The organism is Candidatus Nitrospira allomarina (genome assembly GCF_032050975.1).
Classification (GTDB): Bacteria; Nitrospirota; Nitrospiria; order Nitrospirales; family UBA8639; genus Nitrospira_E; species Nitrospira_E allomarina.
Genome location: NZ_CP116967.1, coordinates 1 through 57,671, shown reverse-complemented (window position 1 = coordinate 57,671; position 57,671 = coordinate 1). Strand labels below are relative to the sequence as shown.

At 48.1% G+C, this 57,671-nt stretch carries 43 protein-coding genes (1 of these 43 running past the window's edge); 40 read left to right on the top strand and 3 right to left on the bottom strand.

What is annotated here, in order from left to right; all coding sequences use genetic code 11:
- From gltB to PP769_RS00205, 3 genes are all read left to right on the top strand, one after another.
- On the top strand, positions 1–4,215 hold the 3' portion of the coding sequence (gene gltB / locus PP769_RS00215; RefSeq protein ID WP_312643726.1) for a glutamate synthase large subunit. 357 nt of this gene lie to the left of the window's left edge; only the last 4,215 of its 4,572 coding nucleotides appear in the window; its start codon lies beyond the left edge, outside the window; its stop codon occupies positions 4,213–4,215.
- Positions 4,208–5,647 (top strand): glutamate synthase subunit beta, encoded by a 1,440-nt coding sequence (locus PP769_RS00210; RefSeq protein ID WP_312643724.1) that lies wholly within the window; start codon positions 4,208–4,210, stop codon positions 5,645–5,647. Before gltB ends, PP769_RS00210 begins: the two co-directional genes overlap by 8 nt.
- 277 nt (positions 5,648–5,924) lie before the next feature.
- Positions 5,925–7,424 (top strand): multinuclear nonheme iron-dependent oxidase, encoded by a 1,500-nt coding sequence (locus PP769_RS00205; RefSeq protein WP_312643722.1) that lies wholly within the window; start codon positions 5,925–5,927, stop codon positions 7,422–7,424.
- 104 nt (positions 7,425–7,528) lie between these two features.
- On the opposite strand, the gene PP769_RS00200 is transcribed toward PP769_RS00205, so the two are convergent.
- Positions 7,529–8,287: a hypothetical protein gene (locus PP769_RS00200; RefSeq protein WP_312643718.1), complete on the bottom strand. Its 759-nt coding sequence runs from the start codon at positions 8,285–8,287 to the stop codon at positions 7,529–7,531.
- Between the two features lie 341 nt (positions 8,288–8,628).
- On the opposite strand from PP769_RS00200, the gene PP769_RS00195 reads away from it, so the two are divergent.
- Complete coding sequence (locus PP769_RS00195; protein ID WP_312643716.1) at positions 8,629–9,267, top strand: MBL fold metallo-hydrolase; 639 nt, start codon at positions 8,629–8,631, stop codon at positions 9,265–9,267.
- A gap of 493 nt (positions 9,268–9,760) precedes the next feature.
- Entirely contained in the window at positions 9,761–10,258 is a 498-nt protein-coding gene (locus tag PP769_RS00190; RefSeq protein WP_312643714.1) for a hypothetical protein, read from the top strand.
- An 85-nt stretch (positions 10,259–10,343) separates the two neighbouring features.
- On the opposite strand, the gene PP769_RS00185 is transcribed toward PP769_RS00190, so the two are convergent.
- Entirely contained in the window at positions 10,344–10,676 is a 333-nt protein-coding gene (locus PP769_RS00185; RefSeq protein ID WP_312643712.1) for a hypothetical protein, read from the bottom strand.
- A gap of 222 nt (positions 10,677–10,898) precedes the next feature.
- Between PP769_RS00185 and PP769_RS00180 the strand changes: the two genes are divergently transcribed.
- From PP769_RS00180 to PP769_RS00015, 34 genes are all read left to right on the top strand, one after another.
- Positions 10,899–11,396, top strand: coding sequence for a DUF192 domain-containing protein (locus tag PP769_RS00180; protein ID WP_312643710.1), 498 nt, complete (start codon positions 10,899–10,901; stop codon positions 11,394–11,396).
- A 13-nt stretch (positions 11,397–11,409) separates the two neighbouring features.
- Positions 11,410–11,802, top strand: a complete 393-nt coding sequence (locus PP769_RS00175; RefSeq protein WP_312643707.1) for a Rieske (2Fe-2S) protein — start codon at positions 11,410–11,412, stop codon at positions 11,800–11,802.
- Between the two features lie 48 nt (positions 11,803–11,850).
- Positions 11,851–12,165, top strand: coding sequence for a protease inhibitor I42 family protein (locus PP769_RS00170; protein WP_312643705.1), 315 nt, complete (start codon positions 11,851–11,853; stop codon positions 12,163–12,165).
- A gap of 13 nt (positions 12,166–12,178) precedes the next feature.
- The gene (dat, locus tag PP769_RS00165; RefSeq protein ID WP_312643702.1) at positions 12,179–13,033 is read left to right on the top strand and encodes a D-amino-acid transaminase; all 855 of its coding nucleotides are present in this window, start codon (positions 12,179–12,181) and stop codon (positions 13,031–13,033) included.
- Positions 13,034–13,307: 274 nt separating this feature from the next.
- Complete coding sequence (locus PP769_RS00160) at positions 13,308–18,185, top strand: hypothetical protein (protein WP_312643700.1); 4,878 nt, start codon at positions 13,308–13,310, stop codon at positions 18,183–18,185.
- A 489-nt stretch (positions 18,186–18,674) separates the two neighbouring features.
- The gene (locus PP769_RS00155) at positions 18,675–19,616 is read left to right on the top strand and encodes a formylglycine-generating enzyme family protein (protein ID WP_312643698.1); all 942 of its coding nucleotides are present in this window, start codon (positions 18,675–18,677) and stop codon (positions 19,614–19,616) included.
- Positions 19,617–19,915: 299 nt separating this feature from the next.
- Positions 19,916–20,833: a carboxypeptidase-like regulatory domain-containing protein gene (locus PP769_RS00150; RefSeq protein ID WP_312643695.1), complete on the top strand. Its 918-nt coding sequence runs from the start codon at positions 19,916–19,918 to the stop codon at positions 20,831–20,833.
- A gap of 15 nt (positions 20,834–20,848) precedes the next feature.
- Positions 20,849–21,769 carry a carboxypeptidase-like regulatory domain-containing protein gene (locus tag PP769_RS00145; protein WP_312643693.1) on the top strand — a complete coding sequence of 307 codons (921 nt, stop codon included), beginning with the start codon at positions 20,849–20,851 and terminating at the stop codon, positions 21,767–21,769.
- Complete coding sequence (locus tag PP769_RS00140; protein WP_312643690.1) at positions 21,766–22,440, top strand: hypothetical protein; 675 nt, start codon at positions 21,766–21,768, stop codon at positions 22,438–22,440. Before PP769_RS00145 ends, PP769_RS00140 begins: the two co-directional genes overlap by 4 nt.
- Before the next feature lie 49 nt (positions 22,441–22,489).
- Positions 22,490–23,824, top strand: a complete 1,335-nt coding sequence (locus PP769_RS00135) for a HEAT repeat domain-containing protein (protein WP_312643686.1) — start codon at positions 22,490–22,492, stop codon at positions 23,822–23,824.
- A 212-nt stretch (positions 23,825–24,036) separates the two neighbouring features.
- Positions 24,037–25,905, top strand: coding sequence for a thioredoxin domain-containing protein (locus PP769_RS00130; protein ID WP_312643684.1), 1,869 nt, complete (start codon positions 24,037–24,039; stop codon positions 25,903–25,905).
- 292 nt (positions 25,906–26,197) lie between these two features.
- The gene (locus PP769_RS00125; protein ID WP_312643681.1) at positions 26,198–26,992 is read left to right on the top strand and encodes a carboxypeptidase-like regulatory domain-containing protein; all 795 of its coding nucleotides are present in this window, start codon (positions 26,198–26,200) and stop codon (positions 26,990–26,992) included.
- Positions 26,993–27,177: 185 nt separating this feature from the next.
- Positions 27,178–28,155: a methyltransferase gene (locus tag PP769_RS00120; RefSeq protein WP_312643676.1), complete on the top strand. Its 978-nt coding sequence runs from the start codon at positions 27,178–27,180 to the stop codon at positions 28,153–28,155.
- A gap of 31 nt (positions 28,156–28,186) precedes the next feature.
- Positions 28,187–28,903 carry a DUF420 domain-containing protein gene (locus tag PP769_RS00115; RefSeq protein ID WP_312643674.1) on the top strand — a complete coding sequence of 239 codons (717 nt, stop codon included), beginning with the start codon at positions 28,187–28,189 and terminating at the stop codon, positions 28,901–28,903.
- Between the two features lie 7 nt (positions 28,904–28,910).
- Positions 28,911–29,390, top strand: coding sequence for a PCP reductase family protein (locus PP769_RS00110; RefSeq protein WP_312643672.1), 480 nt, complete (start codon positions 28,911–28,913; stop codon positions 29,388–29,390).
- A 66-nt stretch (positions 29,391–29,456) separates the two neighbouring features.
- Positions 29,457–30,530 carry a hypothetical protein gene (locus PP769_RS00105; RefSeq protein WP_312643670.1) on the top strand — a complete coding sequence of 358 codons (1,074 nt, stop codon included), beginning with the start codon at positions 29,457–29,459 and terminating at the stop codon, positions 30,528–30,530.
- 13 nt (positions 30,531–30,543) lie between these two features.
- Positions 30,544–32,403 (top strand): cytochrome ubiquinol oxidase subunit I, encoded by a 1,860-nt coding sequence (locus tag PP769_RS00100; protein ID WP_312643668.1) that lies wholly within the window; start codon positions 30,544–30,546, stop codon positions 32,401–32,403.
- Positions 32,403–33,137: a DUF3047 domain-containing protein gene (locus tag PP769_RS00095; protein ID WP_312643665.1), complete on the top strand. Its 735-nt coding sequence runs from the start codon at positions 32,403–32,405 to the stop codon at positions 33,135–33,137. Before PP769_RS00100 ends, PP769_RS00095 begins: the two co-directional genes overlap by 1 nt.
- A gap of 9 nt (positions 33,138–33,146) precedes the next feature.
- Positions 33,147–33,518 (top strand): hypothetical protein, encoded by a 372-nt coding sequence (locus PP769_RS00090; RefSeq protein WP_312643663.1) that lies wholly within the window; start codon positions 33,147–33,149, stop codon positions 33,516–33,518.
- Between the two features lie 48 nt (positions 33,519–33,566).
- Complete coding sequence (locus PP769_RS00085; RefSeq protein ID WP_312643661.1) at positions 33,567–34,484, top strand: formylglycine-generating enzyme family protein; 918 nt, start codon at positions 33,567–33,569, stop codon at positions 34,482–34,484.
- An 81-nt stretch (positions 34,485–34,565) separates the two neighbouring features.
- Positions 34,566–35,450, top strand: a complete 885-nt coding sequence (locus PP769_RS00080) for a formylglycine-generating enzyme family protein (protein ID WP_312643659.1) — start codon at positions 34,566–34,568, stop codon at positions 35,448–35,450.
- Positions 35,451–36,145: 695 nt separating this feature from the next.
- Complete coding sequence (locus PP769_RS00075; RefSeq protein WP_312643657.1) at positions 36,146–38,116, top strand: cytochrome ubiquinol oxidase subunit I; 1,971 nt, start codon at positions 36,146–36,148, stop codon at positions 38,114–38,116.
- A gap of 67 nt (positions 38,117–38,183) precedes the next feature.
- Positions 38,184–39,497, top strand: coding sequence for a nitric oxide reductase (locus PP769_RS00070; RefSeq protein WP_312643653.1), 1,314 nt, complete (start codon positions 38,184–38,186; stop codon positions 39,495–39,497).
- 45 nt (positions 39,498–39,542) lie between these two features.
- On the top strand, positions 39,543–40,511 hold the full coding sequence (locus PP769_RS00065; protein ID WP_312643651.1) for a c-type cytochrome: 969 nt from the start codon (positions 39,543–39,545) through the stop codon (positions 40,509–40,511).
- 13 nt (positions 40,512–40,524) lie between these two features.
- On the top strand, positions 40,525–42,396 hold the full coding sequence (locus PP769_RS00060; protein ID WP_312643648.1) for a c-type cytochrome: 1,872 nt from the start codon (positions 40,525–40,527) through the stop codon (positions 42,394–42,396).
- A 64-nt stretch (positions 42,397–42,460) separates the two neighbouring features.
- Complete coding sequence (mobA, locus tag PP769_RS00055) at positions 42,461–43,081, top strand: molybdenum cofactor guanylyltransferase (RefSeq protein ID WP_312643645.1); 621 nt, start codon at positions 42,461–42,463, stop codon at positions 43,079–43,081.
- 4 nt (positions 43,082–43,085) lie between these two features.
- The gene (locus tag PP769_RS00050) at positions 43,086–44,165 is read left to right on the top strand and encodes a glycosyltransferase family 9 protein (protein WP_312643642.1); all 1,080 of its coding nucleotides are present in this window, start codon (positions 43,086–43,088) and stop codon (positions 44,163–44,165) included.
- Positions 44,166–44,233: 68 nt separating this feature from the next.
- Positions 44,234–46,015 (top strand): arginine--tRNA ligase, encoded by a 1,782-nt coding sequence (gene argS / locus PP769_RS00045; RefSeq protein ID WP_312643640.1) that lies wholly within the window; start codon positions 44,234–44,236, stop codon positions 46,013–46,015.
- A 31-nt stretch (positions 46,016–46,046) separates the two neighbouring features.
- Positions 46,047–47,222, top strand: coding sequence for a tRNA guanosine(34) transglycosylase Tgt (gene tgt / locus PP769_RS00040; protein ID WP_312643637.1), 1,176 nt, complete (start codon positions 46,047–46,049; stop codon positions 47,220–47,222).
- Between the two features lie 41 nt (positions 47,223–47,263).
- Positions 47,264–47,587, top strand: a complete 324-nt coding sequence (gene yajC / locus PP769_RS00035) for a preprotein translocase subunit YajC (RefSeq protein WP_312643635.1) — start codon at positions 47,264–47,266, stop codon at positions 47,585–47,587.
- Positions 47,588–47,606: 19 nt separating this feature from the next.
- Positions 47,607–49,241: a protein translocase subunit SecD gene (gene secD / locus PP769_RS00030; protein WP_312643632.1), complete on the top strand. Its 1,635-nt coding sequence runs from the start codon at positions 47,607–47,609 to the stop codon at positions 49,239–49,241.
- A 156-nt stretch (positions 49,242–49,397) separates the two neighbouring features.
- A complete protein-coding gene (gene secF / locus PP769_RS00025; protein WP_312643629.1) occupies positions 49,398–50,318 on the top strand; it encodes a protein translocase subunit SecF in 921 nt (306 codons plus the stop codon).
- 102 nt (positions 50,319–50,420) lie between these two features.
- Positions 50,421–53,606 (top strand): PAS domain S-box protein, encoded by a 3,186-nt coding sequence (locus PP769_RS00020; RefSeq protein ID WP_312643626.1) that lies wholly within the window; start codon positions 50,421–50,423, stop codon positions 53,604–53,606.
- Entirely contained in the window at positions 53,603–55,063 is a 1,461-nt protein-coding gene (locus PP769_RS00015; RefSeq protein ID WP_312643624.1) for a sigma-54-dependent transcriptional regulator, read from the top strand. Before PP769_RS00020 ends, PP769_RS00015 begins: the two co-directional genes overlap by 4 nt.
- A gap of 75 nt (positions 55,064–55,138) precedes the next feature.
- Here the strand turns inward: PP769_RS00015 and PP769_RS00010 are convergent, their stop codons facing one another.
- The gene (locus PP769_RS00010) at positions 55,139–56,233 is read right to left on the bottom strand and encodes a WD40 repeat domain-containing protein (RefSeq protein ID WP_312643621.1); all 1,095 of its coding nucleotides are present in this window, start codon (positions 56,231–56,233) and stop codon (positions 55,139–55,141) included.
- Between the two features lie 254 nt (positions 56,234–56,487).
- Here PP769_RS00010 and PP769_RS00005 point away from each other — a divergent pair, with 254 nt between their 5' ends.
- Complete coding sequence (locus tag PP769_RS00005) at positions 56,488–57,486, top strand: hypothetical protein (protein WP_312643619.1); 999 nt, start codon at positions 56,488–56,490, stop codon at positions 57,484–57,486.
- Positions 57,487–57,671 lie beyond the last annotated feature (185 nt).

The window sequence follows — 57,671 nt, the reverse complement described above, 5'->3', positions numbered from 1 at the left end:
TTTGAAACGATCGTACGTGAAGAGGGGCAGCATTTTTTGGGGTGGCGGGATGTGCCGGCCAAAGAGGATCAAATAGGAGATCAAGCTCGACAAACGATGCCCGTCATTCGACAGTTTTTTGTGGCACGTGAATTACTGAATCCCATGCAGTTTGAACGTAAGCTGTATGTCATTCGTAAACGAATAACCCGTGCCATTCGCGAATCAGCTCTCCCCGGGAAGGAATGGGTCTATATCTCCAGTTTGTCCGGAAACACGATTGTTTATAAGGGGATGCTGTTGCCGGAACAAGTTGCACTGTTTTATCCCGATCTTGCGGATCCCACATTTACATCGGCGCTGGCCCTGGTGCATTCTCGCTTTAGTACCAACACGTTTCCGACCTGGGCCTTAGCCCATCCCTACCGCTACTCCGTCCATAATGGCGAAATTAATACTTTGAAAGGGAATGTTAATTGGATGCGCGCCCGACAGGGGAGGCTTGCCTCTGATCTGTTCGGGGATGATCTCAAAAAGTTATTTCCCATCATTGATGATTCCACGCAAAGCGATTCGGCCTGTTTGGATAATGCCATAGAATTTTTGGTAATGGCCGGCCGGTCCTTACCCCATGCCATGATGATGCTGATTCCGGAACCGTGGGTGGGAAATCCCCAAATGGATTTTGACCGTCGAGGGTTTTATGAATATCACGCGGCGGTGATGGAACCGTGGGATGGACCTGCGGCGGTGTGCTTTACGGATGGAAAGCTCGTGGGTGCCACCTTGGATCGGAATGGTCTGCGTCCCTGTCGTTATCAAATCACCAAAGATGATGTCGTGGTGTTGGCTTCAGAGGCGGGAGTGCTTCCGGTTGATCCTAAGACCATTCGCATGAAGGGACGTCTGCAACCGGGTCGCATGTTTGTTGTGGATACCGTCCAGGGACGTATTCTTGACGACGAGGAAATTAAAGCCGATATCACCAAACGTAAGCCCTATCGACAATGGTTAACGCAATATCGGGTATCCTTAGATGAACTGCCTGAGCCACTCAATGTGCCGCAACCCGATCACCCGACGCTACGCCAACGTCAGCAAGCCTTCGGGTTCACCGTAGAAGAGTTGAAAATGGTGTTGATCCCAATGGCAGTCACGGGTGAAGAGCCTATTTCTTCAATGGGAACGGATACCCCTTTAGCCGTGTTGTCCGAACGGCCCCAACTTCTTTTTAAATACTTCAAACAATTGTTTGCTCAGGTGACGAATCCTCCTATCGACCCGATCCGTGAGCATCTGGTGATGTCTCTTGTCACCAACATCGGGCCAAAACCGAATGTCATTGCAGAGATTCCAGAGGCATGCCGAAGAATCAAATTGCAGCAACCGATCCTTAGCAATGTTGATCTGCAAAAGATTCGCATGATTGGGGATCCTCACTTTAAAAGTAAGACACTGTCCTTGCTTTTTAAAGTTGTGGAAGGACCAGAGGGCATGGCGGCCGCTCTTGATCAATTATGCCAGCAAGCCTCAAAAGCCATTAAGGATGGCGAAAAGTTTCTTATTTTGAGCGATAGAGGCGTCAATGCCGAGTGGGCGCCCATTCCTAGTCTATTAGGTGTTTCGGCTGTGCATCATCATCTGGTTCGAGAAGAAACCCGGACAGAGGTCGGCCTGATTCTGGAAACAGGTGAACCGCGTGATGTGCATCATTTCGCCTGTCTTATCGGTTATGGAGCCGGGGCCATCAATCCTTATTTGGTGTTTGAGTCCCTCGTGGATATGGAACGGGAAGGGTATTTTCCTGAAAGCGTGGATGCGGCAACGGCTGAATCAAAGTTCATTAAGGCGGTCAATAAAGGATTGCTGAAAATATTCTCGAAGATGGGAATTTCCACAGTCCAGTCCTATTGTGGAGCTCAAATTTTTGAGGCCATTGGCCTGAATAGCGAACTGATTGATCGGTTCTTTACCGGAACGGCTTCACGGATCGAAGGAATTGGTCTCAGTGAGGTGGGGGAAGAGACCTTGCGCCGACATGCGCTGGCGTATCGTCCGGTCCCCATGCGGCATCTAGATTTTGGCGGCGAGATTCATTACCGGATTCAGGGAGAGCACCATAATTGGAATCCTGAAACCATTTACAAACTTCAGCATGCCTCGCGGGCGAATGATGCCAAAGCCTATGCGGATTTTTCAGCCCTGGTGAATAAAGAGGATCAACGGCGCTCCAATCTTCGCGGACTGTTTGAGTTTAACTGGGCGGGCGAACCGGTCGCTCTTGAAGACGTGGAGCCTGCCAGCGAAATTGTGAAGCGATTTACCACCGGAGCCATGTCGTTTGGGGCAATCAGCAAAGAAGCGCATGAGACTTTGGCCATTGCCATGAATCGCATAGGCGCCAAAAGCAATACCGGCGAAGGTGGTGAGGATCCGGAGCGATTTACACCTTTGCCGAACGGCGATTCCAAGAATTCTTATATTAAGCAAGTGGCATCGGGTCGTTTTGGGGTAACGGCGCATTACCTGGTGAATGCCAAGGAGTTACAAATTAAAATGGCCCAGGGTGCCAAGCCCGGCGAGGGCGGGCAATTGCCGGGACACAAAGTCGATGAATTTATTGCCAAACTTCGCTATTCCACGCCTGGCGTGCAACTGATCTCTCCTCCTCCCCATCATGATATTTATTCCATTGAAGATCTGAAACAACTCATTTTCGACCTTAAAAATTCCAATCCTGAAGCCGCGATTTCCGTAAAACTCGTGGCAGAGGTCGGAGTTGGAACCGTGGCTGCAGGCGTGGCAAAGGCTCATGCCGATAAGGTTCTCATAAGTGGAGATTCCGGAGGAACGGGGGCGTCTCCCTTATCGTCCATTAAGTACGCGGGAGTCCCCTGGGAATTAGGTCTGGCGGAAACCCATCAGACGCTCGTGCTCAATAATCTGCGTGGACGAATTCGAGTGGAAACCGACGGCCAAATGAAAACTGGGCGTGATGTGGTCATTGCAACCCTTTTGGGAGCGGAAGAGTTCGGTTTTTCCACGGCCCCCCTCATTGTTGAAGGATGCATCATGATGAGGAAATGCCACCTCAATACCTGTCCGGTAGGAGTGGCTACCCAAGATGAGGAGTTACGAAAACAATTTACGGGAAAACCAGAACATGTTGTGAACTTCTTTATGTTTGTGGCAGAAGAGATCCGTTCCCTGATGGCAAAACTCGGATTTAGGACCATGCGCGAGATGATCGGACGGGTGGACAAGCTCAAAGTGCAAAAAGCTGTGGATCATTGGAAAGCCAAAGGATTGGATTTATCTCCGTTATTGGTGAAGCCGAATGTCGGACCTGAAGTGGCCACCTCCTGTGTGCAAGCACAAGATCACGGTCTGAAAGAAATTTTAGATAATCAATTGGTAGAATTGTGTCAATCTGCCATTGACCGGGGTGACCCTGTTTCGCTGGATCTGCCCATACGAAATGTGAACCGGACCACCGGTACTGTTCTGTCAAGCCACATTGCACGCCGGTATGGGCCGGAAGGGCTTCCTCCCGACACGATTCGGATTAAATTTACCGGATCGGCCGGACAATCCTTTGGAGCATTTTTGTCAAAGGGTATTACGCTGACTCTGGAAGGTGAATCGAATGACTATTTGGGAAAGGGCCTCTCTGGAGGAACCATTATTGTAGTTCCCCCGAAAGGGGTGACGTATTTGCCGGAAGACACGATTCTGATCGGGAACACGTCCTTATATGGGGCGACTGGTGGTGAAGGGTATTTTTATGGCATTGCGGGAGAACGGTTTGCTGTTCGGAATAGTGGCGCACGAGCTGTTATCGATGGAACCGGCGATCATGGGTGTGAATATATGACCGGGGGGGTGGTGGTGGTTCTGGGGAAAACGGGACGAAATTTTGCAGCAGGGATGTCCGGAGGGGACGCTTATGTCTTAGATGAGGATGGACAATTCCCTGCACGTTGCAATATGGGCATGGTGGAATTAGAGCCTGTCGTGTCATCCGAAGACCAACAGACCCTACGTGCGATGATTGAAGCCCATTTTCGGCACACCCAAAGTGTCAATGCCAAGCGGGTGCTGGAATCGTGGGATATGATGTTGCCGAAATTTGTCAAAGTCATGCCGAGTGATTACAAGCGAGTGCTGCAGGAACGGAAAACGGCTTTGGCCAAAGAGCATGCTCAACGGAAACGTGAGGCGGTGACCCGTGGCTGATCCTCGTGGGTTTTTGAAATATAAACGGGAAGGACCTCAACGACGGCCGGTTGCGGAGCGGGTTCTAGATTGGAAGGAATTGTATGACCCATTTCCGGACGAAAAGTTAAAAGTTCAAGGGGCCCGCTGTATGGACTGTGGTGTGCCATTTTGCCAAAGTCCCGCCGGTTGTCCTGTGGAAAATTTGATCCCGGAATGGAATGATCTCGTGCATCGAGGTCGATGGAAAGATGCCCTTAAAGCGCTTCATGCGACCAATAACTTTCCTGAGTTCACCGGGCGCCTATGTCCGGCTCCATGCGAATCGGCATGTGTGTTAGGCATTAATAGCGATCCGGTCTCCATTCGTGTCATTGAATGGAATATTATTGATAAAGGATTTGAGGAAGGTTGGGTCGAACCGGTGTTACCGGTTGGTTCTTCCGGGAAGCGCGTTGCGATTGTCGGGTCGGGTCCAGCAGGATTGGCCGCGGCACAACAATTAGCCCGGACGGGGCATGAAGTCACAGTTTTGGAGAAGGCTGATCGGATTGGAGGCTTGCTTCGCTATGGAATCCCGGATTTCAAAATGGAGAAGTGGGTATTAGACCGGCGTTTGGAGCAAATGCGAAAGGAGGGTGTGACGTTTCAGACTGGCGTGTGTGTGGGTGTGGACGCCACCGTTCAGGACCTCCGTCATGAATATGATGCCGTGTTACTTGCAATGGGAGCTGAGCAACCGAGAGAATTGCCGGTTCCAGGGAGAGACCTTAAAGGCGTTCATCTCGCCATGGACTATCTGACCCAGCAGAATAAGCGAGTGGCCGGGGATACCGTTCCTGGGGAGCACATATCGGCTCAGGGCAAACGGGTGGTCATTATTGGTGGTGGTGATACCGGCTCAGATTGTCTGGGAACGGCTCATCGTCAAGGGTGCCTGGAAGCCCATCAATTCGAGTTACTACCCCAACCGCCACCGACTCGGGCTGTGTCGACACCATGGCCCTTATGGCCGATGCAATTACGAACGTCTCATGCCCACGAGGAAGGGTGTGATCGTGAATGGAGTATTGCCACCACAAAATTTTCAGGGGAAAACGGACATCTGACTAGTTTGCATGCGACCCGTGTGAATTTTGAGAATGGGAAGGTGGTTCCTGTGCCGGGGTCCGAGATCAAGATAAATGTGGACCTGGTGTTGTTGGCGATGGGGTTTATCGGGCCGGTGAAGAACGGCCTCCTGGATTCTTTTGGGCTTCAATATGATCCTCGAGGGAATGTTGCCGTTGATGAACACTTCATGACTAGTGTGGATGGGGTGTTTGCCACCGGAGACACCAAGCGGGGTGCGTCACTGATTGTCTGGGCAATTGCAGAAGGAAGAAAGTCTGCGGCCGGGATTCACCGGTATCTCCAAGCCGGACAATCCTTTCGAGCGTCTCGAGCGTCCTAATTTCAGGTCCTTCCCGGAGGTTTTGCGCCTTCGACTGATCTTAGAAGACTCTTGGGAAGTGTAAGCGATGGGTGTGAGTGTTCTGCTACTGACAATAAAGAAAAAGTAGCGAACAATGGCAACCCCAGCGCGTTCGCCACGCGGCTGTGATCACGCCTCCTTCCTAATCCTTCTTCGTTCTTGTAATTTTGAGCTTGCCGGACGGGCATTTTTTAAATGTCCTCCTCGGAAATTGTTCCTTCCTAATGCTTCTTAAGTCCCTGAAATGAAGAAACGTTTGAGCTATTCAACCGACCCATCACGTCGAGAGGCTGTCCATGAAGAGTTTCTTCGGCGCGCAGGCAGGATTCCATTTCTGGGTGTGGGCTTATCGGTGGATGTGTATTCTCCTGATGTCTTTGACTTGTATCAGGAACTTCGACGTGAACAAATCCCTATGGGTTATCTTGAAATTTTTCATGCGGCTTCTGAAGCTTTGGAGATGGTTCGAGCTCGGTTTCCTGACACTCCTTTGGCTTACCATGCCGAAGGGGTTTGGGTCACGCAACCTGATTGGGACACCGCATACAATTCTCAAGGGCGATTACGGGCTATCGCCTGCAATCTTCGAATGTTAAAGGCTCATTGGGTCAATCAAGAATGTGCGGCCAAAGAAATAGCCGGTCTTTCATTTGGGACCTATTTGCCTCCTGTTTTTACCAGAGCTTCTGCTGACATTACGGCTTACCAGGCGTGGAACGTTCAGTTGCAGCTTGATGAATGTGCATGGGGGCCCCAGGCTAATTCGCCATTGCTGCTTTTGGAGAACCCACCATTAACCTATTTTTTGATGGGTGAAATGCCGTATGCAGAATTTTTCTCCAACATTACCGGCAAAGCGCCCTGTGGGTTGGTCCTGGATCTAGGGCATGTTTGGACGGTCTATCGATATTCGGGTGCTTGGCGGAACCAGTGCCTGGAATCATTTTTCGAAGATTTTCTTAAGAGATTTCCCCTGGAGAGAGTGATCCAAATTCATATCGCAGGTCTGGATTGCCATCCGCATATACCGACACATGTGGGGTCAGGACCATTTGAGAATCCTCCGGATTGGATCGACGCCCATGAAGCTCCCATTCCGGACGAATTACTTATGCTTTTGGCTCGGGTGATAAGGGAATCTCGTCTACTCAATCTGAAAGGCATCGCCTTAGAAGTCGATAATAAGACAATACCGCTCATTTGTCGGGAAATGAAAACGGTATTGAAGATGATGGAGCCCTTTGTGCATGTGCCTGCTCGGGTACCTTCGCCCGCCACAAATCTTCAGAAGGCAGCAACCTGTCCAGTAGAAAACGTCGAGCCTTCTCGGGAAACTCGTGATGTATTAACCCGCCAATATAGAGAATGCATGGCATTGGTCAGTGAAGTCCTGAGTGGCCGGCTGGATGTTCCTAGCCAATGGGATGCCGAAATGAAGGAGGGGCTTCATGTGTATGCGACTCAGTATTTACCATATGAGATTCTCTCATGGGGTGGAGATGTGAAGGTAATGTTTCCCAGTGCCTGTGCTATTTTGGATCAATATGGGATTTCCTTGGAACAATTCGTTGAATTTTGGTTTGCCCATCCTCGAACATCTGAATCCGAATATGATTTTTTCCTGCTCAAAATTAATGTATTTGTGGAATTTATCGGTCAGGTGTTTCCTGGGGCGAGTTCACTTGTCAAACAGGAAGCCGAGTTGCTTGCCCAGGGCTATCTCCTCGCGTCTCAGGGGCCATCGACGAACCCATGACTGTAACCGGCAAAATTGGTTCTGTTTTTCAGTGACCTGGTCGATAGAAGGAGTTTGGGTAGATTGGTTGAATGCTGGGTTGAGGGCTTCTGCTTGCCAGGAATTTAAAAGTTCTTGGCCTGGGCTGCCGCTCCGGTAGACAGGGCTTGATGGATTTCTTGAATGAGGCGTAATTCGATGTCGGTGATTTCAGATTGCTGGGCTGAGAACATCTGCCCGTTTTTGGAAAGTTTTTCAAATTCGGCACGGACCCAGATAGTAGTATGATCGGAAGGTCCTTTCTCAATCGCGAGGAGGTATTGGTTGCGAAAGCCTGATAGTTCCAGCGAAGGAGGAAGAGACGTTTTGCGATCAGTAATATAGACGGCCTTTTGATCTGTTTGCATGCTGGCAAGTATTGAATAGCCATTTTTTGTGAGTGCGCCTTCTATGATTTCTGAAGCCGAGGAATAGGGAAACGGCAACTCCTGACTTTGACCACCAATTTGATGAAGAGTCAGTGTCTTCCTCATCTGGTCCCGTTGGCTCCTGAGCCATTTGTTTTCTCCTTCCAACTTTCGGTGTTCTTGTTCCAAGGTTTTAATCCTGGCTCCATCTTTTTTTGGGCTATTCGCCAATTCAGCCATTTGAGCCTGTGCGTCTCGAAGTTGTTCCTGGTGGGTCACTTCTGCATCTCGTAGCTGAGATTCATAGGATTCTGCAGTTTTTCTAGATTCTTGATTCAGCAAGTCGATTTGTTGCTGCATAACTTTGTTTCCCTCTTGGAGGGAATGAATAACCGACTCCAGTTTGATGGCCTGCTTTTTGAGCTGAATATTTTCTTCTTCAAGCCCGGAGTTATTTTGAGGACAACCCATCAGCATAAAGATGAGCATCCCTGCACCAATGAATAGGGCTTTGCTTCTTGGGCAGGGGAGAATATCTGGCCTCTGCTGGGATGTTGGGCAGCGCTGGAATGCTTGAGTTTTCACCGGCTCAGCATATCCGTGTAGGGAAGATTGTGTTGTGGTTGGATCAAATGGGTACCTTTTATTAGGTATTTTAGGCTTAAACTGTTCTTATTTCAAACTTCAATATTGAGGCATATTTTAAAGAAGAGGATTTGTCTGAAATTCCAGTGGGAAATTGTGTAAATCTGCACTAAAGTAGGTGTTCATTCAAGTTTAATCCACTGCCTTATCAGTGCCGCTTTAAGGAGATCGCGATGAATCAGCTCATTCGGATAACTTTCCCCGTCCCTCCACTTTCATGTAATTGTTCGATTATCGGTGACAAAGAAACTAAGCAGGCCATTGTGGTGGACCCAGGCGGGAATCCTGAGCGCATACTCAAGGAAATTGATGCCCTGGGATTCACCGTCACCTCCGTTTTGCATACCCATGCTCATTTTGACCATTTTTTAGCCTCCGGTCATATTAAGCAAGCGACGGGGGCACCTCTGTACTTGCATTCCCAGGATCAAAATCTTTGGGACATGCTGGAAATTCAATGCCGAATGTTCAGCATCCCATATGTGCCTGCCCCTCCGCCGGACCGCTGGATTAAAGATGAATCAGAGGTGCGTGTGGGTTCCTATTCTGGAATCGTGATCCATACTCCTGGCCATACTCCTGGGTCGGTATGTTTTTTCTTTGAAAGCCAAAATCTGGTGTTTTCCGGAGACACCTTGTTTCGTGGTGGAATTGGCAGAACCGACCTGTGGGGTGGAGATGGCCAGGTAATTGAGCAATCGATTCGAGAGCGTTTGTACACCCTTAAAGAAAGTACCCTCGTAATACCTGGACATGGGCCTGAATCGTCCATTGGATGGGAGCGGGAACATAATATGTTTGTGCATGGATAATCAGTGTCGATTTAGTGGGGTTTATCACAAGAGAAAGTCAAGGAGACGCTATTCATCCCTTTGTATTGTTGATGGTTCTTTTGGGGCTTATTTGTAAAGTGGCCATTCATCCATGGTGGGCTATTGTAAGTAAGGTGATTGGAGAAATTGGAGACAAAAGTCCATTGAGATTAGGAGGAAAATGTCACAAAAAGTATCTCTTGTCTCAAAAACTCCGACACCATGGAAGAAAAGACTTATTTCACAAAGAAATTATTTAAAATTATTTAAAAATGGTTGAGGAATCTTTGATTCTCTTCTGAAAGGAACTTAGAAAGCACTTTTTTGTTTTTATCCGACATGAATCACAATGATAAAAACCTTCTTGCGTCGAAGAATGCCATATGCTATAACCAACCCTCTTGTTGAAACTTAAACCATATAAATCAGAAAATTGGCTTGCGTTCTTAGGTAAAACCTTCATTATCAACAGCTTCTCATGAGGAGGTAGGCGATGCACAGAGTGCTTCTATCCGTCCTTTTAAGTGCGGTTTTCGTTGCGGTCGGTAGTTCAGGCGCATTTGCGTTACAGTCCGGTGGTGTGGAAATTGGTGACCTTGAAACGGGGTCAGTCGTGGGCCAGCCGTTTACAAAATTGGATGTTGATCTTGAGTTTAATGCCATGGAAATTGGTGGAAAGAAAGTCTGGTACCCCGCGACATCCATCTTGAGTCTTGTGGCCTCTGCGACAGGTGGGAGAGCAGGAAGACCTATTTTGTTCAAAGTAACCAACAATATGGACAAAGAACATGGTTTTGAGCTTTCCGCTGATTCAGCTTTTGCCGCTCCAACGTCGATGCATATTAAGCTGGTTTTGGCACCTGGGGAAACCAAATATATCGGTATTCCCATGAGTGATCTCACGTATGTGACCTCGAACAATTTATTGAACTACAAGTGTCAATTACATGCAGCCCACCTGGGTGGACAGTTATTGATTCTGACCAAGTAGCTATTGCTTGGACGTAATTTTGTATAAAAAAGCCCCATCCTATTTCAAAGGATGGGGCTTTTTTATACCTGAATTTGTTTATTAACTACACTTCCTCGTCACTCTGACAATCCACAATAGCGTTTAACGGAATTTTCTGAGCCGCAAGCAGTTCTCCTTCGACAACCAATAATAAAAACCGACTCTCCGTCGGTTCATCCTCCGGTAAATTTCTGACACTAGTGTTGAGATCGACAATCATTTCTTCGGGAGACTCGGTTGTGGTGTTATTGATCACCCAGAAGTAATGGCTGCCCTTGGGGTAGAGGTTTGAGACAAACCGATCGATGGCCGTAGAAATCGATGGGGAAGCAGAGGTGCTGGTAGAGGAAAAGAGAACTAGAGAAAGCGTGAGCAATAAACTTGGGAGGTAGCGCATACGAGGCCTCCATGGTATGAAGTAAGATTTTTCCTTGGGGGAGATGGTGCCAAGGCTCTTTTGCCATCCTTCATCTTGGCTGAAATCATATCAACTTACATGATATCTTATCGTGGGTGTGTTTCTTGAGCAAATCGCGAAATAATAGAAATGCGCCGCTAGAGCAAAGGCCCAAGGCTTGAGGCAAAAGGGTTTTAGAAAAATAAGGAAATATTTAGAACAATGTTATCTTTTCTACAAGGTAAAGGGGTCCCAAGTAAAAAGCGAATTTTCTTTCTTTTGGTAATGGCGTTGTTCCTGATTTCCGGTGCACTATTGTTTAATGCTCCCGAACAGACGCAAGTCATCAATATAAATTTTCCCAGCGGTGGGGTGTTGAAAGCAGAGGTTGCTGATACACCGGAAAAACTTTTATTCGGATTAGCGTTTAGAAATATTCTTCCTCCCGGTGAGGGAATGATTTATATTTTTGACAATTCTGGTCCCCATCGGGTCTGGACAAAAGAGTTTCAATTTCCTGTTGATGTGATTTGGGTTGATGAGAGTAAGGTTGTCGTGCATATAGTCGAAAGGGCTCTTCCCTGCAACGAAAGAGAATGCCCCTGGTATGGGCCCCCGCCGCAAGATGCACGCTATATTGTGGAAGCCAATGCTGGGTTTGTGGACCAAGCCAAAGTTCAGATAGGGGCACAGGTCACCTTTACATTGCTTGTCTCTTAAAGAAGAACCGGCTATGAATGATTCAGATTTTGAAAAGGGTATGGACTGCAGGGTATGTGAACCGCTGAGTCCAAAAGAGGGATTTATTTATGTTGGGAAGCTGGAGGATATTCCAAAAGGAAAGGGACGGGTATTCAAAGTCGACGGGAAAAGCGTGGCTATTTTTCGGGTTGATGATCGTTGCTTTGCTATCAATGATATCTGTCCCCACCAAGGAGCCTCTTTGGGAAAGGGCCGGTTGAAGGGCTTTCTGGTTTCTTGTCCGTGGCATCATCAGCAATTTGACATTCGCTCGGGATTTGGTCCGGATGGCGGAGGGTATTGTGTGGTCAACTATGATGTACTGATTGATAAGGGAAATGTGTTTGTTTGTTTAAAAAAACGTGATTGGCTAACTGGAGAATAGTGGACTTCACAGACGGACCATGAGCTAAGTTTTAGGTAAGGTGAGTGCATGAATATAGATCAAGTTCAGGCGAAAGCGATTCAGGTTTTCCAGTCGGACACATTTATGGTGCATTTATGGGAAGATCGGACCCGTGGGGAACAATGGGTGCCAAGTTATGACCCCAAAGTGCTGGGATTAGTGGAAGATGAGTTTCTTCGAACGGTCAGTAATAATGCGGTAGATTCCGGCCGGCGATCATTTGAATTTCGGGCATTGGAACTTGGAACGCATCATTTGGAGTTTAGTAAAAGGATGGCATGGAAGTTTACCGCTGAAGATCGACGGATTTTTAAGGTCATTGTCTCCCCTCTGTCTTCCTGAATGAAGTTAGGGCATGCCGGATATTGGGTATTTCAATGGGCACTTTTCTCCATTGGAGGAGATTAAGATCTCTCCGGATGATCGTGGATTCTTATTTGGGGATGGCATCTATGAAGTGATTCGTGCCTATCATGGGGTTCCTGCTTTTTGGAATGAGCATTTCAATAGGTTGGTCAGGAGTGCCCAAGAAACCCGGATCCAATTTTCTTTAGAGCCACCCCAATTTCTGCGCCTCCTTCTTTCCGGTCTTCAGCAGAGTGGGTATCAGGAGGGAAAGATCTATATTCAGGTAACCAGAGGTGTGGCTCCGCGTGAGCATACTTTCCCTTCTAATGGAGAACCTACCGTCTTCTTGGCATTTCGACAAATGGTTGGATTGCCGACTGACGTCTTTCAGCATGGCGTAAGTGTTATTACCCTACCTGATACTCGATGGCATCGCTGTGATATTAAAAGCCTTAATTTGCTTCCGAATGTCCTGGCCAAGCAACAGGCCCGTGATGCCAAGGCCTTTGAGGCGATATTTGTAAGAGACGGACAGGTGACTGAGGGGGCTACGAGTAATATCTTTGTGGTGAAAAATGGCGTGCTTATTACTCCAGAAAGGAATCATTTGGTCCTGGCTGGCGTGACACAGCAACAGGTGGCGACGTTAGCTCAGGCAAAAGGCTTGGACGTCCAATTTCGATCAATTCCTATTTCGGAAGTCCTTCAATCTGACGAAGTCTTTCTCGTGGGCACAACAATTGAGGTTTTGCCTGTCATTCAGGTGAATGAACAACTCATACAGGATGGAAAGCCAGGCCCCATTTCCACTGATCTTCAGAAAGAGTTTTCCTCGTATGTCGCTGGGCTCACACTGTCGTAGCTTATTAAAATCGAAAGTTTAAGGCTGGAGTGAATTATTAGCCGTTAATCGGTGAGAAATTGGCTATTTCCCATATTCGTTTCGGGTATGCCATTTATTATAGTAGTTGTGAGAAATTCAATTAAATCAAACTCATATCTTTCAGACTTGACAGCCTCAAGCGATTGGATTACCTTTTGCGCTCTCCAACATTTTCAGGGAATATTATTGACTGTTTGATTGGTTGAATAAGTCTTTGGTTTGTCAGTTTATTTCACCTTAAGGAGGCCGGTCCATGTTTCACATGAAATCTAGGAAAGCGATCACCACACTTTCCATTGGATTGTTAGTCGGGGGGTCCAGTTTTTTATCAGGAGGAACCCTCCTGGCTGAAGAAAATCAGGACAAAGTTATTCATAGCACGGGAATGGTTCATCAAGAGTCACCTGAATGGGCGGAGCGTTTGAAGGGCCAGACCATCATGGAGGACACCAAGGAAGGCCGGCCGAATCGAGCGGCCATGGTGGAACGCCAACATGATCGGATCATGCTGAGAATGGAGAATGAGTCTGGCGCTCAACATGGTGGTGACCATACGGCTACCGGTTTTTACAACACGATGACCAATATGCACCAATATGGGGCGGGAGGCCAGGATTTACTGTTGGCCTCGGATCGTAATGTGGAGCCTGTTGCAGCGAGTGGCGGAAATTGTCCTGCAACTGCGCCGGTCAGGGAATATGATATCTCGGCCATCAATGCCGAGATTACTCTCAATCAATGGCTTGATTACTATCCTGGCTATATGTATGTGCTAACCGAAAATATCGATAAGGTGCGGGAAGAGGAAGCCAAGAATGCAGAAGCGAGAGAGGTGGATGGCCATGGTGACCCGGGTGCGGTCACGAACGGTCTTCAAGACCAATGGATTCAACCTCTGGTGATCAGAGGAAATCAAGGGGATTGTGTAAAATTCACCTTCCGAAACCAACTTGAGTTTGGTGAGGAGGCCAGTCTTCACATCCATGGATCGAATATGGTTATCAGCAAGACCGGGCAGCCTGCTACGACAACCAATCGCGACACGGTGGCTGAAGAAGGGCAAGTTGTAGAAATGGAATGGTACATTCATCCTGACACCCAGGAGGGTGGTCGCCAATTTCATACATTTAGTAATGATCGGGAGTTGACGGTCATGGGTCTTATGGGGACATTCGTGGTTGAACCGCATGGTTCCGAATATCTGAATCCGTTGGGAGACGGAGATCCAACCCCTATGGCCAGTGGGTGGCAAGCCATAATTAAAAATGGAACGGGACCTGATTTCCGTGAGTTCGTGTTGATTTATCATGAGGTGGGTGACGAGGCGTTTCGTCCGGTAAACAAACATGGTGATTTCTTACCCCAACGGGATCCTCTCACCGATGCCTATCGGCCAGGAGCTCGAGCTCTTAATTATCGAAGTGAGCCATTTGGCATCAACAACATGCATGTGCAGCATGAATATTTCGGGTTTGAGGACGAATCTATGGGATATAGTTCCTATACCTTTGGTGATGCACCAACGACGATTCCTCGATCCTATCTTGGGGACCCTGCCAAGTTCAGGTTGGTTCACGGAGGGTCTGAGGTATTCCATTCTCACCATCCGCATGGCGGGACGATCCGATGGCCAAGAAGCCCGCGGGCGATTGATCAAATGCCGATGTGGCATGCCGCGAAAAATGGTCCGGTTAAATATCCGGTTATCAGGACAAAAACTGACCGGGTTGATGTAGAAGTGATCGGGCCATCAGAAGCGTTGGATTTGGAGACGGAATGTGGGTCTGGCTTATGCCAACAACTGGCCGGTGACTTCCTGTTTCACTGCCATGTCGCTCATCATTATGTGGCAGGAATGTGGGGGTATTGGCGGGTATATAATACCCTCCAGACAGATGACAACCGTACGGATGTCATGCCAAACCTCAGGGAATTGCCTGATAGAAAAGGTCGGATGCATGTGGGGGTCACTTCCGATCAATTGATTGGTAAAACCGTCGATTGGTTTGGGAAAACATTCACCATCGTAGAAAAGGGAAAGAGCAATTGGAAATCGAACCCAGCGGTCGTCAATATTAAGGAATGGGTGGAAATTCAGTTGCCGGCCCAAGGGAAACCCGGTCATAAAGATGACGAAAAGGGCCAAATTATTTCTTATGATGCGACGGTATTGGATTGGGCCTGGGATGGTCATAAAGCCATGTCTGAGAAAGAGAGCACAATCGAGAACCCAAAATACCATTCGCCCACTCCAGGAAAACGGCGCCCAATTCTCTTTGAGCCAAGGACGGGGAAGGTATCATGGCCGCATTTGACTCCACATTTCGGTAAACGGGTCATGTTCCCACCAAATCACAATCCGGCCCCATGGTTGGAAATGATTCATCAGGATGAAAATGGTCTACGAACCTCTGAGCCTGCCAAACCGGGAGAAAATGGCCGGTGGAGTTTGTGTCCGGAAAATGCCGGACGAAAATATTACAACATTCATTTCATCAATACTCCCATTGAAATGGCCGGGGCCCAGGGTAAGGAAGCTCCTGTCATTGATCCTTACGGGTTGATTTATGTCCTCCATGAAGAGGAAGAAGAAGTCCGAAAAAATAACGACAAAAAATTGCCGTTGGTGTTTCGTGCCAACATTTATGATTGTGTGGACTATACGTTGACCAGCGAATGGTTGGATGACGATTTTACAAATTTCCAATCCTCTAAAATTAACATTCATCCACATTTTCTCCAATTTGACAACCAGGCATCGGATGGAGTGATTACCGGGTTTTCCTACGAACAGTCTGTTCGTCCGTTTACCATGCTGGAGAAAAAGACTAAAAAAGGTTTGCCCGTGCCCATGAATACCGTTTTAAAGGGCAAGGCAAAAAAGGGTGAGTCCAGCATTAAGGTTAAAAATGCAGCGCAATACCATGTCAATACCGAATTGCTGGTCGGTGCCGATAATGTCAAAGGCAACGAGATCCGTCGCATAAAATCTATTAAAGGAGATACCATTTCCTTTGTTCGACCCCTGCAGCATGATCATCCCGCCGGGGATATCGTGACCGTGGAGTTTGTTCGCTCACGACTTTGGGCGGATGCTGACGTGGGAACGGTGTTCTGGCATGACCATGCCTTCGGGGCCACCACGTGGCCACATGGTGGATTCGGAACATTAGTTGTGGAACCGGTGGGATCAACTTACCATGATCCTAAGACTGGGAAACTAGTCAGGAGTGGTCCCATTGCAGATATTCATACGGTTGAACCGGTCGGCTATGGTGTAGATAATAGCTTCCGGGAAATGGTGGTCCAAGTTCATGATACCGTTCCACATACCGTTAACATTGTGACGGCTGGTAACCCGCCTGGGCAACCTGTCGAGGTAGCCTTGGAAGCAGGGAAAACGGTGTCATTTATGATGCCGGAAAAAATTCTCATGACCCCAATGCCCTTCCTCAATGGAGGGACGCATACGACGGGAAGCGGCCTCAATTTCAGGGCGGAACCCATTGCCCAACGTTTGGCCGTGAATCCCGATGCTTCAAAAATATTTAGTAGCACTGAGCACGGTGATCCCGACACGCCGTTGGTACGGGCCTACCTGGGAGATACCGTGGTATTCCGTCTTTTGCATACCCTCATGAATGAAACGATGACCTGGACCATTTCAGGGCACACGTTTTTAAGCGAGCGGTATGCCGGTGATGCCAATAGGAAAAATTCCATGCATATTGGTATTGCCGAGCGATATGATTTGGTCGTTCCAAAGGCAGGCGGTCCTCGTCTGCAGCCTGGAGACTATATTCATTTTAATGGACGGTCTTCAAAATTCTCCGAGGGAGGTTGGGGAATTCTCCGAGTCTTGGATAAGGAAACCGAGGATCTGAAACCGCTCCCTGCAGGGTATTCAGGTCGAAATGAGATTCCCAAACCCCTCCCTGTTTGTCCTGAAGAGGCTCCTGTGAAATCATTTAATGTGGTCGCCATGGACTTTCCAGGGATGAGTTTTAATCCTAGTGCTCCGGAATCCATTGAGATCGACTTTGAAAGAACCATCGAGCTAAGAAATCCTGAGGGCAAGATCTACGTCCTTGAAGATGAAGTCACTAAAGTGGCAGGGGATTACCATCCGATGCCATTGACTATTCGAGCAAACGTGGGAGATTGCATCAAAGTAAATCTCAAGAATAAAATGAAGGAGAGCCGTGCATCCTTCTCCGCAATTTCACTGGCCTTTAATCCGAAAGATTCATTGGGGGCCAACGTCGGAAATAACCCAGGGGATCAAACGATTGCTCCAGGGGAATCAAAGACGTACACCTATTACGCTGATCCATTTAACGGGGAGATTTCATCTCTGGTTTGGGATTGGGGAAATGTGATGTTAAACCCGCGAAACGGCTTGTTCGGGGCAGTCATCATCGGACCGAAAGGGTCGCAATACCGGGATCCAAAGACCGGTGCCGACATTTCCCTTAAAAATAGCTGGGAAGCGGATGTGATTGTTGATCAGACCATTCCCGGTCAAGAAAACCGCCGAAATTATCGTGATGTAGCTTTACTCTTTCAAGATGAAGACAACATCATCGGTACCAGTTTTATGCCGTATGTTCAGAATGTCGCCGGCCTCACCGGTGTCAATTATCGTTCCGAACCCTATCTTCACAGAGAAGAGGCAGGCTGTACACTTGGACGCATGTTTCAACCCTGTGAGGTGGATAATCCACAAGATCCGGTTACTCCGATTATCCACGCACATGCAGGAGATCCTGTGAGGATTCATGTGTTCGGTGCCAGCAGCGAACAAAACGGGATGTTTAGTGTGGAAAAGCATGAATGGCCAATTGAACCCTTCATGCCGGGAGCCGACGAAATCAGTGTGGTCGAATTCGCTGGTTCGGAAACGATTGACGTGTTTATTCCGTCCGCTGGAGGGCGTGATATGCTTCCCGCAGATTATGTCTGGAATAATCAGCGCCTACCTTACTCCCAGTCGGGTCAGTGGGGGTATTTAAGGGTCCTACCTAAAAATGACCAACGGATCCTGCCTCTTGAAGGAGGTTCCAGGGATGTGAAGCAAGCTTCGAACGACGTGGTGGAGACTGGCCGGGTGTTGCCTGTGGCAGCCAAATAGGCAGTTTCACCATTAAGGTTTTACGAATGGGGGATTCGCAAGAATCCCCCATTTTTTTTCTTTAGGTATATTAAAACGGACGTCTTCGGTTTTTTAAAGCCAAGCAACTCAGGGTTCAATTTTAAAGAAATTTGAAAATGGTAACAGATCAATTGTTATAATATTCATGTAGGAAGACTTTCTCGTATACGGAATATCTGGATAATCCATCTTTCGTATTATTTTTTGAATCCTGAGTACGGACTAAATCCATTCAGGCAATGAGTAAAGGCGGATTTGGGTGGTTGTCTTAGACGCCTTGACCTCACTGAAAGGTGAAGCTACGATTTGGTCCATTAAACGACCATACTGAAACACAAATATTGGGGTTCCCAGCAAATGCCTTATTCCAGAACAACACGAAGAGATCAGTGTTTGTCGTTGGGATGGTGAATTCTCCAATTTTTCCATCAGTGGCGTCTTAGTCGTCGGATTAATTTGGAGGGGTCTATGCGTGAAGGACAAAGCAGGAAGTACCTTGTGGTAATGGGCTTGATGGTGGTTGGGTTTACCCTCATTTCCGGAATGATGTCGTGGGCACTGGATGTGTCTGACATACGGCCGGAGTGGACGGAGGAGGGCAAAAGGTTGGCTTTGCAGCGGACGCAATGGCCTACCAAAGAAAAGAGAGTGGTGATTCCAGCCGGTTGGTTTACGATGGGAAGTAATAAGAAAATTGATAGGAAGGCTTACCGGCCTGAGATGCCTCAACGCCAGGTGTATCTGGATGCTTTTGAGATTGATGCCTATGAAGTAACCGCTTTGGAATATTTGCGTTTTGTCGTTGACACGGGCCGTCCGCCATTGCCGGATTGGAAATTTGATGGGGGAAACTTTCAGGAGAGTATGGCCCATCATCCCGTGATGCATGTCACCTGGTATGAAGCTGATGCCTATTGCCGGTGGGCCGGCAAGCGGCTCCCTACGGAAGCCGAATGGGAAAAAGCGGCCAGGGGAACAGATGGACGAATTTATCCGTGGGGAAATACGCCGGCAGGTCTGACGCGAGCCAATTTTGGGAGATCGGGCATATCCGGTCCGGTCCGTGATCGTCCCGAGCGGTTGCTTCTTTATCCACCTATTATTTCTGTCGATAAGTATGAAATCGGTATCAGTCCCTATAACGTTTTCCAGATGGCAGGGAATGTCGCAGAATGGGTGAACGATTGGTACGATCCGGCCTATTATCAAACTGCTCCGGACAGGAATCCCCAAGGCCCTTCTACCGGTGAACATCGGGTATTTCGTGGAGGTGGCTGGATGGACAGTACTCCGACCGTACGGACCGCTCAGCGCAATGGAACCGCTCCTGAGACACAGGCTAACTGGCTTGGCTTTCGGTGTGCTGCTGGCTTGAAAGACGATCTTACCCATTCGACCTCAACTCCTTGATTGTAAGAAGTGGATGTATTCTTGTTTCTGAGCTGGTTTCTATTCCTTCTCACAAAATTGGTTATTCTTATAAACCCTTTTCTCCCGGACATAGTGGATAGTGGGAGTTTAAGAGGGTTTGAGTTATCAAGGGGGCTTAGAGTTGAAGTTCCGATGACCCAAATGTGGTAGGGTGACATGAGAGGAGAGGTTTCATACAGCATGTGATTCCTGGTGTTTCCCGCTCGTAGTATTTTGTGAAAGCCGACAGGTATTACACATAGCTATTTATTTGTGGTGATAGGAAGGAGGGAATTGGAATGATGATGAGGGTCATGGTGATCGTGATGTTCCTGATGAATGTGTCATCCATGGGGTTGGCCTATCAGGAGGGCCCGGTCAGAAATGGGGGGGCCATTCAAGGCCATGTTCGCATTCATGGGGAACGCCCAAGACCGATGGCGTTTAATCTCGTCACGATCCCGGATGCCGTATATTGTGGAAGAATTTCTACCGGTACTGGGTGGCGCATTGTTGAGGATTTTATTATTGGGCCTCAAGGGTCGCTTAAGGATGCGGTAGTGATGGTGAAAGGGGTAGAAAAAGGCAAACCGTTTTCTTTACCAAAGGTGGAGGTTGAAGCCATTGATTGTGATTTTTTACCATTTGTCAATGTGTTAAAGGACCAGGATGAAATAACCGTGATCAATATGGATCCGGTAGAGCATGATATTCAGGGATATGAAACGGCCAGAGAACGAGGGGCCAGGGTCTTGTTTAATCGTCCATTGCCCATGAACCCCTTTCATAATGTGGTTGGTATGTTTGGAAAAAACGTCCATACCCATCTGCCCGGAAAACCGATGATTGAAAAAATCCATTTGCGAAAAGGACGGGATGTTTTTGTCATGCAATGTGGTTTTCATCCCTATATGTTTTCATGGGGATTAGTGGTGGATAATCCCTATTATTCGATTTCCAAAGAGGATGGGGCCTACGAAATTCGCGATATTCCCGCAGGAGAATATCAAGTGACTGTCTGGCACCCTGGTATGAAAACCTATTTGGAAAAAACCGTTCGTGTGGAACCGGGAAAAACGCTGACATTGGATTTCCAATATGAATCTCCCCAAGGGAGGAGAAGCGTGCATGAAATGCAGGAGAACCCACATTTTGGACTGGAAATGCTTGGAGAGGGCGTTGAGATTATTCCGTCGTTACGACGGCAAGTTCCCTGAGGGCATGAGTTGATCATGAATAAAAATCGAATGGTAGAAATTGCCGTCATAGGTCTCCTCTGGATAACCAGTTCGACCGCTTTCGCTTATGAAGTTATTGAGGTAACGGACGGGGCCACTATTGTCGGTACTGTGACCCTCAAGGGCATTCCGCCTTCTCCTAAAGCGTATAATCTGGTGACGTTCCCTGATCCAGAGTATTGCGGCCGCATTTCTGATGGTCAGGGCTGGCGGCTACTTAAGGATTTCGTGGTGAATGATGAGAATCAACTTCAAGGGGTCGTGATGGTGGTTGAAGGCGTTAAGGCCGGGAAACCTTTTTCCCTTTCTATTCCGAGGGTGGAAGCTCGGGATTGCCAATTTCTGCCCTTTACGACGGTGGTGCGTAATGAGCATGGAATTGAAGTGGTGAATATGGATCCGGTCATGCATGATATTCAAGCCTATGAGACGTCGTTGAGCCAAGGGACGCGGGTGTTATTTAATTCTCCTCTACCCTTTAATCCTCGGCATCAACGTGAGAATATCCATGCGACACATGAGCACCTGCCGGGGCAATCTTTGGTTCATCAATTTCAACTGAGCAAAGGCCGAAAAACATTTGTGATGCAGTGCGGGTTCCACGCCTACATGGAAAGCTGGGCGATTGCGGTGGATAATCCCTATTTCAGCTTTACTAATGATAAGGGAGAGTATGTCATTTCTTCACTCCCGCCTGGAAGTTATCGCATTCGGGCCTGGCATCCAAGTGTCAAACATGAGCAGATTTATGAATTTTCCGTGGAACCAAACCAAACCGTGCGGAAGGATTTTTCCTTAGAATCTCCCGTGGGTCGTTGGACAGCGCACACCATCCGGACGCCGCCGAGATTTACTCCCGCTGCCTTGGGCCACCCCGTTTTGATAGAGCCTCTGGTTGAACACCAAAGGCCATGAAATGGATAGACATTTCTTTCCTTCTCTCCCGAGCTTGTGACAAAAAGTTTGCAGGGTTCCTTGTTTGTGCCATTTTCGGAACGGTGGCCTGGTTCCCGTTAGCCTGGGGCTTTACCAGTTCTTCTAATTTCCCCCACAATGGTCCCAAAGAATTTTCGGCCAGACTGATGTGGAAAACCGGAGGACGTATCGCCAATGCCCAGTTGTTTGTGAAAAATGATCGATATCGTATTGAACCGGCTGGAGGAATACGAACAGAGTTAGGCTATGCGAGTATCCTCATTATTCGATTGGATGAACAAAAAACCTGGTATGTGTTTTCGCAGCGCCGAATGATTGTGAGCGTTCCCCTAACTTTGGATTATTTGTTACCATTTTCTGCCAAGTTGGAAGGAGAGACGAGTCGAACGGTTATTGGGGAATCCGTGGTAGGCGATCAATCGGCCCTGCTTTATGATGTGGAGGTCCAGGATCGGTTTGGCCAACTGGAACGTTATTTCGAATGGGTGGACCCTCAACGGGAGATTCTCTTGAAGCTCTTAAGTCAGGATCGGGATTGGTTTGTGGAATATCGTCATGTGGTGGTTTCTTCGCAACCAGATTATTACTTTGAAGCGCCTTTGGGCTATCGAATTATTGAGGCTCAGGAAGCCCCGATTCCGAGAGGGTAGAAATATGTTATGCCTAGGAGATGGGGGTGAACAATTAAGGATGAATCGTATGAATGTTGTGCTCGTTCTTGGTGTTCTGTGGGCTCTCTCAGGGTCGGTGTTGGCGGAAGAGGCACATGATTCAACCCTCATTCAGGCGCAAAAAGCCTACGATCAGGATCAATTTCAACAGGTCGTTGACCTTGTTAAGCCTTTATACAAAGAGAGCACGCCCCTCTTGCAGGCTTCTCGTCTATACATCCTAGCATTAGCGCGCTTGGGAAAGACTCCCGAAGCCATTGAGGTTTATGAGAAAGCCATTGCCGGGACAAAACGGGAAGACGAACCGTTCTTACGCCAGCTTGCCATTGCCAGTATATTGCCTGTCCGTTCCGACATGCGGGAACAAATGCGGGGCGCTGCCTATACGGCATTAAAGGAAATCGAATCCGATCAGGCCGTGGAATATTTAGAAAAAGGCTTAACTGATGAAACCGGCATGATTAGAGCATTAGTGGCAGAAGCCTTAGGGCAAAGAAAAGCAGGGCAGCGTTCCAAGGCGTTTCGTGAAGCATTGAAGGACGGAGCCGGTTTGGTGCGGGCAACCGTTTTAATTGGGCTAGGACAATCCGGCGACAGGAGTCTTGAGCCCCTCATTAGACCATCGTTGAACGATGAGCAGCATCTGGTCCAAATTGCTGCAGCAAGAGCATTATATGAGCTCGGTCATAAGGAATACTGGGTTCGTTTGGAGCAAGGGGCGACCAGCGAAGAAGGGTATGAACGGGGCGCGGCTATCCGTGCATTTGGTGAGTTAGGGGATCGTCGTGCGATACCGATCTTGGAAAAAACTATTTCCGATTCTCAACCGTCTATCCGTGCTGCGGCCATTGCATCCTTGGGAAAATTGCATGCTCCTGAATCTTTGCAGACACTGAAGGCAGTTTTGTTTGATCGTATTCCTGCGGTGCGGAGTGTGGCAGCTTTTAGCATGGGGTATTACGAACCACATCAAGTGTTAACCCCGTTAACCAGGGCGTTGGCCGATTCGAATTCCGGTGTGCAAGCGGCGGCCGTGGCGTCATTGTTACGGTCAGGAGCCCCTTATTCAGTGGTCAAGGATACCGTTCAGCATCTCCTCAATGACCAAAATCCGGCCATTCGGTCGGGTGCGGTCAAGGCGCTTGCAAATGGAAAAGGTCCTAACGTTCTCAATGTTCTTATATTGGCTCTCAATGATCCATTGCCTCGTCCTAGGATTGGGGCCTCCCGCGCATTGGGTCGTATTGGCGATCGTACGCTCCTCCCGACCTTAAAGCGCCTCCTGCGAGATACTGATGAAGCGGTGCGGGTGACTGCCGCCGCCGCTATTGTGAAGATTTTGGAAAAGGAGATCGGTCTTTAACCGGGTTGTTTGCGGCCCTAAAAAAGGTCTTCCTGAAGATAGACAGGTATGATCGGATAAAGGGTGTGAACATGTTTCCCCAATTTGTGCAGTTTATTAGGCACTGGTCCCCTTTCGACCAATTCTGGCGCACGATCATCAAGTTCGCATTTGTCCCGGTGACGGTGGGTATGAATCACTTATGCCGAATCCGGAGAATTTGGAGATTGTGGATGGTCGCTGGGCTCAGCGTGTTGTTTCTCGTCAGTCCCCTTCATGCTGAAATACAGCCTCATGGGGAGTCTGTCGACCATCCAATTGTTCATTGGCATGAATGGGGAAATGAAGCATTCGGACGTGCTCAATCCGAAGATAAATTAATTATTTTGGATCTCACCGCTATTTGGTGTCATGCCTGCCATGTGATGGACCAGACGACTTATGCCATCCCTCATATCGTACAGCTGCTCAACACCAAATTTATTCCTGTTCGGGTCGATACTGATCAGCGTCCCGATTTAGATGCTCGTTACCGAGCGGGGGGATGGCCGACGACTAATGTCCTCCTGCCAACCGGAGAAATTCTTTTTCAAACGAATGCCTTGGGTTCTGAGGAAATGGAAGCCATGCTTCTTGAGGCGCAGTCTATCTATGACACCGATAAGGCGGTGTTGCTCAAGGAGGCCTCTCAATTATGGGAGCGGGTACGAGAGAAGGTGGAAGCCGGTCCATCCAAAGCGAATGTGCTTCAGGCTGCCATGGTCAAACAAAGTGTGGAGATGATGAGAGCCCAATTTGACCCAGTCAATGGAGGGTTTCGGGATGCCCCCAAATTCTTTGAACCCGAAGCCATCCAGATGGTTTTGGCCCATGGCTTTTTTGAAGATGATCCAGGGTTGCTCAAGATAGGATTGGATACCTTAAAAAAGCAAGTGGGCTTACTTGATCCCGTTTGGGGCGGGTTTTACCGCTATGCTGAACAAGCAGATTGGAGCCAACCGCATTTTGAAAAGATGTTGTCGATTCAAGCTCTGAATCTTCGCAATTATGTTGAGGCCTTCCAACTCACCGGAGATCTTCAGTTTAAACGCATAGCCTTGGCCATTATTGAATATGTTTCGCGGTTTTTAACCGATCCGCAAACGGGGTTGTTGTACGAAAGTCAGGACGCCGACGTCAGAGGAACTGGTGGGATATTGTCCATGTCTGGAGCCGAGTACTATTCTCTCAATGAGAGCAAACGATTGGCCATCGGTACTCCATATGTGGACCGACGAGTTTTCACAGGGAGTAATGCATTGATGGCATGGTCCTATTTGTATGCCTCAGTGGTGTTGGAACAGGTCAAGATAGGGGATTTGGCTCTTCAAATATTGAGCAGGTTGTTTCCGAAGCGTTTTGATGTGAAGAAGGGGCTCGCTCATGGCGAGCCTGGAGACGGCCCCAACCTTTACGGTTTATTATCGGATCACATATTCTTTGGCCAAGCGTTACTTGAGGCCTTTAGAGTGACAGGGCAATCTCAATTTTTGCAATATGCTGAATCCCTTGCCGAAGTAACTCCACGGTTATTGCAAGATCCCGCAAATGGAGGATTTTTTGATCATCCACAGATGCCAGGTAAAATTGGTCTTCTGAAGTTCCCAAACAAACCGGTGAAGGAGAATTTCCAAGCCGTCCTCTGGTACCTTGATCTTTTTCATTTGACGGAGAAGCCCACGTATCGCTCCATCGCTGAGAGCACGTTGCAGGCCACGGTCATGTCTCGGCAACCTCTTCCCCTCGCATTGTCCGGTTTGGCTATCGATCAATGGTTTCGGTTTCCTATTCATATTGCGGTGGTGGGAAATTTTGACAATGCCATGACCAACATTCTAATGGCGGAAGGCCAGCGAATGTTTTGTCCTGGAAAAATTGTGAAAAGGTTTGATCCCAAGGAGGGTCAGGCAAAGTGGGGTGACATTATTTTTCCCTATGACGGACGACCCGTAGCATTTGTCTGTACTGACCGGTTGTGTTCGGCTCCGGTCTTTCAGGCAGAGGACATGAAAAAGAGTGTGGCTGACATGATGGCCATACTCAGAGCCCCTGTTCAAAAATGAGCGATGCTGCCTAATTACCGGTCTGTTGATCTGTAGGGGATTATAGAGGGTTTCAAGACTTTTCATTTTTCCGCGAACTAAAAGGCCTAAGGCTTAGCACAAAGGACCTAGTTCTTGTTGGGTTTCTTGACACGTTTTTTTTATTCCTGATATATACGGAAGTGGGTGGTGTCGGACGATCCATTTCAAGATCAGCTTTTTTTACCTGGCCGGGGTAAAAGGCGCTGATCTCATCAAGTTAGGTTGTTTTCCCACGTCAACTCAATTTCATTCTTAACTAGGAGGAAGAATCATGAGGAACCGTCAGTCTTTAACTATGTCATTTTTAGTGGGCTGCATTCTTATTGCTGCCCCATTAGTCGCCCAGGCGGGGGGAACTATTAAAGGGAAAGTCACATTTGCCGGAGAAGTTCCCCCACCGAAAGAATTTGCCTTCTCAAAATTTCCCAATGTGGATTTTTGCAAAAAAAATGAGAGCAAAAGTGCGGATGGGAATACCCGGTTGCTGAAGGAAGTGGAAGTAGATGGAAGCAAGGGTTTAAAGAATGCCGTGGTGGCGGTTACGGATATTCAAGACAAAGCATTCTTAGACAAAGCCGACAAGGAGGCCCCGCAAGTGGTCGAGGCTGAATTATGCGAGTTTATTCCGTATACGGGAGTGGCCGTAAGTAAGGGCCTGTTTAAGGTAGTCAATAACGATGCTGATCCAAGCGATCCTAAGTCGGCTGAAGGGGTGTTGCATAACCCGCATAGCTTTGATCAATTGGGTGCCAAGTCCAGCACCGAGTTTAATATCGGTCTGGCCAAAAAAGGTGATTCTTTAGAAAAAAACGTCAAATTGAAAATGTCGAAAAAGGGATCTGTGTTGCGGTTACAATGTGACCAACACGAATTTATGCAAGGCTGGTATTTGCCGGTGACCAATGCGCATTATGGCGTGGCTGGTGCCGACGGAACCTTTGAAATCAAGGACGTGCCTGCCGGCAAGCACAAAGTAAAGGCCTGGCATCCTATTGCCGGGGAAGTGGAAGCCGATGTGGATGTGAAGGACGGGGGAACCGTCGAAGCCAATTTCGAGATTAAATAAGTCTCTTTCGATTGAGGCAGAGCATTTCTTCAAGGGCAACTAGCCATGAGCTAGTTGCCCTTGTTTTTTGTGGAGAAGGTCAGACTATTTTTCTGATCGTTCAGCATTTGACCTCGCAAAATGACCCCGTTAAGATCGACATCGAAAATGATTTTTCATGTTGCCAGTTGAGTTTGAGGCCCCATGTGATTCGTGAATCATCTCTCGCAGATATTTTCCAGATAGGATACTACTGGGAAACCAAAATTCTTCTCACCGCTGTTAAGCTTGATCTCTTTACCGCCCTTAAGGGACAGTCGCTCACGGTCAATGAGGTCGCCGATTCCCTGAAGCTCAACCCACGGGCCTTGGAGTTGGTCATGAACGCACTGGTTGCGATGCGTGTGTTAACGAAGGATGAGAAGCTGTATGTCAATACCCCTGTGGCTGAAAGACATTTGGTGCAATCAAGCTCAGAGTATGTGGGTCATTTATTACTGTTGCATGACGCTGAGTGGAATCATTGGGGGCAGTTGGAACAGACCGTAAAAACCGGACGGTCACCTGTAACGCAACATGTCTTTGAAACGAATCCGGAACTGGGAGCTCACGTGCTCACGGTCTTGGATCGAATCGGGCAGGGAAGTGGTCAGGGATTGGCGAAAAGTGTCCCCATTCATGGAACGGTACGGATGTTAGATATTGGTGGTGGGGCCGGAACCAATGCCATTGCCTTTTGCCTGGAACATCCCGGATTGTCCGCCACGGTTTTTGATCTTCCGCAAACCTTGAAGGTGACCAAAGACCATGTAGATCGTGCGGGATTAGGTAATCGTATCCACTTGCAAGGCGGCAACTTTCATGTCGATGCATTTCAGGGGTCGTATGATCTTGCCCTCATGTCGGATATTCTGCATTATCAGGATGGCAGCACCAATGCGGCATTGGTGAAGAAAGTATTTGCCTGTTTGACAGAGGGGGGGCGACTGATCATTAAAGATCGGTTCTTGGATCCTGCTAAAACGAGCCCTGCTTGGACGACAGCCTTTGCTGTTCATATTTTAGTGAACACAGAATGTGGCGAATGTTTTACGATTCAAGACAGTCGCCAATGGATGGAGCAAGCCGGCTTTCGAATTGTTGAAGAGTTAGAACCGCGTGCCATGATTCAAGGCACGAAATAACAGAAGGGCATGGCACCAAATTATGGATGAAATGGCAGTATGGCTGAGAGAACCGGGATTTTTCGGTACCCATGCCACGGTTGGAGCGGATGTGAGCCAACTCATGGCGACGTTCTTTACGATATTGTTTATTGTCGGATGGATTCAGGCGAGACAGCATAAAAATGATCGGCACCATTGGCTGATGTTCGGTGGGATGGTTGCCATGCTCGCCTTCTTTATCAGTTATTATTTGTTTCGCAGTCTTGGGGTCCTGGCTTTTGAGGGCAAGGAAGGCTTTGGCGGACCTCAATGGTTATACGATCAAGTGTTTGTGCCTGTCTTGACGCTTCATATTCTCCTGGTCGTGATCGGCCTCGTGATGGCCATTTATATGATGGTGTTGGGGTTCCGGGCACAGACTTTCGTGGAAGGGAAGCGGATCTTGAAGGATGCGATATTAAAGACTTCCGGGAGACGAATCGTGATGATCCTGGGAGGGGTGACCACCATTGTCCTCTTATTTTTCCTTTCACGGGTAATGACCTCTGGATTTTCCATGGGGAAATTCAGTGTGTATCTTGGTCTTATTCTTCTCATTGCATTGGTGTTTGGAATTGAAATATCTATCCAGCGGATTTGGCCCAATGGGGCCAGACGGCATCGAGTGCTTGGACGATTTACCATGGTGATTTACTGTGTGTTGTTCGTAACGGGAACGTTCACCTACACGATGCTCTATATTCTCTATCCGGGAAAAATTGGGTAGGCCGTTCATGCAATGTGGTTGTGACTATTCTTTACGAATTGTGGAGGTTGAAGAGTTACCGTCCGATGCTGTGTTTGCGAAATTTCATTGCGATCGGTGTGGATTTTCCCTTGGAGCAGAAGGGAATGCTAAAGAATTGGATCCGGCCGTTTCCCACGTCGTATGGACGGACGAGGCCTTATACCAAATGAGCCGACTTCCACCCTATTTAGTGTCTCTCGTATGTGAGGAGGTGGAGGAGTTTGTCTCTAGCAGGGAACAAAGGATCGTGACGGTTGCGCGTGTTGGGTCGGCGCGCAATAAGGGGATGGTGGAGTGGACTCCGGATGCGGAGCGTCGTATCAATAATGTTCCGACAGGAATTCGGGCAATGGCGAGAATTGAGTTGGAGCGAACCGCTCTGGATCGCGGGATGCCTGCGGTTACGGTTGCACTCATGGAAGAGGTGAAAGCCCGTTATTTTGGTATGGCGGCAGGGCGCGCATGAAACGCCTTGTGAGCGAATTAGCGCAAACGATCAATCTCTGGAAATCTCTTCAAAGCGAGTAACGATATGTTGCATCGACTTTCCCTTCGTGTCCTTCCGCAATTGAATGCCTTAGTAACGGACCAACCCGTTCGCAAGCGGAAGCGTTTGGTGATGCTGGCTCCCGGCTTAGTGGCTTTTGGGATCTATCACCTTCTCAAGCCTGTCTTGCCGCTTTCCGATCCATTGGTGCTTCTGGCATTCACCGGGTGTATTTGTATGCTTACCGCCATCTGGTCCTATCGACAGGGACGTGGAGTCTCTCTCATGGAATCCTGGTGCGAAGACGGGGCCCAGCAGTGGGCATGGTTGGTGGGATGGATTGGTCTGGTCTATGGAATCCAATTATCCCTCTTGGTTTTGTCGATTCTTCAAGTATTTGTGGCCTATGATTTTCTGCTCCATCCGGAAGGTCCGGCCATGATGGCAACCATCATTTCATGTACATCCGTGACTCGGGATGCCTTTGAAATTGGTCATGTGCAACGGATGAGGCAACAAGGGGTTGTCGTCCCAACCTTTCCGGACGGAGAGGCGTTACGAAAATGGATTCCGCAGGAGATAGGAAGTATTGTGAAATGGGGAGCGTTGGCAACCATGATAGGGATAGCCGGTTCATGGCTCCTATTCACCGTGGGGCCGATTGAACTGCAACCCATCCTTCAATCGTTGTTCGTTCCCGTTATGATCGCCTCCATCGGAATGAAGACGTTTTTCAGCGGGGAATTGTTATATGCTCAAAATACACAGGGAGGAAGGCCACGAACATGGCTGTCATCTCTTTGGTTTTGGATGTGGCCAAATCTAACATTTTCAGCGACGTATTTTCTGGTTCTCATGGGAATGGCCGCCTTTGTATTGCGGGTAGAACAGATTTCTCAAGGAGGATTTATGGGGATAGCCGCCTGTACGGCCATGTTGATGGCGCTGTATACCCTCTTTCTGGGCTGGCGCAAATCCTATGAAGAACAGCTCGTCGGCATTCCTGAATCCATACAACGGTGTCCCTTTGTGATGGGGATACTCCAAAATTCCAAATCGTCTGAAACTCTTACTTCCATCCCTGACGTCAAAGTGGGTCACGGCAATCTGGTGAATTAAATTGAGAACAATTTTGAAAACATTGGTGGGTGTGCTGCTTTTCTTTTTGCTTCAGGCCGGGTTGGCATTTGGCCTGGATAATCAGGCCTTGCCCTCGACTGAAGGGCAGACAAGCCAGGATATTTTCTACCAAACTCCAGGGTCTATTTCCAGTCCGTCCGTCGCGGAAAGTCCTCAGGGCTATTCCTCCTATCCTTTAGTGGATAACCGGTTGGTCGTGTGGTTTGTGACTCAGCAACACACATATTTCGGAGGCTTTGTTTTATCTATTCCTTTGTTTGCCTTGTTATTGGAATTTTTAGGAATCACACGAAAACAACAGGCAACCCAGCAGAAATTGGATGGATTGGCCCATGATATTTTGCGGGTAGCACTCTTGTCGCTTTCTATTACGGCCTTGTTAGGCTCTCTTATGCTGGTAACCTTTGTGACTCTTTACCCGGGATTTATGAGTTACATGGGGGGGACGTTTAAGCCGGTTATGCCGGTGTATGCCATGGTGTTTGTGAGTGAAGCCTTCCTCTTGGCCCTCTACTATTACACATGGAACTTCCTCAAAACCCCGGCGCTGAAGTGGGTGCATATGACTCTTGGTGTACTCTCAAATGGAACCGGAGTCATTTTGTTGTTGTTAGCGAATTCATGGGCTTCGTTTATGATGGCCCCGGCCGGAGTTGATGCCCAAGGTCATTTTTTGGGGAATGTGTGGCATCTCCTGCATTCTCCATTATGGAATCCACTGAATACGCACCGTTTTTTGGCGGATATTATGTCAGGTGGCGCAGTGGTTGTCGCCTATGCGACCTACCGGTTTTTCATGTCAAAAACTGCGGAGGACCGGGCATATTACGATTGGGTTGGACATGTTTTTCTTGTAGTAGTGGTGTGTGCGCTTCTCCCTATGCCGCTTGCCGGCTACTGGTTGATGAGGGCCGTCTTTGAGTTCAGGCAAACGATGGGCATGGCAATGATGGGAGGCATGTTGTCATGGCTGTTTGTCCTCCAAGCGATTATGGTTGGGGTCTTGTTTCTGGGAATTAACTATTACATCTGGCAATCCCTGGCGCGCCTTCAAGGTGGAGAGCGTTTTCATCTCCACTTTAAGGTGATCCTTTTTGCGCTGATGGTGTGTTTCCTGGTGTGGTTTACGCCGCATACCATTGCCATGAGTGGCAGTGAGATGAAAGCGATGGGTGCGGCCCAGCACCCGGTCATTGGTCAATTCGGTGTGATGTCCGCGAAGAATGGTGCGGTGAACGTCATGATCTGTTTAACCGCATTGAGTTACATCCTGTATCGGCGAGCTAATCGTGTGATGACAGTCAAGTGGGCATCAAAGGGAAATATTTTCTTATTGATGTTATTTCTCATGGGGATTGCCAATATTGTGTGGTTGGCCATTTACGGATTCTATATTCCGGCAAATGTTCGGGTGGGTCTTTCATCGCCTCAAGGGATGACGACCGCTACGGTGGTAGTTGGAGGGATATTATTGAATCGATTAATGTTGCGGGGCGCCCATATAAATGGGCCTGTGCGTTGGGGACGAATTACCCCGCGTGGGATTGTGGCGCTGTTTGTGGTCGCAGCCGCGTTTACCTGGGTAATGGGGTTGATGGGGTACATCAGGTCTGTGGGTCGTTTGGGATGGCATATATCTGAATTAATGCCCGATCAATCCTCGTGGGCATTTACCCCTTCCCTGGGATTTGCCGCGAAAATGGTCACCCTCAATATGGTTGTTTTTTGGTCGTCAGTCTTTTTTGTGTTTTGGCTTAGCCGATGGGATCAGCGAGTGGTAGAACGGCGAACGGCTGAATTTGAAAGGCCTTCTCCGGTGATTCAGGTCATTTCAGAAGAGGAATCCGCGTAATGAGAATCTGTTTTTGGCAATACAATAGTTTAGAGGGTGTGAAGGCGAGCCGGTTAAGCGTGACTTGTTTGACATGGTTGATCGTGGGGTTTCTGATAAATGGAAGTAGTGCCGCGTGGGCCAAAGAGGTCCCGAGCTCAGGATCTTCCAGTAGTTCGATGGTGTTGGAGGATTTTCAGCATCCTGATGCTAAAGGCTTCCCTCAAGGGTGGGAAGCGCAGCGAAGTACGGTCACAGCCCATGAAACCTATACGATTCAAGAAGAGGGTGGGACTTTTTTCCTTTCTGCGAAAAACGCCAATCAAAGAGTATATACCAAGCATATAACGTGGGATCCGAAACAACACCCTATTCTGACCTGGCGTTGGAGAATACAGAGTGTTACCGATGATGCCGATTTCCTGGCCGCAATCTACCCGTCCTTGGATGTCGACCTAATGTTTATTCCCGTGAACACGAAATACGTGTGGAGTGCCACCCTTCCGGTAGGGTCAGTCAAGGAGGGTGGCATGTTTAGCTCAACAGAAATTGTCATTCGAAGTGGGACTGAATCCCTTGGCAAGTGGGTTGAGGAACGGGTTAATGTGTATGAAGATTTTTTGAAGATTCATGACCATGAACCGGCTCCACATGCCTGGGGTATTTCCTTGTTGGGGGGGCCGGGAGTGGAGGTGGATTTCGGTTCGATTCAGGTTCAATCTGAATCATCCAGCGGTGATCTCGGGCGGGAATGAAAAGTGAAAATGACTCCATCGAAAATATTTGATGTCTTCTTAGGTATCCTGGGATTAGGGACAGTGGGCCTGTTAATCGGGATCTTTATGGGAGAGGGATGGCTCCCTGTCGCGCTGGCAGCGGGTGCCCTTCTTGGCGCCGGGGTAGGCCTAGTAGGGGGCCGTGGATTTTTTTTGAGCATTTTTATCGGGACAATTTTAGGTGGACTGTTGGCATTAGGATTGAGTGGAACTGAGGCTATGACCGTTGGTGCCGCGTCAGGGGCGGCGATGGGTGGATTTTTGGGAATTTGGATTTCGATGCTCATTGAGACCTGGCAACAACGAAATCAGAGCCTTCCTGAGTCGAACGTTAAGCATCATGGGCCTTTACAACCCTAATTAAACTGAAATTGTGCTGATTATGTGGAACCGAGAGGCAAAATAGTAATGGAAAATCAACGGGTCCTCATGGGGGCCATACTTTTTGTGTTTGGCTCCTTTATCATGATGATCGTGATGTTGATTGTTATGACCTATAAAGGGAAAAAGGATTTGGATGAGTTGTCGGCCGGTCAATCGGCCAATGTCCGTGTGTTGCAGCCAATGCCCACACAAGACTTTTCTATGTATAAAACCCTCGTGGGGGATGACAATCGTGAAATGGTAGAAATTCCTGAAGGACCATTTACCATGGGCATTGCCGATGGGGACCCCGATGAAGGGCCACCCCATCCGGTATACCTCCAAACGTTTTACATTGATCTTAAAGAGGTCACGCAGGCAGATTATGAGCGGTATATCAAGATGACGAAACGGGACAAACCTAAGGTGCCGGTCTTTGAAGATGATGTCGCCAAATTGATCGGGCCCGATTATCCGGTGGTGGCGGTGAGCTGGAACGACGCCTTTGGGTATTGTCGCTGGGCTGGCAAGCGGTTGCCCACAGAAGCGGAGTGGGAAAAAGCGGCAAGGGGAGAAGGAAAGCGCCGTTATCCCTGGGGTGATAAGTTTGATTATCAATTTGCCAATGTGGATGGGGAGGAGGATGGCTTTAAGTTTTTAGCTCCCGTGGGATCTTATGAAGTAGGGAGAAGCCCATTTGGACTCTATGATGCCACCGGCAATGTGGCTGAGTGGGTCATGGATAGTTATGCTCCAGACTATTATCAGCAGGCTCCATATCGGGACCCTCCTGGCCCAAAGGACGAAGACGAGAATAAAGTCATTCGTGGAGGTTCTTGGCGTGAATCTCGTATAGGCGCCAGGGTGACCAAGCGTTTTGCAGCGAAAATGTGGAGGAACGATGCCAGTGTTGGATTTCGGTGCGCAAAGGATCCTCCGACTGAGACTCCTCAAGCCTCATAAGCGATAATCAAACTCCTCGTCGGCGAGACCAATCGCCCATAGTTTCTCGAGGCAACCTTGATGGACCAGAAATAGGGGAACATGGACGGTCGATTTAAACTTATTTTTTTGATTGCAGTGTTATTTATGACCGGGTTGCCGGTATTGGGAATATTAAGGGGAACCGATGCTCCTCCATCGCCACCGGATCGCGATCTTCAATCTCAGCCTTCTTCAGCCTCGGAGACATCATCTGAGGCATCAAGGGAGGTGGCGCTTTCTGGTCGGGCAAATGAAGATGAGATGGTTGAAATTCCTGCTGGGGAATTCATTCTTGGGAGTAATCAAGGCGGATTCAATGAAAAGCCTGCGCACGTCGCTCATCTCGATGCATATTGGATTGATCGGTACGAGGTTACCTATCAGCGGTATATGGAGTTTGTTGAAGCTACTGGACATCGGCAGCCTGGTCCGCCTTCCCGCTATGCCGAAAAGCTCGGTTTGCTGCGAGGGCCTCATCAGCCGATTACCTATGTGTCATGGAGTGATGCGAATGATTATTGTCGATGGAGAGGAAAGCGTCTTCCTACTGAACAGGAATGGGAAAAGGCTATGCGAGGGACAGATGGTCGCACCTGGCCCTGGGGTGAGGGTCTCAGCGGCCATCCTGCCAATTTTGCAGGAGAGGCCGATGGTTATGTTGTGTCGGCTCCGGTGGGGGCTTTTCCTCTTGATCAAAGTGTATTTGGAGTTTATGACGGCGCAGGAAATGTTATGGAATGGACGGATAATTGGTATGTCGAAGATCTTTACCTTCAAGAAAATATTGCTACGCCGGCGAGTAATCGGTCTCCTTCTACCTACAAGACAATGAGAGGTAGTGGCTATACGAGCCAAGGAGTCGATATCAGGATAACCAATAGAAGCTTTATGGTTCCTGATTTCAGAGACGAGACGATTGGGTTCAGGTGTGCACGTTCAGATTAAGACCGAAAACCGTTAATGTTTTGGGTGGAGATAAACTGAAAAAAATTAAAGAAAATCAAAATAGTAGAGTATGAGAAACACCGCAAGGAGAATATTGACAACCATTCCGGCCAAAACTATAATGTCGAACACTTTTGCATTTGAACGCATGAGTAATCCCTCGTTTTACGTGATCAATAAATGTTTGAATAGCACGAAAAATCATAATGTGTCAATGAAGTTTATTAGGTGAAATCGTTTAATTTTTTGAATGCGAATTAAGCATAGGGAGGAATTAAGATGGGGGATTCGACGGCTGTCATAAGGGAGTCAACGGAGTTAGAGACCAAGATAGGTAAAGCCATTTTTTATCTGACATGCGCGGTAAGTTTGTGGTTCTTTTATTGGTTTGCCGGTATTCAGTGTCCCTGCTAAAAAATCATGACTTCTAATAAGGTAGTCAATCATTTAATACTTTTAGCCCCAAGGAGGAGCGCATGCAGACAGCTCTGTATGTCATAGTTTCATTGGTCATTTGTTTTGTATATTTCCAGGCACTGGATTATGTCCTGATGGATGCCCAGGGACTCGACTATTTTTACATGTTCCGATAGTCAAAAAATCTATGAGTTTGGAGCTTAAAATTTAGATTTAGACGGTATATTAAGTAATTTTGATGGGTTTAACTCAACACGTTTTCACAAGGAGGTAGGTCAATGGGTCGCCTGTTCAATCAAATGACCCGGGGGAAGAAAAAGTTGTTTGCCGTATCGGCCTTGATGGTGATGGGCTGTCTGCTGTTGTTGCCGATTTTCCTGTCAGTCACCGCCGTGGCAGGTGGGGGTGGTGCACCGGCTGGTGGTCCTCCTCCGGAAGTAGTTGCCGCGCAAAAGGCAGCAGGTGAGGAGGGTGAAGCGGAAAAGGTGGAAATGGGCCGGGACGTTTATTACAAGACCGAAGGTCCAGCCATTGGGATGCCTGCACCGGTAACGGAAGACAATGAAACATTTTACCCTCGGTATAACTTTGAGAGTCGTGTCCTTCTTTGGGTGGCCAACCAGCAGCATCTTTATTATGGAAGTTTTGTGTTGGCGGTACCAATCTTTTGCATGTGTATCGAATTTGCCGGGATGGTCAGTAAAGATAAAGCCATGGCCAAAAAATATGATCAATTGGCTTATGATTTTATTAAGATCAGCCTGACTGCATATTCTTTAACCGCCATTCTTGGTGGGATTTTGATCTTTACCTTCCTCACGCTCTATCCGGCCTTCTTTGGATATTTATCCAGTATTTTCCGGCCGGTCATGCACATCTATGCCTTAACGTTCGTGGCGGAAAGTGCAACCCTCTACATTTATTATTACGGTTGGGACAAGATGCGGGAAGGTGTCTTGAAATGGGTTCATCTCAGCATGTCCGTCATCCTGAATGTGATTGGGACAGTGTTAATGTTCCTTGCCAATTCGTGGATTGCATTCATGATGTCACCGGCTGGAGTAGATGAGCAAGGACGTTATCTTGGAAATATCTGGCACGTGATTCATACGGCGCTGTGGAATCCTTTGAATGTTCATAGAATTCTCGGAAACATGGCCTTTGGTGGTGGTGTGGTGGCAGCCTATGCAGCTTACCGTTTCCTTTCTTCAAAAACAGATGAAGAGCGGGCTCATTACGATTGGATGGGCTACATCGCAATGAGTTTAGGTGTAGCATTTCTCATCCCATTGCCCTTTGCGGGTTATTGGTTGATGCGTGAGGTATATGCCTACCGTCAACAAATGGGAATCACCTTGATGGGTGGGTTGTTGGCTTGGTTGTTTATTATTCAAGCCACCATGATCGGAATCCTGTTCCTGACCACCAATTATTACTTGTGGCAAGCCCTCGGACGGATGACCGGTGGTGAACGTTTCCAGAAGTATATTAAGTATCTCGTGTTTATTTTAGTTGTTGGTCTTCTGGTTTTCATTACGCCACATACGATCGTCATGACCCCGGCCGAATTGAAAGCTATGGGTGGTCAACAACATCCGGTTCTGGGTAATTATGGTGTTATGTCGGCAAAAAATGGGGGCATTAATGCCATTATTATGACGACCGTTTTAAGCTTTATATGGTACCAGCGAGGGAACAGGGTACCAACAGTTAGCTGGGCCAAATTTGGCAATATTTTTATGGGATGTTTTTTCATCATAGCCCAGCTAAACAATGTTTGGTTGGCTTGTTATGGGTATTTCATTCCTGCCAACGTGCGAATTGGGTTGTCGGTGCCTCAGGTGGCCGGAACATTGTCATGTTTGCTGTTAATGACGCCACTGAATCTTGCAATGCTAAAAAATGGAAGACAGTTGGGACCAATTAGATGGGGACAAATTCCCCCGCGTTCCCAATATGCCATCATCATGTTGGCCACAGCATTCACCTGGATGATGGGATTGATGGGCTATATCCGTTCTTCGGTGAGATTGTTCTGGCACGTCAACGAGGTCATGCGAGATAACTCTCCATGGGCGTATACCCATACAATCGGGTTTGCGGCCAACGTTATTTCGTTTAACGTGTTATTTTTCTGGATCAGTATTATGTTTGTCTTTTGGTTGGGAACTCTTGGTGCGAAAAAAGTACCGGTTCCTTCGCCGGCAGGGCAGCCAGTTCCATCTCCTCAGTCTGCAACTGGTCATTGAACGAAAAATACAATTACAAACAATCGTGGGGCTGCAATAGGCAGCCCCCAAGCTGGAGGATTGCACTGTGGTTGAGTTATTGGGACGGGCCATAGAAATGGGTTGGCCAGTATTGCTGATGCTGGTTGGGTTGTTGCTATATTTCCAGGCAACAATATCTGATCCTGTAAAAAAGAAACGGGCGAGTTTCCAGACGATAGTTGGAATTTTCTGTGCATTTTTGGCGTTTATCGCCATTTCAAATTACGTAGATAATTTTGAAGGGAACAGCGGTTTATTGCCGGTTTCTCTGGTCATGATTACCATCATGACTTTCGTTATGGGGCTTTACTTTCCCAACATCAGTGCACTGATGAAAATTGGAGGCTTCATGTTCTTTGTGGCAGCCGCTCTCTCTGGATATGGAAATTGGCTGCCTCAAGTCGAGGGTGGATTTCCTCCTCCTGTTGTCAAGCTGGACTTCCAAAGTATGTCAGCACAGCAACTGGGTGATGAAGGGGAAAAAATTATTTTCGGTGGAATTGGCCAAAGTAAAACGCAAGGGGCCATCGGCAAAGGCCAATGCCCATTGTGCCATGGATTTCAAAAAGGCTTTTTGAGTGAGCGTGCCCCGAATCTCTATGGAATTCCCGATACGGCCCCTGAGAGATTAAAAGAACCGAATTATCACATGAATAATCCTGAGGCACGTACCACTGAACAAAAGGAAGCTTTTCCAGGGTCAGGAACGGCAACGAATGCTCAAGAATATATCGCCGAGTCCCATGCATGTCCAAGCTGTTTTGTGGTGACTGGTTTTGGTGTGAAGGGGTCGAATGACACGGTAAGCCCCATGCCCAAGATTCACAAGCCACCGATATCATTGACTTTGGGAGAATTGGCCGCGGTGGATACCTGGATATACACCCGGGAAGGGAAAGAACCTCCAGCTTATGATGAAATCGTCGCATCATATGAAAAATTTATTCCGGAAGCAGACCGCCCCGCGGCAGGTGGAGAAGAAGAAGCTGGAGGAGGTGGTGGAAACCTTTTGGCGGACGGAAGCGAGCCATACGACAAGCTGTTTATGAAAGCCGGTTGTCCGGCCTGCCATACCATCCCAGGAATTGAAGGTGCCACGGGAAAAGTCGGTCCTCTCCTCATGGAGGGGTCGAATGCCCCAAATCGTCTCAAAGATCCAGGTTATCAGGGTAAAGCCAAATCACCCAAGGAGTACATTACTGAATCGATATTAAACCCAAGTGCCTATGTTGTGAAAGATTTTCCGGACAATCAAATGCCAAAAGATTTTGGCGTAAGATTGACAGGCGGGGCTCTCAGTAAAATGGTTGATTATTTGGCACAATTAAAAGAAGGCCAACCTTTACCTCCAAAAGAATAAGGAATATTAATTTAGGGGACAACCCTTTATAAGGAGTAAGGAAGAATGACGTGGCTTAAACTAGTTGAAGGCTACATGCCGATGCAGATGATTTCAGAGTTGGCGGTCTGCATCCTTGTATTTTCTATTATTAACTATTCTCTTAAAAGAGCAGGCATAGGTTTGCCCAAGTTTTGGGCAGGTATCTTTGTCTGGTGTTTTGTGAATTTGTTCTATCTCAAGTATCGAATCTATCCGCCCATTCCCTTTAGTGTGAGGGCCATTTATGGGACGGTTTCAGCTTGCGGTATTTTTATGTGGGTGTCGGGTTCACAGCAGGAGTGGGAGGAGTTTAAGCGTCCTATCATAAATGTTTTGGACGCCAAAACTGGAATGACTAAGTTCATTCGAACAGCCTTATTGATTTTGCTACCAATCGGGCTTTGGGGGTTTGCCTACAATTCTTTCCTTCCCAGCTTTGATGAACCCATTGAGTTGAGAACCGTGCATCCAGCCCCACCGGCGACAACAAAAGTGCATGGAAAAACGTATGTATTGCAAACTGCCTCGAATCCCTATCGAATTAATCCAGAGGGGAAATACGATCAGGCATACAGCAATGCTCATATCGTAAGTCAGGATATGGGACGTTTAATGAAGGATGTAAAAAATCCGGAAGATAACCCCTGGGATCCCAATGCTAAGGGGTATATTAAACATGTTCGGGAAGGGGGAGAGATTTTTTTCCAAAATTGCCATTTCTGTCATGGGGATAATTTGAACGGTCGCGGCCTCTGGGCGTTTGCCTTTAATCCAATTCCTGCCAATTTTACAGATGCCGGGACCATTGCTCAGCTTCAAGAAACCTTTGTTTTCTGGCGGGTGGCTAAAGGTGGAATTGGGCTTCCTGGTGAAGGATTCCCATGGGCATCCGTCATGCCCCCGTGGGAACAGCATTTAACGGTTGATGAAATTTGGAAAGTCATCATGTTTGAATACTGGCACACCGGGTATTACCCGCGTACTTGGGAATAAGGAGGACGCGGACATGAATGAAATTCAAATCGATACTGGACACTTTGAAAAGAGGATGGTCATGAACGAAACCAATACAGCCGGATATGGTAGACGTGGCCTAGGAGCATGGCTTCTGAGTTGCGGTCTCCTTTTTGGGGGGCTCGGCTTTGCTAACACGTCCCATGCGGAAATGGCGGAAGGATTTGCCGAGGGGAGCCGTCCTGCTCCACCATCTGCCGAACAAGTTGAAGCAGGGAAGCGAGTGTATTTCACCAAATGTGTTTGGTGCCATGGCGTTAACGGGGCGGGAGACGGTCCGGGAGCAGATCGACTTTGGCCCAGGCCACGTAATTTTAATGCAGGTACTTTTAAAATCCGTCATACGGCCAGCGGTGAATTACCTCTCATTGACGTGGATTTATTTCAAACTGTGACACATGGATTGCCGGGATCGGCTATGCCTTCCTGGGAAGGTATTTTGACTGAGGACCAACGCAGGGATGTCTTGGCCTTTGTCACGACCGAATTGGTTAAAGATCGTAGTTGGCAAGATACCGAATTTGAAGAATTTCATGTGTTGCAATTGGATAAAATTGAACCAGTTCCTCCTACGGCAGAATCGGTGAAGCGTGGATCCGAACTTGTGAAAGAAATGAAGTGTATTGAATGCCATGGGTTGGAGGGCCGCGGAGACGGGAATGCATTCAACCTCAAGGATGACTGGGGTTTTTCCATTCAACCTGCCGACTGGCATAAATGTTGGAATTTTAGAGGTAGCCGGCAGGATGCCTATAATGTCAAGAACATTTTCAGGACATTTTCTACGGGGGTAAGCGGAACGCCTATGCCTTCGTTTGCCGATAATACTACCGTCGAGGATAGATGGCACATTGCAAACTATGTAAACCATCTTTGTGAAAGGGATAAGGACGTAGATATTGCCGGCGGGAATGTGACGGATGAAATCGCTGCCGAGTTAGTAGCAGCCAAACCCCGGTCAATCGATCCTTTAACGGATAAGCCCAAAGTCGATTTCGTTGTTCCTTCGAAATTCGTTGAGGGGGAGTTACCCGTTGACGAGCACGACGAACGGTGGGACCTGGTTGATCGTAGGATCGTGGCAATGGGGGGCCAGATCACCCATAAGCCACGAAACTTCGTAACCAGAATTGACGATGTGTGGGTTCAATCGCTCTACAACGAAACCCATATTTCGTTTATGTTCCGTTGGGATGACAGGACAAAAAGTGTCCAGCAAGATGAGGTAGACTGGGAGCCCTATGAGGTAAATCTTGGTGATTATGGAATAGAGGAGCAGCCTCCCGGAGGCTCGAAGTTTGCTGATGATCCTGAACATCCTGAATCTATCGCTGCCAAACAAACTGCCTATCAGGTTTTTAATGATGGGCTTGCCTTCCAATTGCCGATAAAATGGCAGGAATTGCCTGCACCTCGGAAACCAAGATATTTCTGGGGCGATGAGGGATTTCCCGTGGACATCACCAAATGGACGGCTGACGGGGAATTGAAAGCCTATCAAGGTACAGGGTGGGATGTAGATTTCGATGATCGTGACGATTTCACCGAACAATTAAAAACGGTGAAAGCCGAGTGGAAGGATGGAAGATGGACTGTTATCGTCACCAGACCACTTAAAGGTGACTACGAAGAGGATGCCTACATTGAATTGGGAAAATATATTCCTATTAATTTCTTCGTGTGGGATGGTCACAATGGGGACGTAGGACGTAAGATGGCAGTTTCCGCTTTCTATTATCTGGTGTTAGAGCCACCGATTGAAAAGGAAACATATATTTACCCAACGCTGGCCGCTATTGGGTTGGTCCTTGTGGAAGGGTGGATTTTGACCCGGCGGGCCAATAGGCGTAAAGGTAAAGTCTAACAATGTTGTAAACTTCGGAATTCTCCGAAAAAATGAAGGGGGTGGGCAACCACCCCCTTTTTTTATGACCAATATACAAAAAATTACAAACATTTCCGCAGTGGTCCTGGCTGGCGGGAAAAGCCGGAGGATGGGAAAAGATAAACGAACCCTCGAATGGGGAGGAACTACCTTTCTTGACAAAGTTTGTCTCACTATAGGGGAATTATTTGATGAGATAATACTGGTGACCGCAATAGAAGATTACCCTTGCGGGCATCTCCCTGTTCGATTAGTGACTGACGCCATTCCCCAAAAAGGCTCATTAGGTGGAATATACACCGGGATTAAGGAAGCATCTTATTCCTCCGTTTTTGTGGTGGCTTGCGATATGCCATTTTTAAATCCTTTCGTTATTTCAAGGCTTTGTGCTCTTCCTGAAACTGATGTGGTAATGCCCAAACTTTCGACAGGATATCAGCCTCTTCATGCACGATATTCCAAACGATGCTCCTTCATAATGGAGAAAATGATTCAGAAAGGGAATCTTCGAATTCAAAGTCTGATTCAGGACCCATCCCTTTCCATTCAAATTGTTGAGGAACCGTTATTCGAGGACATCGATCCACATGGGTATTCTTTTTTGAATATCAATACACCCGCTGATTATGAATTTGCCAGAAAAGCTGATGCTCATTTGAAGTAATGGTATGTCCCTTCCACCTCACAATTTATTGATTGTCCACCCTGGCGCATTAGGGGATGGCTTGTTGGCCCTGCCCGCTATTCGGGTTTTACAGGCTACCTTTCCCAGCCACCGACTGATTTGGTTTGGCCATAAGGAATTAGGTGATGTACTTGTGGATGCGCAGGAAGTTCATCAGTCCTATTCTTTTGATAGGCTAAAGTTTTTGACATATCGAGGGACTAATGATCCCCCTCAGAAAAATTTCCTGATGATTATGCGCCGTTGCGATAGAGCCATAGGTTGGTTGGAGGACACAGAGGGTATTTGGCGAAGTTGGTTGAAGGCTGCGGGAATTCAAAATTGTATTCTTCGGTCACCTCATGACAGAACATTGGTTAACCATCATATGGTTGATCGGTATGTGGAAATACTCCAACCGTGGGTTCAGACGACACAGGTCCTCCGTGACAAAGAAATAAACAGGAGTGTTACAGGTCCTCTTGTTTTGCCTCAATCACACTCGCGGAGACTTTCTAAACCTATCAAGGAGCCACTTATCCTTCTCCATGCTGGAAGTGGCAGTCGATACAAATGTGCCTCTCCGGCATTATGGGCGAGCATTGTCAAAGGCCTGATGCTGGCAAATCCGAAATGGAATATTTGTCTTGTAGGTGGACCTGCAGATAATGATTCCCTTCGAAATGTGCAAGGCCTACTGACTCACCTTGAATATGGCATTTTGGCAGGAATGGATCTGCTTCAGATAGGGCAATATTTACAACATGCCAAATTGTTTATTGGGCACGATTCCGGTTTGTCGCATTTAGCTGCAAGTTTTGGCGTGCCTTCGGTATTATTGTTCGGCCCCACTGATCCGGAAAAATGGGCGCCGCGGGGAACTCATGTAGCCGTAATACGAAAATTCTGTCATTGCCTAGGGAAGGCGGCCATTGCGTGTTGTACGGATATGCCGTGTCTTTCTTTTTCCCAAAGGGAAGTTCTCGCAAATGTTGAAGACGTGTTAAGTGGTATAAAAGCGTCCGTGGCCTGCCCACGCCTCGAGTGTGTTGATGAAACGTTTACGGTGCCTTGCCTTGGCTAGAATGCTGTGTTACATTCGCCGCGGCTATTAAAAAACCCATATATTCTGCGTAGATAGGATATCTCACCGTGGAGAAATTTCTCCAAAACCAAGTCATTGAGGCCATCGCGGTTATCCTGGACAAGGTCAGGGATTCCGGGGAATTAAGTCTGGACACGATTCCAACCATTGTCGTGGAACCTCCTAAGCGACCGGAATGGGGGGATTTTTCTTCTAGTGTCGCGATGACATTGGCCTCACAAGTTCGACAATCGCCTTTGAAAGTAGCCGAACTGTTGGCGACAGGTCTTCGCTCCCAGTTTTCAGATGTATTCGTCCGCGTTACCGTTGCCCCTCCAGGATTTTTAAATTTGACTCTCCATCCCCTCAGGTGGATTCAAGTTTTACGGATGATTCAGGACAAGGGACCGTTGTATGGCACCAGCAACATCGGGAAAGAGAAACGTATTCTCCTGGAGTTCGTGAGTGCGAATCCGACTGGGCCCTTGCATGTCGGACATGGACGAGGAGCGGCATTGGGGCAGGCCATGGCTAGGCTATTGGCATCTGTCGGATTTAAGGTTTCCCGTGAATATTATATTAACGATGCCGGTCGTCAATTACAGTTGTTGGGCCGGTCCGTCTATGCCCGCTATCGAGAGCATTGGGGAAAACCGTCATCCTTTCCCGAGGATGGCTATCATGGAGACTATATAAAAATTGTGGCTGAATCTGTGGCGAAGACCCATGGGCAAACCTTACTGGATGGCTCATCGGATGAGGCCGAAACGCTCTGTGCTCAATTGGCCAGTCAGACGCTTCTGGATCGAATTAAAGAAGATTTGGGTACATTTGGTGTTGAATTTGACTCCTGGTTTAGCGAGACATCCTTACATACGGCGGGTCTTATCCAACAGTCGTTGGACGAACTCCGGCAAAAGAATCTGCTCATAGAAGAGGATGGTGCCTGGTGGTTTCGTTCATCTCAGTTTGGGGATGAAAAGGATCGTGTGGCTCAAAAACAGGATGGGAGCTATACCTACTTAGCGGCCGATATGGCCTACCATCGACAAAAATTAGACCGTGGCTTTGATACGTTAATAAATATTTGGGGTGCGGACCATCATGGATATATTCCAAGGATGGGAGCGACGGTTCAGGCGTTTGGCTTTGCCAAGGAGGCCTTGCGAATCGTCCTGGTACAAATGGTGAGTCTGCGACGTGGTGGTCAAAAAATTGAGATGTCAAAACGTGCCGGTGAATTTGTGACCCTGCGTGAGGTGATTGATGAGGTGGGTCCAGATGCCGCCAAATTCTTTTTCCTGATGAGAAGGGCCGATACGCATTTGGATTTTGATCTGGAATTAGCCAAACAACAGTCTTCCGACAATCCCGTCTTTTATGTTCAGTATGCGCATGCGCGATTGGCCAGTCTCTTTCGAGTGGCGCAGGAACGCCAAGTACCCCTTCCGACTGTCCAGGATGTCGATCAGGCCTTGTTGATCCAGGATGAAGAGTTAGGGCTGATTAAAACGTTGGCACAGTATCCTTTTGTGGTTGAAAACAGTGCAATGGCGTTGGAGCCCCATCGGGTCACGTTTTATCTCCAAGAGCTTGCGGCCCAATTGCATGCCTACTACAACAAAAATCGGGTCCTTCCCTCATTGGATTCTGAGAGGAACACCGGGGATACGGGAGACAGCAGTAAACTGGGGGCAAGTGAGCATACTACAACGTTGGGTCAGGAGCGCATCTATGAAAGTATTTCGCCGGACTTGACCGCTGCTCGCTTAGCCCTGCTTCGGCAAGTCCAGACGGTCATTGGTAATGGGCTGGCCATCCTGGGAATTTCCGCGCCGGAGAAAATGTAACGTGTATGGAGGTTAAGCATACGCAGAGATAATGTCTAAAGAACCATCCACTTCACAATCAGGTCCCAATCGTTTTCATATTCAGCATACGTTGCCTTCTGGTCGCGCGAGGGTTGGACGACTTTTAACCTCCCATGGTGAGATCGATACTCCTGCCTTTATGCCGGTTGGCTCACAGGGGACGGTCAAAGGACTGGACCCGGATGAAGTCCGCGAATGCGGGTTTCATATGGTTTTGGCAAATGCCTATCATCTATTTTTGCGACCTGGGCATGAACTCATCGAATCTCTGGGAGGGCTTCATGCTTTCATGCAATGGCCCGGAGCGATTTTGACCGATAGTGGTGGCTACCAGATGGTGAGTCTGGCCGATCTTTGTGAGGTGACCGAGGAGGGGGTTGGCTTTCGTTCTCATATCGACGGTGCGTGGCATTTACTCTCACCGGAAAAAAGTATGACCATCCAGGTTGCACTTGGCTCCGATATTATGATGGTTCTTGACCATTGTCCGACTTTTCCTTGTACCGAACAGCAAGCACGTGAGGCTGTGCAGCGAACGACCAGGTGGGCTCAGCGATGCGCTGCGGTACCGAGAAAAGAGCATCAGTGGTTGTTTGGGATTGTTCAGGGCGGAGTCTTTGTCCAATTGAGACAAGAGTCGACTCAGGAGTTGGTCAATTTGAATATGGATGGCTATGCCTTGGGTGGATTATCCTTGGGAGAAGAAAAGCCCGCAATGTTGGCGATGATCGAGACGGTGATTGACCAGCTTCCACCCGGTCGTCCCCGCTACTTAATGGGAGTTGGGCTTCCTGAAGATATTGTGGAAGGGGTGGCTCGGGGGTTGGATTTATTTGATTGCGTTATTCCGACCAGGCATGGGCGCACCGGTTGGCTGTTTACCTCGACAGGGAAGGTGTTGATTAAACAGGCTCGCTATGCCCGTGATTCCAATCCCATTGATGCCGAATGTGGGTGTCCGGTCTGCCAACGGTTTTCCAGAGCCTATTTGCGGCACTTGTTTTTATCGCATGAAATGTTAGGCGTACGTCTGAATACGATCCATAATCTTTGGTACTATGGCTCGCTCATGAAGGGGCTACGACAAGCCATTAGCGCGAATCAGTTTGACGACTACCGGAAAGATTTTTACCGCCGACGCGATTGTGACACGAGTGAAACGCTCATTCAGGAAATATCGACCTGATCGAATGGGTTGGCCACAGACACATTTTAATTGAGGTACTTATGAACCTAGATTCCTATGCTTGGGCTCAAGCCGGGGGAGCCGGTCCGGATTCCTCCGCCGGCTTATTATCGCTCATTCCTTTTCTTCTGATTTTTGTGGTGTTTTATTTTTTGCTAATTTTGCCGCAACAACGTCGGCAAAAAAAACAACGGGAATTGTTGGATAGCCTAAAAAAAGGCGATAAGGTCATTACGTCTTCGGGAATTTGGGGAACCGTGACCAATTTGGATAAGGAAACGGCTACCCTACAAGTCGCGGATAATACAAAAATTCGGTTGCAACGCGATCATATCGCGAGCATCCGTACGTCGAATGAATCATGATGGATCAAGGGGTAGATGAATGAAAAAGCTTCGTGGGAGGTTGTTTCTCCTTTTTGTGGTCACGGTGGTGTCCGTCATCCTGGCCCTGCCTTCGTTCCCAGGGCTGTTCCAGTCGTTGCCTGATGGGGTCAAGCGGGTATTAAGTCACCGTGGGCTTTCGTTGGGTCTCGATCTTCAGGGAGGCATTCACCTGGTTTTGGAAGTCGAAGAGGAACGAGCGGTCGAGATTGCCGTTGATCGAATTCGTAAGGCTGTTGAGGATCTGCTGAAGGACAAGGCGATCGTGGTGGAGGGTGTTCGTCGTGAGGGGTCGAAGATGATTGTCATCACCCTTCAACAAGAAGCCGAAGGGGAGAAAGTCCGAACGCTGCTCGATGAGGCTTTCCCGAACTTTGAGTCGCACAATCCGTCCGGAACGCGTTTGGTATACGAACTTCGCTCTACCGAGGTGGATCGAATCAAAACCTCAGCTATCAACCAGGCTCTTGAAACCCTCAGAAACCGGATTGATGAATTTGGGGTTGCCGAACCTCTTATTCAACGATTGGGGCTCAACCAAATTGCGATTCAATTGCCTGGGGTCAAAGACCCTCAACGGGCTAAAGATCTCATTCAAGAAACGGCTCTTTTAGAATTTAAATTGTTGGAGGAGTCCAAGGCCGCATTGGATTTACCGCCTCAAGTCGAAAAAGGCCAAGAGGATACGGTGAGGAAGACCTTAGAAGGAAAAATTCCTGATGGGGCAGAAATTCTCTTTGAAACGGCGATCTCGGAACCGGATGGTCGGGCGTATAGTATTCCCTATCTTGTGAAAAAAGATGCCGTTCTCACCGGCGATGTGTTGCAAGATGCGCGCGTGACGATTGGGGATTTCAATGAGCCGATTGTCAGTATTACCTTTGATAGCAAAGGGGCACGAGAGTTTGATGAGCTAACCGCTGCCAACATCGGTAAACGGATGGCGGTGGTCCTGGATGGGAAGGTGTATTCGGCGCCCGTTATTCGAGATCGCATTAGTGGCGGCCGGGCGATCATTGAAGGCACCTTTACCACTGCAGAAGCGAATGATCTGGCTGTGGTGCTCCGGGCTGGTGCGTTACCGGCACCGTTGAAAACCTTGCAGGATTTAACCGTGGGACCTTCTTTGGGACAGGATTCAATTGAGAAGGGGTTACGAACAACGATTATTGCCGGGACGCTGGTCCTCATTTTTATGATTGTGTATTACCGGCTCTCCGGTCTCATCGCTAATATGGCGGTGTTTCTCAATTTAATCTGTTTGCTGGGAGCTTTATCAGGGCTTAATGCCACTTTAACTTTACCAGGCATTGCCGGAATTATTTTGACCATTGGAATGGGAGTCGATTCCAATGTGTTGATATTTGAGCGAATTCGAGAGGAGCTTCGGCAGGGCCGTCCCGTTCGTTTAGCCGTAGATAGCGGGTATAATAAAGCCTTTTTGACGATCGTAGATTCCCATGTGACGACCCTGATTACGGGGTTGGCGCTGTTTTTATTTGGGACGGGACCTATTAAAGGGTTTGCAGTAACCTTGTGTTTGGGAATTGCTATTAACTTGTTTACGGCGTTGGTGGGAACGAAGGTGGTATTTGATTTCCTGAACCGACGAAAGTTGGACTCGCTCAGTATCTAATGGGTCGCCTTGTTTGAGGCGAAAGTAATTGGTTGAACCTTGGTGGTTGAGGGGAGGCAAGGCGCGGCCTTTTCAAATACGAGGATCGATTAAGAAAGGGCGTTATCGCAAGCACAAAGACAGGGGATATTCTTTGGGGAGGAGAAATTTTTGGTCATGATGGAAATTCTTGGGAAAACAGATATTGATTTTATGGGAAAGCGGAACATTGCTTTCGCGGTATCGGGCATTCTGGCTTCTCTGGGATTGGTGGCCGTTATCGGAATTTTGTTTGGATGGGCAAATCTGGGAATCGATTTTGCGGGGGGGACGGCGGTTCAGCTTAAATTTGATAAACCGCTCCTGATTGCTGAGGCCAGAAAAGCCTTGGATGCGCATGGATTGGGTTCCGCTGAACTTCAGGAGTTTCCCCAGGACCAGAAGCTCTTGATTCGTGTAAAAACCGAAACCACGATCGAAGAAGGAATCAGTGAAAATATCATTCAGGCTTTTCAAGCTGAATTTCCTGATCACGGATTTGTAGTGGATTCGAGTACTTCAATAGGACCCACAATTGGAAAGAAACTGCAAGAGGATGCCTTGATTGCGGTCATTCTTTCCCTGGCAGGCATTATCCTCTATGTCGCCGTTCGTTTTGAGTTTCGTTTTGGGGTGGCTGCAGCCATTGCCACATTTCATGATGTTCTGGCGGTGTTGGGGATTTATTTTCTGTTGAATACAGAAATTACGCTGCTGGTGGTGACGGCGCTATTGACCCTGGCAGGGTATTCTTTGACCGATACCGTTATCGTGTTTGACCGGATTCGGGAAAATCTTCGTCAGAGGAGACGGGAAACGACGACGACGATTGTTAATAATGGAATCAATCAGGTCTTAAGCAGAACATTAATTACAACACTGACGGTGGTTCTGGTCTTGGTGCCCTTAACCATATGGGGAGGGGAAGTCTTACATGATTTTTCATTGGCCTTACTCTTGGGGGTCATGGTTGGGACCTATTCTTCAATTTTTGTCGCAAGTCCGCTCCTGTTACTGTGGCCTGGTGGAGAGGGAAAGCTGCTAAGCCGAGGTAAATAGTCGTCCTTGTTACCGTTTCTTGACATCAAGGAAAAAGGAGTACCAAAATGTAGAAAATCATAGGAGTTAGATGTTTTTTATGGATTTTGCGATGTTACCAAATTGAAACGCTTTGGGTTTCCCCTCCAACTAAAGGGCAAGACGATTCTGGCGATGGTGCTGGTTGGTCTTCTGCCCCTTATTCTTTCTCTCCTCCTCACATATTTTGAAGAAAAGCGTGCACTAAGGGAAGCCGCCGGTATCACCATGAAGGGGATTGCGGTGGAAGTGGCTCGTAAAGTCGAGACCCAGATTGTTCGTGGAATTAATGAGGCGCAACAGCTGGCCACAATTCCCTTTATTCGAAGTGCCATCATGAATTCGAACCGAAGTTATGCTGATAAGAATCCAGACGAAATTCAGGCTTTAATTCAGCAGTGGCAGGAAAGTTGGCGGGCCCAATCCAAAAAGGATGAGTTCCCGGTTTTTCTGAACAAATATGCTACCGACTACCTGATTCAATGGCACGCAATTCGAAAATCGGATTATCTCGCGATTGTTGTAGTAGATACGCAGGGGGCATTGGTGTTGAGCTCTTTTCCACAAGTCAATTTTTTCCATGGAAACAGTCTCTGGTGGGAGGCCGTGGTTCAACATCATGATGCCCAGGCGTTTGTGAGTGATTTGTCATTTGATCCAGGGTTTGGGACGCATGTCCTGAATGTTGGCGTCCCGATTTGGGATGATCATCGACAAAACGTCGTGGGAGCTATCAGTATTCTTCTGAGAAGGGATTCGTTATTTCGGTCGATTTCTGAAGTGGCCGCCGGGAAAACCGGTCATGCCATGTTAACCGCATCCGATGGAATGCCGATTCTCTGTCCCGCGTTTTCTTTGGAAGAGCACGTGATGCCCCCGAATGTGGTCAGTGCGTTTCAAGAAGGTGGAGTTGGGTGGTTGGTGGCCGATCCGGATTCCCATGGTATGCCGAATGCCATTGTTGGCTATGCTCCTCTTCATTTGGGGATGCCATTAGCTCCAGAAAGTTTTGGTGGGAAGTCCTGGCATATGTTAACCAGTCAAGATTCTGCCGAGACGTATGCACCACTGGATCAATTATTAAGTAAGGTCATCTTCTATGGAATCTCTGTTTTTGTCATCTTGTGGGGAGCAGGAGTCGTGGTTGCTGGCCGGATCGTGAAGCCCATACAAGCCTTATCGCAGGGAGTTGAGCAATTTGGAGGTGGGAATCTTTCGGAAAAAATTGCGATCCGTACCGGTGATGAAATCGAACGCTTGGCTGATACCTTCAATGCCATGGCGGACAATCTACAGCATTCGTTTTCTGAGTTGAATCAGAAAGTGGATGAAATTGGGCGATTGGAGCAGAAATATCGTGATCTCATTGAGAATGCTCCGGAAATGATTCATCAATTAGATCCCGCAGGGCGGTTCGTCCATGTCAATACGACTGAGTTGCAAAAGCTGGGATATTCGCTTGTCGACATGCTTGAGATGTCGCTCTGGGATATTGTCCCGGCGGAACAACAAGAGGGGGTGCGGGCCTATGTCCAAGGGCTGGCCTTGGGTGGGGCGCGCTCCATAGAAACTGTTTTTCGTACGCAATCACGTGAAGTGATGGATGTGGAAATTCATTCAACGACGCTGATGGATCCGGGAACCCATTCAGTGGTGTATTCGAGAGGATTTGTGAGGGATATCACTGCCCGAAAGGCTCTGGAGCGTGAAGTTGAGCGATATACCACCCAATTGGAAGGTATTGTCGCCGAACGAACCCTACAACTGTCTGACTCAGAGGCGGGCTATAAGGCGTTATTTAATTTGGCTGCCGATTCAATCTTTGTGGTTGATTCGGAAGGCCGTATTTTGGATGTCAATGCGCGTGAACGGGAAATTCTAGGGTATGTCCCTTCTGATTTAGAAGGCGCGTACTTTGTGAAGCTTGTTCCTCCGGCATTCCAGAGGATCAGTCAGAATTTGTTGGAACGAGTCAGTGGTGAAGAGTCAAAGGTCCCCACGACAGAGATTGAGGTTTATGACCGGCAAGGCATCATGAAGTCCATGGAGATGGACCTGGTTCGCATCGATATGGGTGGAAGAGCCTCAATCATGGTGCAGCTGCGAGATATTACCGAGCATAAAAAGCTGGAAGCTGAACTGCAACGATACAATGAGGTCCTGGAAGATAAAGTCTCAGAGCGTACCCGGGAAATTGAGCAAGCCAAGCTGTACATTGAAAGTCTGTTAGAAAATGCCAATGACGTGATTTATACCTTGGACGTTGATTTACGGTTTACTTATGTCAATGGGAAAGTTGATGCATGGGGATATCGAAAAGAAGACTTGATTGGAAAACCGTATCTCTCGTTACTCTCCAAGCGGTATCGTGGACGGTATTTGAAAGAAACATTGGATCTTGGGACAAAGCAAGTCTACGAAGTAGAGGTGGTCAGTCGAGAGGGAGAGTTGCGGTCGGTTCTGGTTAGTGTAGCCCCGCTTCTCAATGATGAAGGCGTTTACACAGGAGTATTAGGTATTGCCAGGGATATCACGGAACGGAAGCATTTGGAACGCCAGGTGCAGAATTCTGAGCGTTTAGCCTCCATTGGTAAGCTGGCCGCCGGGGTCGCACATGAAATTAACAATCCGTTAGGGGGAATTTTAAATTGTTTATATAATATTCGAAAGGGAACGTTGACGCCCGAACGATCCCAGGAATATTTGCATTTTATGGAGGATGGATTGCGACGCGTTCAACGCATCGTTCGGCAGCTCCTGGATTTTTCCCAGCAACGTGAACCGGAATTAGCCATGACAGATCTTCATCAAATTTTAGACCGGGTTCTGGTATTGACCGAGCATGTATTCCTGGTCAAACATGCCACTCTGAGTAAGGACTATGATGAGACACTGCCGATGGTGATGGTCGATGCGCATATGATTGAGCAGGTGATTATGAACTTAGTCCTGAATGCGGTTCAGGCACTTAAAGAAGGTGGCCAGGTGACATTGCGTACCAGAAAGCAGGAAGAAGGATATGAAATTGAAGTGGAGGATACCGGGTGCGGAATACCTCAAGAGATTCGCCCTCATATTTTTGATCCCTTTTTTACGACGAAAGGGACCGGAGAGGGGACCGGGTTGGGATTGTCGGTGAGTTTGGGAATTGTGCAGCGGCACGCAGGTGAAATGGTGGTTGACAGTGAAGAGGGAAAAGGTACTCGTTTTACCATTCGCCTGCCCTTGGTTCGATCGCGTGCGGGGATTCCTGTAAAGGTAGGCACATGACTCACGGTTCCGTCCTGATAATTGATGATGAGCCCTTGATGCGAGTCTCTATGGTGGATGCGCTGAAGGCTATCGGTTATGTGGTACAGGAGGCCAGTTCCGGGTTGGAGGGACTCGAGCGGTTGCGGACTTCACGGTTTAATTTGGTCATTACTGATTTGCGATTGCCCGGTGTGGATGGGCTGCATATCGTGAAGCAGTGCCGGGAGCAGTGCCCCGGCACGGAAGTAATTGTCATTACGGCACATGGTTCCGTTGACACGGCTGTCGATGCGATGAAAAGCGGTGCCTACGACTACATCACAAAACCCTTTTCTATGGATGAATTGTTGTTGAGTGTGCAGCGGGTTTGTGCGGTGGTGGCTCTTCGTGAAGAGAATCGGGTGTTACGGGATGCGTTGGAAAAGAAATTTAGTTTCCAAGGGATTGTGGGAAAAAATGAGCGGATGCGGCAGGTGCTGGAGAAAGTCAAGTTAGTCTCGGCCACTGACGCGACCGTTTTAGTGGTCGGGGAAAGTGGAACGGGAAAGGAATTGATTGCCAATGCCATCCATACCAATAGCGCCCGCCGAAACCATGCCTTGGTCAAAGTCAGTTGTGCCGCACTCCCGGAAACGCTGTTGGAGGCTGAACTGTTCGGGCATGAAAAAGGGGCGTTTACGGGGGCCCTCCGGCAACGGCAGGGGCGGTTCGAACTTGCTCATCAGGGAACGCTTTTTTTGGATGAAATTGGGGAAATTTCCCCGTTGGTCCAGATTAAATTGCTTCGTGTTCTCCAGGAACGTCAATTTGAGCGCGTCGGGGGAAATGACACGATTGAAGTGGATGTGCGATTAGTATGTGCAACGCAGAAGGATTTGCGGAAAGAAGTTGAACAAGGTCGATTCCGGGAAGATCTCTATTATCGATTGAATGTGGTGCCCGTTCAGCTTCCCCCTCTCCGAGAACGTCGAGAAGATATTTTCATGATCGCCCAGCATTTTTTGGAGACGATGTCAGGTCGAAATCACCAAGAACCCAAAGCCTTGTCACGTCAAGCTCGCGAGGTATTATTGCAGTATTCTTTTCCGGGGAATGTCCGCGAATTGGAAAACACTATTGAACGGGCGTTAGCATTGGCACAACACACTCAAGAAATCCAGGTTTGGGATCTCTGCGGACAGAGTCGATGTCCATATGCGGGAGGGGAACCGCAAAAAGGATGCGGGTTTTGCGGGAATCTTGAGGGCAGGAGAGGCGTGAAAAATGGGGCGATGGAGACATTGGCCGAAGCCCGGGAGCATTTTGAACGGGGGCATATTCTTGAAATACTCAATCGAACAGGGTGGAGTCGGCTGACGGCCTCGAAGGTTTTAGGATTATCGAGAAAAGGGCTTTGGGAAAAATGTAAACGGTATGGAATTGTGCGGGCATGCGACGACACGAACTCTGAGAGTGGCGATGAGAATGAGGGTTGAAAGGGCAGCCCTTCTAGGAAGAAAGAGAGCTGCCCTGAACATTCGAAGCTAAGGATTGCTGTGACGGGAAATAAATTATTCCCCACCCTCCCAGAGGGTGATGATCCGGTCATTGCCAGCTGTGGCGAGGTATTTCCCATCAGAAGAAAGAGCAACTCCCCTGACAGGGCCTTTGTGCGATCGAAGCGTTCGGAATTGACGGCCGGTTTGGATGTCCCACATTTTGACGGTCCCATCATCGCTGGCGCTGATAAGCACCTGGCCATCTTTGGTCACAAGAAGATTTCTGACCCATTCAGAGTGACCTTTCAACGTGCGGCGTTCTTCCATGGTCGGCATGTCCCAGAATTTAATCGTACAGTCACGACTTCCTGAGATCATGGTGCCCCCGTCAGGGGTAAAGGTGAGGGCCCCAATCCAATATTCCATGGGTTTTTGAAATCCGCCTTGATCATCTACGTAAAAACCTCGATTTTCGGTCTCTTCGTCATCGGCCTCATCTCTCCAATGGCCGTTGTGTACAATTTTTTCTTCCCCGCTTGGCAAAACCTCATAAAGCTTAATTTTCCCGATATCGGTGCCGGCCACTAGGTGAATGCCGTCAGGTGAAAATGCTGTGCAGACACTCCAATTATGGTCGTATTGATCTTTACCAAGGAGCGTCATGAGTTCGGTGCCTGTGGTCACTTCCCAAATTTTAATGTCTTTATTCTGTCCCGCCCTCGCGAGCATGAGCCCGTCTGGGGAGAAGGAAATACTGCATACCGCATGGTCATATCGAGTAAAAAGTAACCGGAGAGATTCTCCCGTTTGAGGATTCCACAGCCGTATGGTCCTGTCCTCACTTGCAGAAGCGATTATTTGGCCATCAGGGCTATATTTGACTTCTCGAACGACATGTGTGTGCCCTCGTAGGGAACGAAGAAGGCGGCCGGTCTCAATATCCCAAATTCGGATAAAACGATCGTTCCCTCCGCTTGCTAATGTCAGTCCATCAGGGGAGAAGGCGACAGCCCATATCTCTTGTGTGTGACCACGGAATGACTTCAGTTCCCTGATACCGCCTTTCCAATAGGCTAGTGAATCGATGAGTGGCGGAGGCTGTGAATCAGGAGTATGAATGAACCCGGGATTAGAACTCAGTGTGTCTGGGCTTGTGGGCTGGGTCATGGAATTCCTCGCTTCGGAAACAGATTGACATCAAATGGATCGGTTAAACGGATTCAGGAATGGATGAATGGGATTCTCTTGCCAAAAGGGAAAACGCATTCCTATAATTCAACTAGTTATGATACTAAACGGCGCTTTTCGAGGGAGTCAAGGTAGCTACCTCCCAAATTATTGTGAATTTATTATTACGGTGATCACCTTCCGAGAAACAAAACTCGTCTGGTGGTGATCTTGCGGTAAACGGAGGTTTGCTCATGGAAATTCGGTTTCAACCCGCCCTCCTTCAGGAGGTGATTGATTCGTTTGCTGAAAAAACTGAGCGTGAAGGGGACCCGACTTATTTTAACGAATTTCATGAGTTTGCCGATCCCATTTACGAGAAGTTTTCCCTTGATGACCGTGATCCGGAGTTCAAACGCCTCTATCAACATTTATTCGCTAAATGGGGGTTTGCCGAAATTCTTCGTGATGCTTTTGATGACTTCCCGGTTTTGCGAGATAAAACTGGGATTGTGTTAGTGCGAGGCGTATTGAAAGAAGATCAGGAAGGGGTTGATGTTCTTCGGAAGTGGGGAGTGGTCGAAGAAAAACTTGCTCGCCAATTTGAAGAGGCCGGGAAAAAAGGGGTGGGGATTAAATTGATCCCTCGGCGATTTTATGATCCAGCCATTACCCGTTACCTGCGACATGAGTTAACGCATATTTCTGACATGTTGGATGAGGCTTTTGGTTACGATCCTGACACAAAAGTGGGGTTGAACCCTGGGGAAGAACATCTGATTTTAAATCGTTACCGTGTGCTGTGGAATCTTCATGTTGATAGCCGGATTGCCCGAACAGGCAAGGAGCCGATGTTTTCCAAGGAATATCGGTTTCGTGAGTTCCGTTCTTGGTATCGAAAAATTCCTCCCGGTCAGGTGGAGTCCGTATTTGAAGGGATCTGGCAGACGGATTATCTCACTCATGCCGAATTAGTGGAAATGGCTTCAGATACGATACGAGTGATTGAGAGAGCCATTGAGGTTGAGGACAGTGAGGTGCCGGATGTGCCAACGAAACCCATGCTCCTCCCGGGGTTTCCGTGTCCTCTTTGTCGATTCCCAACTTATACCTGGGTAGAAAACATGGATGAGACGCTCGAAGGTTTTGTCTTAGATTTTATTCGCGAAAATCACCCAGGATGGGATGTGGAATATGGAGCCTGTGACAGATGCGTGGAGGTGTATAAGCTGCGGGCCTCCGGAGTGGTATAAATTCAGAAAAACACCTTTCCTCGTGTCCCATTGGTTTTATTGGTTTATAGACTATTGAAAGCGTCGTAATGTCGGACTCCCATCTGCCAGACCAGTCTTCGTCCAATCCGATATTAGGTCGAAGAATGTTTCTTCGACAGTCGGCCATTTCCATAGGCGCCACAGTTCATGAATTCGTAAAACAT

What these genes read in the sequence shown, in the direction of transcription:
- PP769_RS00115 (WP_312643674.1), top strand. Translation starts at nt 28,187, where the DNA reads ATGGCAGTATGGCTGAGAGAACCGGGATTTTTCGGTACCCATGCCACG.
- PP769_RS00170 (WP_312643705.1), top strand. Translation starts at nt 11,851, where the DNA reads ATGAATATAGATCAAGTTCAGGCGAAAGCGATTCAGGTTTTCCAGTCG.
- tgt (WP_312643637.1), top strand. Translation starts at nt 46,047, where the DNA reads ATGTCTAAAGAACCATCCACTTCACAATCAGGTCCCAATCGTTTTCAT.
- PP769_RS00195 (WP_312643716.1), top strand. Translation starts at nt 8,629, where the DNA reads ATGAATCAGCTCATTCGGATAACTTTCCCCGTCCCTCCACTTTCATGT.
- PP769_RS00090 (WP_312643663.1), top strand. Translation starts at nt 33,147, where the DNA reads ATGACTCCATCGAAAATATTTGATGTCTTCTTAGGTATCCTGGGATTA.
- PP769_RS00015 (WP_312643624.1), top strand. Translation starts at nt 53,603, where the DNA reads ATGACTCACGGTTCCGTCCTGATAATTGATGATGAGCCCTTGATGCGA.
- PP769_RS00105 (WP_312643670.1), top strand. Translation starts at nt 29,457, where the DNA reads ATGTTGCATCGACTTTCCCTTCGTGTCCTTCCGCAATTGAATGCCTTA.
- PP769_RS00135 (WP_312643686.1), top strand. Translation starts at nt 22,490, where the DNA reads ATGAATGTTGTGCTCGTTCTTGGTGTTCTGTGGGCTCTCTCAGGGTCG.
- PP769_RS00185 (WP_312643712.1), bottom strand. Translation starts at nt 10,676, where the DNA reads ATGCGCTACCTCCCAAGTTTATTGCTCACGCTTTCTCTAGTTCTCTTT.
- PP769_RS00050 (WP_312643642.1), top strand. Translation starts at nt 43,086, where the DNA reads ATGTCCCTTCCACCTCACAATTTATTGATTGTCCACCCTGGCGCATTA.
- PP769_RS00065 (WP_312643651.1), top strand. Translation starts at nt 39,543, where the DNA reads ATGACGTGGCTTAAACTAGTTGAAGGCTACATGCCGATGCAGATGATT.
- PP769_RS00140 (WP_312643690.1), top strand. Translation starts at nt 21,766, where the DNA reads ATGAAATGGATAGACATTTCTTTCCTTCTCTCCCGAGCTTGTGACAAA.
- PP769_RS00075 (WP_312643657.1), top strand. Translation starts at nt 36,146, where the DNA reads ATGGGTCGCCTGTTCAATCAAATGACCCGGGGGAAGAAAAAGTTGTTT.
- PP769_RS00155 (WP_312643698.1), top strand. Translation starts at nt 18,675, where the DNA reads ATGCGTGAAGGACAAAGCAGGAAGTACCTTGTGGTAATGGGCTTGATG.
- secD (WP_312643632.1), top strand. Translation starts at nt 47,607, where the DNA reads ATGAAAAAGCTTCGTGGGAGGTTGTTTCTCCTTTTTGTGGTCACGGTG.
- PP769_RS00130 (WP_312643684.1), top strand. Translation starts at nt 24,037, where the DNA reads ATGGTCGCTGGGCTCAGCGTGTTGTTTCTCGTCAGTCCCCTTCATGCT.
- PP769_RS00110 (WP_312643672.1), top strand. Translation starts at nt 28,911, where the DNA reads ATGCAATGTGGTTGTGACTATTCTTTACGAATTGTGGAGGTTGAAGAG.
- PP769_RS00150 (WP_312643695.1), top strand. Translation starts at nt 19,916, where the DNA reads ATGATGATGAGGGTCATGGTGATCGTGATGTTCCTGATGAATGTGTCA.
- dat (WP_312643702.1), top strand. Translation starts at nt 12,179, where the DNA reads ATGCCGGATATTGGGTATTTCAATGGGCACTTTTCTCCATTGGAGGAG.
- yajC (WP_312643635.1), top strand. Translation starts at nt 47,264, where the DNA reads ATGAACCTAGATTCCTATGCTTGGGCTCAAGCCGGGGGAGCCGGTCCG.
- PP769_RS00180 (WP_312643710.1), top strand. Translation starts at nt 10,899, where the DNA reads ATGTTATCTTTTCTACAAGGTAAAGGGGTCCCAAGTAAAAAGCGAATT.
- PP769_RS00160 (WP_312643700.1), top strand. Translation starts at nt 13,308, where the DNA reads ATGTTTCACATGAAATCTAGGAAAGCGATCACCACACTTTCCATTGGA.
- PP769_RS00010 (WP_312643621.1), bottom strand. Translation starts at nt 56,233, where the DNA reads ATGACCCAGCCCACAAGCCCAGACACACTGAGTTCTAATCCCGGGTTC.
- PP769_RS00190 (WP_312643714.1), top strand. Translation starts at nt 9,761, where the DNA reads ATGCACAGAGTGCTTCTATCCGTCCTTTTAAGTGCGGTTTTCGTTGCG.
- PP769_RS00095 (WP_312643665.1), top strand. Translation starts at nt 32,403, where the DNA reads ATGAGAATCTGTTTTTGGCAATACAATAGTTTAGAGGGTGTGAAGGCG.
- PP769_RS00200 (WP_312643718.1), bottom strand. Translation starts at nt 8,287, where the DNA reads ATGCTGATGGGTTGTCCTCAAAATAACTCCGGGCTTGAAGAAGAAAAT.
- mobA (WP_312643645.1), top strand. Translation starts at nt 42,461, where the DNA reads ATGACCAATATACAAAAAATTACAAACATTTCCGCAGTGGTCCTGGCT.
- PP769_RS00145 (WP_312643693.1), top strand. Translation starts at nt 20,849, where the DNA reads ATGAATAAAAATCGAATGGTAGAAATTGCCGTCATAGGTCTCCTCTGG.
- PP769_RS00005 (WP_312643619.1), top strand. Translation starts at nt 56,488, where the DNA reads ATGGAAATTCGGTTTCAACCCGCCCTCCTTCAGGAGGTGATTGATTCG.
- PP769_RS00080 (WP_312643659.1), top strand. Translation starts at nt 34,566, where the DNA reads ATGGACGGTCGATTTAAACTTATTTTTTTGATTGCAGTGTTATTTATG.
- PP769_RS00060 (WP_312643648.1), top strand. Translation starts at nt 40,525, where the DNA reads ATGAATGAAATTCAAATCGATACTGGACACTTTGAAAAGAGGATGGTC.
- PP769_RS00085 (WP_312643661.1), top strand. Translation starts at nt 33,567, where the DNA reads ATGGAAAATCAACGGGTCCTCATGGGGGCCATACTTTTTGTGTTTGGC.
- PP769_RS00125 (WP_312643681.1), top strand. Translation starts at nt 26,198, where the DNA reads ATGAGGAACCGTCAGTCTTTAACTATGTCATTTTTAGTGGGCTGCATT.
- secF (WP_312643629.1), top strand. Translation starts at nt 49,398, where the DNA reads ATGATGGAAATTCTTGGGAAAACAGATATTGATTTTATGGGAAAGCGG.
- PP769_RS00175 (WP_312643707.1), top strand. Translation starts at nt 11,410, where the DNA reads ATGAATGATTCAGATTTTGAAAAGGGTATGGACTGCAGGGTATGTGAA.